Annotated in this window: 58 protein-coding genes (1 of these 58 running past the window's edge); 23 read left to right on the plus strand and 35 right to left on the minus strand. The window is 66.2% G+C overall.

Annotated elements, in window-relative coordinates:
* Window positions 1-103 precede the first annotated feature (103 nt).
* Window positions 104-1270, plus strand: a complete 1167-nt coding sequence (locus tag ACFR9U_RS07940; protein ID WP_247375765.1) for a 3-dehydroquinate synthase II — start codon at window positions 104-106, stop codon at window positions 1268-1270.
* A 99-nt stretch (window positions 1271-1369) separates the two neighbouring features.
* On the plus strand, window positions 1370-2869 hold the full coding sequence (locus ACFR9U_RS07945; RefSeq protein ID WP_247375763.1) for an aldehyde dehydrogenase family protein: 1500 nt from the start codon (window positions 1370-1372) through the stop codon (window positions 2867-2869).
* Between the two features lie 607 nt (window positions 2870-3476).
* Here the strand turns inward: ACFR9U_RS07945 and ACFR9U_RS07950 are convergent.
* The 5 genes from ACFR9U_RS07950 to ACFR9U_RS07970 form a co-directional block, all read right to left on the minus strand.
* Window positions 3477-3908, minus strand: coding sequence for a DUF6677 family protein (locus ACFR9U_RS07950; protein ID WP_247375762.1), 432 nt, complete (start codon window positions 3906-3908; stop codon window positions 3477-3479).
* 93 nt (window positions 3909-4001) lie between these two features.
* Window positions 4002-4697 carry a type I 3-dehydroquinate dehydratase gene (locus ACFR9U_RS07955; protein ID WP_247375760.1) on the minus strand — a complete coding sequence of 232 codons (696 nt, stop codon included), beginning with the start codon at window positions 4695-4697 and terminating at the stop codon, window positions 4002-4004.
* A gap of 66 nt (window positions 4698-4763) precedes the next feature.
* On the minus strand, window positions 4764-5828 hold the full coding sequence (locus ACFR9U_RS07960) for a DNA-methyltransferase (protein ID WP_247375758.1): 1065 nt from the start codon (window positions 5826-5828) through the stop codon (window positions 4764-4766).
* A gap of 73 nt (window positions 5829-5901) precedes the next feature.
* A complete protein-coding gene (locus ACFR9U_RS07965) occupies window positions 5902-6804 on the minus strand; it encodes a methyl-accepting chemotaxis protein (RefSeq protein ID WP_247375756.1) in 903 nt (300 codons plus the stop codon).
* A gap of 172 nt (window positions 6805-6976) precedes the next feature.
* On the minus strand, window positions 6977-7951 hold the full coding sequence (locus ACFR9U_RS07970; protein ID WP_247375754.1) for a transcription initiation factor IIB: 975 nt from the start codon (window positions 7949-7951) through the stop codon (window positions 6977-6979).
* Window positions 7952-8172: 221 nt separating this feature from the next.
* Between ACFR9U_RS07970 and ACFR9U_RS07975 the strand changes: the two genes are divergently transcribed.
* Window positions 8173-8739: a DUF84 family protein gene (locus ACFR9U_RS07975; RefSeq protein WP_247375752.1), complete on the plus strand. Its 567-nt coding sequence runs from the start codon at window positions 8173-8175 to the stop codon at window positions 8737-8739.
* Here the strand turns inward: ACFR9U_RS07975 and ACFR9U_RS07980 are convergent.
* Window positions 8736-10562 carry a flippase-like domain-containing protein gene (locus ACFR9U_RS07980; protein WP_247375750.1) on the minus strand — a complete coding sequence of 609 codons (1827 nt, stop codon included), beginning with the start codon at window positions 10560-10562 and terminating at the stop codon, window positions 8736-8738. The two genes, ACFR9U_RS07975 and ACFR9U_RS07980, sit on opposite strands and share 4 nt — an antisense overlap.
* Window positions 10563-10669: 107 nt before the next feature.
* Complete coding sequence (locus tag ACFR9U_RS07985) at window positions 10670-11107, minus strand: universal stress protein (protein WP_247375748.1); 438 nt, start codon at window positions 11105-11107, stop codon at window positions 10670-10672.
* A gap of 109 nt (window positions 11108-11216) precedes the next feature.
* Between ACFR9U_RS07985 and ACFR9U_RS07990 the strand changes: the two genes are divergently transcribed.
* On the plus strand, window positions 11217-11399 hold the full coding sequence (locus ACFR9U_RS07990; protein ID WP_247375746.1) for a DUF7836 family putative zinc-binding protein: 183 nt from the start codon (window positions 11217-11219) through the stop codon (window positions 11397-11399).
* Here ACFR9U_RS07990 and ACFR9U_RS07995 read toward each other — a convergent pair.
* Window positions 11396-13114: a radical SAM protein gene (locus ACFR9U_RS07995; RefSeq protein WP_247375744.1), complete on the minus strand. Its 1719-nt coding sequence runs from the start codon at window positions 13112-13114 to the stop codon at window positions 11396-11398. The genes ACFR9U_RS07990 and ACFR9U_RS07995 overlap by 4 nt on opposite strands.
* 120 nt (window positions 13115-13234) lie before the next feature.
* Here ACFR9U_RS07995 and ACFR9U_RS08000 point away from each other — a divergent pair, with 120 nt between their 5' ends.
* Window positions 13235-13879: a MaoC/PaaZ C-terminal domain-containing protein gene (locus tag ACFR9U_RS08000; protein ID WP_247375742.1), complete on the plus strand. Its 645-nt coding sequence runs from the start codon at window positions 13235-13237 to the stop codon at window positions 13877-13879.
* Here the strand turns inward: ACFR9U_RS08000 and ACFR9U_RS08005 are convergent, their stop codons facing one another.
* Window positions 13880-14692: a DUF429 domain-containing protein gene (locus tag ACFR9U_RS08005; protein ID WP_247375740.1), complete on the minus strand. Its 813-nt coding sequence runs from the start codon at window positions 14690-14692 to the stop codon at window positions 13880-13882. It lies immediately after the preceding gene.
* 69 nt (window positions 14693-14761) lie between these two features.
* On the opposite strand from ACFR9U_RS08005, the gene ACFR9U_RS08010 reads away from it, so the two are divergent.
* Both ACFR9U_RS08010 and ACFR9U_RS08015 read left to right on the plus strand, forming a co-directional pair.
* Window positions 14762-14920 carry a DUF7559 family protein gene (locus tag ACFR9U_RS08010; RefSeq protein ID WP_247375738.1) on the plus strand — a complete coding sequence of 53 codons (159 nt, stop codon included), beginning with the start codon at window positions 14762-14764 and terminating at the stop codon, window positions 14918-14920.
* On the plus strand, window positions 14917-15363 hold the full coding sequence (locus ACFR9U_RS08015) for an Hsp20/alpha crystallin family protein (protein WP_247375736.1): 447 nt from the start codon (window positions 14917-14919) through the stop codon (window positions 15361-15363). The genes ACFR9U_RS08010 and ACFR9U_RS08015 overlap by 4 nt, the downstream gene beginning before the upstream one ends.
* Here the strand turns inward: ACFR9U_RS08015 and ACFR9U_RS08020 are convergent, their stop codons facing one another.
* From ACFR9U_RS08020 to ACFR9U_RS08045, 6 genes are all read right to left on the minus strand, one after another.
* Window positions 15364-16524, minus strand: coding sequence for an NAD(P)/FAD-dependent oxidoreductase (locus ACFR9U_RS08020; protein WP_379814113.1), 1161 nt, complete (start codon window positions 16522-16524; stop codon window positions 15364-15366). It abuts the gene before it with no gap.
* A gap of 10 nt (window positions 16525-16534) precedes the next feature.
* Window positions 16535-17314, minus strand: a complete 780-nt coding sequence (locus tag ACFR9U_RS08025; protein ID WP_247375732.1) for a DUF7388 family protein — start codon at window positions 17312-17314, stop codon at window positions 16535-16537.
* Between the two features lie 181 nt (window positions 17315-17495).
* Complete coding sequence (locus ACFR9U_RS08030; RefSeq protein WP_247375730.1) at window positions 17496-18095, minus strand: NUDIX hydrolase; 600 nt, start codon at window positions 18093-18095, stop codon at window positions 17496-17498.
* 49 nt (window positions 18096-18144) lie between these two features.
* Window positions 18145-18615, minus strand: a complete 471-nt coding sequence (locus ACFR9U_RS08035) for a DUF7109 family protein (RefSeq protein WP_247375728.1) — start codon at window positions 18613-18615, stop codon at window positions 18145-18147.
* Between the two features lie 56 nt (window positions 18616-18671).
* The gene (locus ACFR9U_RS08040; protein WP_247375727.1) at window positions 18672-19769 is read right to left on the minus strand and encodes a glycosyltransferase family protein; all 1098 of its coding nucleotides are present in this window, start codon (window positions 19767-19769) and stop codon (window positions 18672-18674) included.
* 45 nt (window positions 19770-19814) lie between these two features.
* Complete coding sequence (locus tag ACFR9U_RS08045) at window positions 19815-20990, minus strand: MFS transporter (protein WP_247375725.1); 1176 nt, start codon at window positions 20988-20990, stop codon at window positions 19815-19817.
* 117 nt (window positions 20991-21107) lie between these two features.
* Here ACFR9U_RS08045 and ACFR9U_RS08050 point away from each other — a divergent pair, with 117 nt between their 5' ends.
* Window positions 21108-21278 carry an HVO_0758 family zinc finger protein gene (locus ACFR9U_RS08050; protein ID WP_247375723.1) on the plus strand — a complete coding sequence of 57 codons (171 nt, stop codon included), beginning with the start codon at window positions 21108-21110 and terminating at the stop codon, window positions 21276-21278.
* A gap of 2 nt (window positions 21279-21280) precedes the next feature.
* Here the strand turns inward: ACFR9U_RS08050 and ACFR9U_RS08055 are convergent, their stop codons facing one another.
* Entirely contained in the window at window positions 21281-22369 is a 1089-nt protein-coding gene (locus tag ACFR9U_RS08055) for an aldo/keto reductase (RefSeq protein WP_247375721.1), read from the minus strand.
* Between the two features lie 146 nt (window positions 22370-22515).
* Here ACFR9U_RS08055 and ACFR9U_RS08060 point away from each other — a divergent pair, with 146 nt between their 5' ends.
* Complete coding sequence (locus tag ACFR9U_RS08060; RefSeq protein ID WP_247375719.1) at window positions 22516-23313, plus strand: DUF8127 domain-containing protein; 798 nt, start codon at window positions 22516-22518, stop codon at window positions 23311-23313.
* A gap of 252 nt (window positions 23314-23565) precedes the next feature.
* Window positions 23566-24009 carry a GlcG/HbpS family heme-binding protein gene (locus tag ACFR9U_RS08065; protein ID WP_247375717.1) on the plus strand — a complete coding sequence of 148 codons (444 nt, stop codon included), beginning with the start codon at window positions 23566-23568 and terminating at the stop codon, window positions 24007-24009.
* 109 nt (window positions 24010-24118) lie between these two features.
* Here ACFR9U_RS08065 and ACFR9U_RS08070 read toward each other — a convergent pair whose 3' ends face one another.
* The 11 genes from ACFR9U_RS08070 to ACFR9U_RS08120 all read right to left on the minus strand — a co-directional run bounded on the left by ACFR9U_RS08070 (window position 24119) and on the right by ACFR9U_RS08120 (window position 36351).
* Window positions 24119-25294 (minus strand): DHH family phosphoesterase, encoded by a 1176-nt coding sequence (locus ACFR9U_RS08070; RefSeq protein ID WP_247375715.1) that lies wholly within the window; start codon window positions 25292-25294, stop codon window positions 24119-24121.
* A 101-nt stretch (window positions 25295-25395) separates the two neighbouring features.
* Window positions 25396-26292: an SDR family oxidoreductase gene (locus tag ACFR9U_RS08075; protein WP_247375713.1), complete on the minus strand. Its 897-nt coding sequence runs from the start codon at window positions 26290-26292 to the stop codon at window positions 25396-25398.
* Between the two features lie 2 nt (window positions 26293-26294).
* Window positions 26295-26723, minus strand: a complete 429-nt coding sequence (locus ACFR9U_RS08080; RefSeq protein WP_247375712.1) for a DUF5791 family protein — start codon at window positions 26721-26723, stop codon at window positions 26295-26297.
* A 34-nt stretch (window positions 26724-26757) separates the two neighbouring features.
* Window positions 26758-29868, minus strand: a complete 3111-nt coding sequence (locus ACFR9U_RS08085; protein ID WP_247375710.1) for a DUF7286 family protein — start codon at window positions 29866-29868, stop codon at window positions 26758-26760.
* Entirely contained in the window at window positions 29865-30764 is a 900-nt protein-coding gene (locus ACFR9U_RS08090) for a DUF7284 family protein (RefSeq protein ID WP_247375708.1), read from the minus strand. The genes ACFR9U_RS08085 and ACFR9U_RS08090 overlap by 4 nt, the downstream gene beginning before the upstream one ends.
* Entirely contained in the window at window positions 30761-31153 is a 393-nt protein-coding gene (locus tag ACFR9U_RS08095; protein WP_247375706.1) for a DUF7285 family protein, read from the minus strand. Before ACFR9U_RS08095 ends, ACFR9U_RS08090 begins: the two co-directional genes overlap by 4 nt.
* Entirely contained in the window at window positions 31131-31601 is a 471-nt protein-coding gene (locus ACFR9U_RS08100; RefSeq protein WP_247375705.1) for a DUF7283 family protein, read from the minus strand. Before ACFR9U_RS08100 ends, ACFR9U_RS08095 begins: the two co-directional genes overlap by 23 nt.
* Before the next feature lie 32 nt (window positions 31602-31633).
* The gene (locus ACFR9U_RS08105) at window positions 31634-33346 is read right to left on the minus strand and encodes a type II secretion system protein (protein ID WP_247375703.1); all 1713 of its coding nucleotides are present in this window, start codon (window positions 33344-33346) and stop codon (window positions 31634-31636) included.
* Window positions 33346-35244 (minus strand): ATPase, T2SS/T4P/T4SS family, encoded by a 1899-nt coding sequence (locus ACFR9U_RS08110; protein ID WP_247375701.1) that lies wholly within the window; start codon window positions 35242-35244, stop codon window positions 33346-33348. The genes ACFR9U_RS08105 and ACFR9U_RS08110 overlap by 1 nt, the downstream gene beginning before the upstream one ends.
* Before the next feature lie 33 nt (window positions 35245-35277).
* Entirely contained in the window at window positions 35278-35766 is a 489-nt protein-coding gene (locus ACFR9U_RS08115) for a DUF7311 family protein (RefSeq protein WP_247375700.1), read from the minus strand.
* Window positions 35767-36351, minus strand: coding sequence for a DUF7310 family coiled-coil domain-containing protein (locus ACFR9U_RS08120; RefSeq protein ID WP_247375698.1), 585 nt, complete (start codon window positions 36349-36351; stop codon window positions 35767-35769).
* Window positions 36352-36430: 79 nt separating this feature from the next.
* Here ACFR9U_RS08120 and ACFR9U_RS08125 point away from each other — a divergent pair, with 79 nt between their 5' ends.
* The 4 genes from ACFR9U_RS08125 to ACFR9U_RS08140 all read left to right on the plus strand — a co-directional run bounded on the left by ACFR9U_RS08125 (window position 36431) and on the right by ACFR9U_RS08140 (window position 38936).
* Window positions 36431-37510: a tubulin/FtsZ family protein gene (locus ACFR9U_RS08125; RefSeq protein WP_247375697.1), complete on the plus strand. Its 1080-nt coding sequence runs from the start codon at window positions 36431-36433 to the stop codon at window positions 37508-37510.
* A gap of 192 nt (window positions 37511-37702) precedes the next feature.
* Window positions 37703-38056 carry a cupin domain-containing protein gene (locus ACFR9U_RS08130; protein WP_247375695.1) on the plus strand — a complete coding sequence of 118 codons (354 nt, stop codon included), beginning with the start codon at window positions 37703-37705 and terminating at the stop codon, window positions 38054-38056.
* A gap of 51 nt (window positions 38057-38107) precedes the next feature.
* Window positions 38108-38401: a DUF5789 family protein gene (locus ACFR9U_RS08135; protein ID WP_247375694.1), complete on the plus strand. Its 294-nt coding sequence runs from the start codon at window positions 38108-38110 to the stop codon at window positions 38399-38401.
* Between the two features lie 67 nt (window positions 38402-38468).
* A complete protein-coding gene (locus tag ACFR9U_RS08140; protein WP_247375692.1) occupies window positions 38469-38936 on the plus strand; it encodes a DUF302 domain-containing protein in 468 nt (155 codons plus the stop codon).
* Here ACFR9U_RS08140 and ACFR9U_RS08145 read toward each other — a convergent pair.
* The 3 genes from ACFR9U_RS08145 to ACFR9U_RS08155 all read right to left on the minus strand — a co-directional run bounded on the left by ACFR9U_RS08145 (window position 38912) and on the right by ACFR9U_RS08155 (window position 41549).
* Entirely contained in the window at window positions 38912-39148 is a 237-nt protein-coding gene (locus ACFR9U_RS08145) for a hypothetical protein (RefSeq protein ID WP_247375690.1), read from the minus strand. The genes ACFR9U_RS08140 and ACFR9U_RS08145 overlap by 25 nt on opposite strands.
* A gap of 86 nt (window positions 39149-39234) precedes the next feature.
* Window positions 39235-40494 (minus strand): DNA repair protein NreA, encoded by a 1260-nt coding sequence (gene nreA, locus ACFR9U_RS08150; RefSeq protein ID WP_247375689.1) that lies wholly within the window; start codon window positions 40492-40494, stop codon window positions 39235-39237.
* A gap of 86 nt (window positions 40495-40580) precedes the next feature.
* Window positions 40581-41549, minus strand: coding sequence for a transcription initiation factor IIB (locus tag ACFR9U_RS08155; protein WP_247375687.1), 969 nt, complete (start codon window positions 41547-41549; stop codon window positions 40581-40583).
* 194 nt (window positions 41550-41743) lie between these two features.
* On the opposite strand from ACFR9U_RS08155, the gene rnhA reads away from it, so the two are divergent.
* Complete coding sequence (gene rnhA / locus ACFR9U_RS08160) at window positions 41744-42337, plus strand: ribonuclease HI (RefSeq protein ID WP_247375685.1); 594 nt, start codon at window positions 41744-41746, stop codon at window positions 42335-42337.
* Entirely contained in the window at window positions 42330-42965 is a 636-nt protein-coding gene (locus ACFR9U_RS08165; protein WP_247375683.1) for a DUF7108 family protein, read from the plus strand. Before rnhA ends, ACFR9U_RS08165 begins: the two co-directional genes overlap by 8 nt.
* On the opposite strand, the gene ACFR9U_RS08170 is transcribed toward ACFR9U_RS08165, so the two are convergent.
* Window positions 42946-43305, minus strand: coding sequence for a PadR family transcriptional regulator (locus tag ACFR9U_RS08170; RefSeq protein WP_247375681.1), 360 nt, complete (start codon window positions 43303-43305; stop codon window positions 42946-42948). The genes ACFR9U_RS08165 and ACFR9U_RS08170 overlap by 20 nt on opposite strands.
* 321 nt (window positions 43306-43626) lie before the next feature.
* Between ACFR9U_RS08170 and ACFR9U_RS08175 the strand changes: the two genes are divergently transcribed.
* Window positions 43627-44157, plus strand: a complete 531-nt coding sequence (locus ACFR9U_RS08175; protein ID WP_247376134.1) for an inorganic diphosphatase — start codon at window positions 43627-43629, stop codon at window positions 44155-44157.
* A 60-nt stretch (window positions 44158-44217) separates the two neighbouring features.
* Here ACFR9U_RS08175 and ACFR9U_RS08180 read toward each other — a convergent pair whose 3' ends face one another.
* Window positions 44218-45426, minus strand: a complete 1209-nt coding sequence (locus ACFR9U_RS08180; protein WP_247375673.1) for a carboxylate--amine ligase — start codon at window positions 45424-45426, stop codon at window positions 44218-44220.
* A 624-nt stretch (window positions 45427-46050) separates the two neighbouring features.
* On the opposite strand from ACFR9U_RS08180, the gene ACFR9U_RS08185 reads away from it, so the two are divergent.
* Window positions 46051-47400: an alkaline phosphatase family protein gene (locus ACFR9U_RS08185; RefSeq protein ID WP_247375662.1), complete on the plus strand. Its 1350-nt coding sequence runs from the start codon at window positions 46051-46053 to the stop codon at window positions 47398-47400.
* 25 nt (window positions 47401-47425) lie between these two features.
* Here the strand turns inward: ACFR9U_RS08185 and ACFR9U_RS08190 are convergent, their stop codons facing one another.
* Both ACFR9U_RS08190 and ACFR9U_RS08195 read right to left on the minus strand, forming a co-directional pair.
* On the minus strand, window positions 47426-47845 hold the full coding sequence (locus ACFR9U_RS08190; RefSeq protein ID WP_247375656.1) for a universal stress protein: 420 nt from the start codon (window positions 47843-47845) through the stop codon (window positions 47426-47428).
* A gap of 43 nt (window positions 47846-47888) precedes the next feature.
* On the minus strand, window positions 47889-49142 hold the full coding sequence (locus ACFR9U_RS08195) for an inorganic phosphate transporter (RefSeq protein ID WP_247375654.1): 1254 nt from the start codon (window positions 49140-49142) through the stop codon (window positions 47889-47891).
* A 429-nt stretch (window positions 49143-49571) separates the two neighbouring features.
* Here ACFR9U_RS08195 and ACFR9U_RS08200 point away from each other — a divergent pair, with 429 nt between their 5' ends.
* The 3 genes from ACFR9U_RS08200 (at window position 49572) to ACFR9U_RS08210 (ending at window position 51738) form a co-directional block, all read left to right on the plus strand.
* Complete coding sequence (locus ACFR9U_RS08200) at window positions 49572-49811, plus strand: hypothetical protein (RefSeq protein ID WP_247375653.1); 240 nt, start codon at window positions 49572-49574, stop codon at window positions 49809-49811.
* On the plus strand, window positions 49808-50743 hold the full coding sequence (locus ACFR9U_RS08205) for a hypothetical protein (RefSeq protein WP_247375651.1): 936 nt from the start codon (window positions 49808-49810) through the stop codon (window positions 50741-50743). Before ACFR9U_RS08200 ends, ACFR9U_RS08205 begins: the two co-directional genes overlap by 4 nt.
* A 116-nt stretch (window positions 50744-50859) precedes the next feature.
* A complete protein-coding gene (locus ACFR9U_RS08210; RefSeq protein ID WP_247375649.1) occupies window positions 50860-51738 on the plus strand; it encodes a cell division protein CdpA domain-containing protein in 879 nt (292 codons plus the stop codon).
* Window positions 51739-51766: 28 nt separating this feature from the next.
* On the opposite strand, the gene ACFR9U_RS08215 is transcribed toward ACFR9U_RS08210, so the two are convergent.
* Window positions 51767-53068 (minus strand): MFS transporter, encoded by a 1302-nt coding sequence (locus ACFR9U_RS08215; RefSeq protein ID WP_247375647.1) that lies wholly within the window; start codon window positions 53066-53068, stop codon window positions 51767-51769.
* 120 nt (window positions 53069-53188) lie between these two features.
* On the opposite strand from ACFR9U_RS08215, the gene ACFR9U_RS08220 reads away from it, so the two are divergent.
* A complete protein-coding gene (locus tag ACFR9U_RS08220; protein WP_247375645.1) occupies window positions 53189-53512 on the plus strand; it encodes a transcription factor S in 324 nt (107 codons plus the stop codon).
* 6 nt (window positions 53513-53518) lie between these two features.
* Window positions 53519-53521: the start of a DUF6517 family protein gene (locus ACFR9U_RS08225; RefSeq protein WP_247375643.1), read on the plus strand. 621 nt of this gene lie beyond the right edge of the window; the window shows 3 of its 624 coding nt (coding positions 1-3); it begins with the start codon at window positions 53519-53521; its stop codon lies off the right edge, out of view.

Below are 53521 nucleotides of genomic sequence, written 5' to 3' on the forward strand. Positions count from 1 at the left end.
GTGGGTTCCCACAGCGCGCCTTCGGCGCGCGAGGAAACCCCCGTCGAAAAAAGGTACTGACGAATCCGCCATGTTCAAGCACGGCGGCCGCGACGCCTGACACATGACACGCTCCGTGTGGTTGAAGGCCGACGACGAGGTCGGCGACTGGGAGGCTCGCAAACGCCGCATCACCGCCGGCCTGGAAGCCGGCGTCGACTGGGTGCTGGTCGACGACGACGACGTCGAGCGGGTCCGAGAGCTCGGTCAGGTCGACGTCGCCGCCTTCTCGAACGGCGACGTCCACGTCATGGAAGCCGAAGAAGACGAGATCGACGCCGACGCCATCATCGTCGGGAAGGACGGCGAGGGCGACGGGACCGTCGATCTCCCCACCGACTTCTCTGGCTCTGCGGATCTCTCGACGCTCCGGACCGACGGCGACGGCCTCCAGGGTGGGTACGTTCACATCCGCGACAAGGACTACGAGTCCTTCGCCGAAGAAGTCGCCGAGGAAGCCGACTTCACCATCGTCATCGGCGAGGACTGGAAGATCATTCCGCTGGAGAACCTGATCGCCCGCATCGGTACCGAGACCGACCTCATCGCTGGCGTCCAGGACGCCACCGAGGCGCGCACGGCCTTCGAGACGCTGGAACTCGGCGCCGACGGCGTCCTGCTCGACACGGACGACCCCGACGAGATCCGCAAAACCGTCGACGTGCGCGACGAGGTCCAGCGCGAGTCGCTTGATCTCCAGTGGGCCGAGGTCACGGACGTCGAACAGACCGGCTCGGCCGACCGCGTCTGCATCGACACGGGCAACCTGATGGAACACGAGGAGGGCATGCTCATCGGCTCGATGGCCCGCGGTCTCTTCTTCGTCCACGCCGAGACCGCCGAGTCGCCGTACGTCGCCTCGCGTCCCTTCCGCGTGAACGCCGGTGCCGTCCACGCGTACGTCCGGACGCCCGGCGGCGAGACGAAGTACCTCTCGGAACTCAAGAGCGGCGACGAGGTCCAGGTCGTCGATCTGGAGGGCAACACCCGCGAAGCCATCGTCGGCCGCGTCAAGATCGAAAAGCGCCCGATGTTCCGCGTGCAGGCCGAAACCGAGAACGGCGACCGCATCGAGACGCTCCTCCAGAACGCAGAAACCATCAAAGTCCCGACCAGCGAGGGTCGCAAAGCCGTCACCGACCTCGAAGCGGGCGATGAAGTGAAGATCTACTACGAGGACACGGCCCGGCACTTCGGCGAAGCCGTCGAAGAGTCGATCATCGAAAAGTAACCCCTCGCGGTTACGAGCGGACGGCCTTCACGACGCGAACAATTCTTTTCGGTTACCGCCACCCCTGAGTTTTTCCGCCTTCTCTTCCATTGGTAAGGTATGTCGGAACAGACTGAACGGTCGAAGCGCTCGGCACCGGACATCGCGGTGGATGCGGACTGGAACGCCCTTCTCCTGGGTGGGAACTGGGAATCGGCGGGGAATCGGGACACGATCTCGGTCAGCGATCCCTCCAAACGAGAACAGTGGGCAGAGGTACCCGCCGGGACCGTCGACGACGTGGACGCCGCCTTCGAGGCAGCGACACGCAGCCAGCCGGGCTGGGCCGAGAAGGACCCGAAACAGAAGGCGCTGGTCATCGACAAGGTGCTCGACGCCATCGACGAGCACGAGGACGCAATCATGGAGCTGCTCAAGACGGAATCGGGCAGCGGCCACATGAAAGCCCAGATGGAGATCAACACGGCCGAGGGCATCGTCTCCGAAGCGCGGAGCTTCCCGAACCGGATGTCCGGGGAGATCAAGGACTCGTTCATCGAGGGCAAGGAGAACCTCGTCAAGCAGGAACCGGCGGGCGTCGTGTCCGTCATCCCGCCGTGGAACTTCCCGTTCCACCTCTCGATCCGCGCCGTCGCGCCGGCCATCGCGACGGGTAACGCCGTCGTGCTCAAACCGGCCTCGGACACGCCGGTCACCAGCGGACTGCTCGTCGCCCGCCTGTTCGAGGAAGCCGGCCTCCCGCCGGGCCTCATCAACGTCGTCCCCGGCCACGGCTCGGAGATCGGCGACCGCGTCGCCGGCCACCCCGACACCGACGTGGTGGCCTTCACGGGCTCGACGGAGGTCGGTCGCCACGTCGCGAAACAAGCGGTCGACTCGCTCGCGTTCCCGGCGCTCGAACTCGGCGGGAACGGCCCGCAGGTCGTCCTCGAAGACGCGGACGTGGACAACGCCGCCTCCGCCGGCGCCTTCGGCACGTTCGCCCACCAGGGTCAGGTGTGTATCTCGATCAACCGCCACCTCGTCCACGAGTCGGTCTACGACGAGTACGTCGAGCAGTTGGTCCAGAAAGCCGAGATGGTCCCCACGGGCAGCGCCCACGACATGAGCACCCTCGTCGGCCCGATCATCAACGAGTCCCAGCGCGACCAGATTCTCGACTACATCGAGGAGACCGTCGAGCAGGGCGCGACGCTGGAAACCGGCGGCGATCACGACGGGCTCGTCGTCGAGCCGACGGTGCTCTCGGACGCGACGAACGACATGACTGCCTCCTGTAACGAGCACTTCGGCCCCGTCGCGCCCGTGATTCCGTTCTCGAACGACGAGGAAGCCATCGAGATGGCCAACGCGACCGAGTTCGGTCTCGCGGCGTCGGTGTTCTCTTCGGACCGGAACCGCGCGGAGGACGTCGCCGACGCCATCGAGGCGGGGATGGTCCACATCAACGACCAGCCGATCAACGACGAGGGCCACGTGCCGTTCGGCGGCATGAAATCGTCGGGAATGGGGCGCTACAACGGGGAGTACATCATGCGAGAGATGACAGAAACGAAGTGGATCTCCGTCCAGCGCGAACCGCGAAGCTTCCCGTTGTAATCCCACTTTTTTACGTCGGGGGTGTCCTCGGCCTTCGGCCTGCGGGCACCCCACGAAGCAAAAACCTGGACTAAAAAGGCGCGAGCGGCAAGCCGCTCGCGTGAACCGCCTCGCGCTTCGCGCTCGGCAGATACTAGATACTACAGCACCGGTACTGAGCAGTTGATTTCAATCCGTGCCGAAGGTCTGCGGACGGAATACAGAGCGATAGAATACAGCCAATCCCGCGACGACGGCTCCGAGCAGATAGACGAGTCCGAGAGCAGCAAAGAACGAGAATGTCCACTCATTGCACCCGTCATACCAAACGAGAACCCAATCCGAAACCCGAATTCCACGAAACGCTGGAGAACCGTACGTCTGGCAGAGTGCCAATTCTCGCGACCCTACCCATGGAGTGGTGATGAAACCGAGGACAAGAAATAATACACCCAGACCAGCGGATGCCTTACCGACACGTCTGATGTTCACAGACGAACACTCATTCCTTGCCGCAATGTCAGTTGCCCTTCTTTTCAGCGACGTCCAATAGTCTATCATCTACCGCTGACAGAAGTCCGGTGCTCACTACAGCCGGATACTAATTGATCACGTTCCAGTAACGCACTCACACCCGACTGGGTTCGTCCGATCCCTCGCTGTCGGCCGCGTCGAGTTCCGTCGTACACCAGTGGCAGAAATCGAGGTCGTCGTCGACGTCGCGACCGCAGTTGGGACAGCGCGCTCCGGCCTCGGTTCGTTCGCGCTGCTGGTTGCGCTGCGTGGCCATCCAGTAGGCGTCGACCATGCTCATGATCGTGATGGACGCGAGCGCCAGCACCGATTCCACCGGCAGCGCCCGAGACATCTGCATGAGCGAGTCCACGGTCACCGTCTCGGGGACGATCCCTTCGGGGACCATGAACGACGCCGTCGTCAGCACGAGCCCGAACCACAGCAGTGCTCGCAGCCACTCCCGCAGGTAGACGTGTCCGAGTCCCGGGTGGATGAACGCGAGCAGCGCAGCCAGCCATGGTCGCTTGCGTGCAGTCCCTTGCACTATGCGCGAAATCAGGAACGAGCCGTTGTTAAGCTTCCGTCTTCGTGACAGTCGCTGTCGAGACGCCGACGGTCTCGGTCCGACTGTGACGGATTACTCGCCGGGGCCGCCCTCGCCGGAGGCGAGGTCGGTGACCAGCCGGCGCAGCGTCGCCAGGTCGTACTGGCCGGGCGCGGTCGCGCTCTCGGGTTTCACCGGCGCGTAGCCGATCTTCGACCCGTACAGCGGTGCCACGGCGCGCGAGTGTCGGCCCGCCTCTCCCATGGCCATCGTCGCGACGCGGTCGCCACCAGCGTCGGAAGCGCGCGTCGCGGCGAGCAGTTCGAGCACGTCGTCGATCGTCTCGGCGGTTACCGCGAGCTTGCCGACGTCGCCGTGTTTGGCGGCCCGGTCGAGCAACTGCCGGAGCTTCGGCGGTTCCGGCGTTTTCTCGAAGTCGTGCGTCGAGACGATGACGTCGGCACCGTTGTCGTGGGCGTAGTTGACGACGTAGGCGGCGTCACCCTCCAGGATCGCCTCGAGTTCGACGTCGATCGCCTCGACGGCGTCGTGTTCGGCGGCGGTACACAGCGCCTCCGTCCGCGCCTCCTCGTCGGGGGCGTTACCGCCCTCCCACTCGACGCGGTTGGTCGCGATGATCGGTAACTCGCCGTCGTACTCCTCCAAGGCCGTCAGCGGCTCCTCGGCCATGTCCATGCGAAATTCGACGGCGTCGGCGTGGTCGCGTGCGGCTGGTTCGTCGCGCAGGTCGGCCGTCGCGGCGGCCAACACGAACGACTCGAAGTCCATATTGCCGCTTCCTTCGTGTATTATAAAAGAATATCTCTCTCGGTGGGACGGTTCGATCGCGCCCGATCAGTCCAGGACGGGTTCGTGCGTGACCTCGTACGTGGCGTCGACCGGCGAGTCGCCGTCGGTGACCGTCCGCTCCTGAACGTCCGCGACGGTGTAGAGGCGGATCTGCCGTTCCTGTTTGGTGACGACGGGCACGTCGTAGTGTGCGGCCTCGTAACTCGGTGGATTCCCTGCCTCCCGTCGCTCGGCGACGAACTCGCGGTGGCGGTCGAGACGGTCCTCGGTCTGTTCGTCGGCGAGCGTCGGCACGGTCTCGACGAGGTCGTCGAACGCGTCGCGGAAGCCGGGGTCGGTCTCGTAGCCGACGGAATCGCGGCCGGCGACCATCGCCGCGAGCGTCGTGGTGCCGGTGCCCCAGAACGGGTCGAGCACGGTCTCGCCGTACGCCGAGAACATGCGGATCAGCCGGAGCGGAATCTCCAGCGGGAAGGCCCCGGAGCGCTCCCGAGCATCGACGCCGTCGAGGTGCTGGTCCTCGCCGGGGACGTCCCAGAGGTCGGAGAACCACTCGTTGCGCTCCTCCCAGAAGTACGCGCTCTCGTAGCGCTGGTCGTCTCCGGGCGGAAAGCCGCGGGTGGACCCGTTGCGGAAGACCAGCACGTGCTCGTGTTCGAGCGTCGGATAGGCGTTCGGGGGGAGCATGCCCGAGCCCAGGAACTTGTTGGGGCTGTTGGTCGGCTTCCGCCAGAGGATGTCGGGGAGCGACCGCAGGCCCCGGTCGGTGAGCCGGTTCGTGATTTCGGCGTGGTTGGGGAACAGGCGGAACTCCCCGTCGACCGTCCGCGTAGCGTCACCGACGTTGAGACAGAGGACGCCACCGGGGGCGAGGACGCGGACGACTTCGGCCCAGACCTCGTCCAGCACGTCGTGCATCAACTCGAAGGCGCGATCGCCGTCGCCGGCGTCCAGCGCGTCACCGATGGCAGGGTCCAGGTCGGCGAAGGTGTCATCCCACATCTCGATGAGGGGGTAGGGCGGCGAGGTGACGACGAGTTCCACCGCGTCGTCGTCGATCGCACCCATCGACCGCGCGTCCCCGACGACGACCCTGTGTTCGGTCTCCATGCCCGTCCCCACGGACGGCCCCCTTTCGACTCTTGTGGTCGGACGCGGGACGAACAGAGAGAAACAGCCCGGCTCAAACGGTGTCGGCGCGGAGTTCCTCGACGATGCGCTTGAGTTCCTCGACGCGCTCGACCTGCTCGTCGTTGGTGTCGGAGATGTTGTCGATCTCGGTGGCGACGCGGTCCGCGCTCTCGGCGACCTCGTCGATCATGCTGGCGACTTCCTCCGTCGAGGCGGCCTGTTCGTCGGTCGCGTCGGCGACTTCCTGTGCGCCCTGGGCGGCCTCCTGGACGGCGTCGTCGATGAGCTTGAGCGTGTTGACTGCGCCTTCGACCTGCTCGATCCCGGTATCGACCTGATCGTTGGCCTCGTCGATGCTCTCGACCGTGTTCTCGGTGTCGGCTTTGATCTCGGCGACCATCTCCTCGATCTCGGCGGCGTTCTCCCTGGACTCTTCGGCCAGCGCTTTGACTTCGTCGGCGACGACGGCGAACCCTTCGCCGGCTTCCCCGGCGCGAGCGGCCTCGATCGAGGCGTTCAGCGCGAGCAGGTTCGTCTGGTCGGCGATCTCGTTAATGACCTCGACGATCTCGTCGATCTCGTCGATCCGGCCTCGTAGCTGGTCGACGTCCCCGGCGACATCCGTGGTGGCCTGGTCGACGTTCTCCATGGCCTGGATGGCGTCGTCTGCCGACTCGCGACCCTCGTCGGCGAGCTCTCGGGCCTGGTCGCTGACGGCCTTGACCTCGCTGGCGCTAGACGCGACTTCCTCGACGGTCGCAGAGAGGTTCGACACTTCGCTAGATACGTCTCGCATCCGCTCGGACTGTTCGTTGGCGAGCGAACTGATCTCGTCAGAACTGCCGGAGACCTCCTCGGTCGCCGCCAGCAACTCGTCGATGGCAGCGCCGAGTTCCTCGGCGGTGTACTCGCCGGCCGACTCGGCGAGCCCCGTGTTACCCGTTCCTGAAGTCATTGGTATCGCCACAGGCGACTGCCCGTAAATTAAGACTACCCCCGCAATTCTCAAAAGCGATTCTCGACCGGGTGTGGCCCCCGTATTCGGGCGATGCGACTCGTTACCAATCGGGGGCGTTCCGCGACGTTGGCGTCGCGTTCGAGCGCCGTTCGCAGAAACAGTCGACCGGTCAGGCCATCGGGAGGTCCTGCTCCGCTTCGAGCAGTTCGTGATAGCGGTTGCGGATGGTGACCTCACTGATGTCTGCGACTTCGCTGACAGCGGCCTGCGTGGTCTTCTCGTTGGTCAGCAGTGCGGCGGCGTAGACGGCGGCGGCCGCGAGGCCGACGGGTGACTTGCCGCTGTGGACGCCCTGCTTTTTCGCGTTCTGGAGGAGCTGGCGAGCGCGGTGTTCCGCCTCGTCGGAGAGTTCGAGCGAGGAGGCGAATCGCGGGACGTAGCTCTCGGGGTCGGCCGGCTTCACTTCGAGGCCGAGTTCGCGGACGACGTAGCGGTACGTGCGGGCGATCTCGCTTTTCTCGACGCGGGAAACGTCGGTGATCTCGTCGAGGCTCCGGGGGACGCCTGCCTGCCGTGCAGCCGCGTACACCGAGGACGTGGCGACGCCCTCGATCGACCGTCCGGGGAGCAGGTCCTCGTCGAGTGCTCGTCGATAGATGACGGAGGCGGTTTCTCGAACGTTCTCGGGGAGACCGAGCGCTGAGGCCATGCGGTCGATCTCGCCGAGGGCCTGCTTGAGGTTGCGTTCTTTGGAGTCGCGGGTGCGGAAGCGCTCGTTCCACTTCCGAAGGCGCTGCATCTTCTGGCGCTGTCGGGAGCCCAGCGAGTTGCCGTAGGCGTCCTTGTCGCGCCAGTCGATGTTGGTCGAGAGCCCCTTGTCGTGCATCATGTTGGTGGTCGGGGCACCGACCCGGGACTTCTCGTCTTTCTCACTGGCGTCGAACGCACGCCACTCCGGCCCGCGGTCGATCTCGTTTTCGTCGACGACGAGCCCGCAGTCTTCACAGACCGTCTCGCCGTGCTCGTTGTCCATGACGAGGCTTCCCCCACACTCCGGACAGTCGAGCTGCTCGCTTTCGTCCTCTTCTTCTCGTTCACTGCTCTCTACCGCCGTACGCGTGCGTGTTCTCTGGTTCTCGCTCATTGTGGCAAGGCGAATGCTATCCGGGCAGGAAACGTCCTGAAAAACCCCGGACGGTTGTCGGTAAAAAACTGATTAGAGCGAAAGTTATTTAAATATTTCGGCTCGCTGCTGCGGGGGACGCGCACACCCGCTATACCGCCCGTTTCTGCGAACGGTGGTTAATGATTAATATAGTGTGAATCGATGGCAAGCCACAAGTCTAGTTCAGACAATGGTCCGGTATGCACGTTGCGGTAGGGAGCGAGAATCCGGTGAAGGTCGCGGCGACCGAACGGGCGCTGGCCGACTACGACGCCGTCGTCGATCCGGTCGCCGTCGACTCGGACGTGCCCGAACAGCCGCGCGGCCACGCTCAGACGATCGCAGGAGCCCAGAACCGCGCCGAGAGCGCGCTGGCGTTCGGCCCCGAAGTCGACCTCGGAATCGGCATCGAGGGTGGCGTGGCGGAACTCCGCCGCGAAGGCACCGGCGACCGCGAGTGGGCGTCCGACATCGCCCCAATCGCTGACTCGTCGGACCTGTATCTCGTCATGTGGGCTGCCGTCTCCGACGGGACGCGGACGACGCGCGGAAGCGGTCCCAGCATTCGACTCCCCGAGACCGTCGCCGCCCGCGTCCGTGACGGGGAGGAACTCGGGCCCGTGTTCGACGACTTGCTCGGCACCGACGACCTCGGTGAGAAGCAGGGCGCGGCCGGCGTACTCTCGGACGGCATCATCGACCGGGAATCGTCCCTGGTCCACGCGGTCGCGGCCGCGCTCGGCCCGTTCGTCACCGACCTCTACTAATTCGAATCGACGGCTGCGTCGGCTTCGCCGTCGACCTCCCGACTCTCTTCTACAGCGGTGGTGAGCGAGACGTTGAGCCAGCCCATCGAGGCGACGCCGCCGGCGATCGTGACGACGTTCTTGACGGCGTGATCGACGATCGCCGCACCGATGGCGACGCTCCACGTGACCGGCGTCAGTGCGACGACCAGCAGGGAAAACGCCCCCTCGTAGAGGCCGATACCGCCCGGGGACAGCGGCAGGACCTTCGCGAGGTTGCCCACGCTCACGGCGAAGAAGCCGACTGCCAGGAGCGTGCCTAGCGAGAGGTTCACCTCGAACGCGGCGAACACCAGGACGGCGGTGATGACGTCCAGCGTCCAGATGAGGAGACTACTCGCCCCGACTCGGGCGAACGCTGCGGGCCGGCTCGCCACGCGCTGGATGTCGCCGGTGAAGGTTTCGAGGACGCTTGCCACGTAATCGGCGTACGAATCGTTCGAGAGTCGCTGGACGGCGCTCCTGACGAAGTTGCGGTCGCTCCGAGCGCTCGCCACGATGACTGCCGTGACGGCGAGCGCCGCTGCCCCGACCGCCATGGCCACGTACACGGCGACACGGCCGCTCTCACGAGCGCCGGTCAACTCGGCCGCAAGCGTCGAGAGACTCGCTGGATCGAAGATCGCGTACCCGACGAGCACGGCCCCTGCCAGGGCAGTGATCGTCAACAGGTCGAACACGCGTTCGACGGCCAGTGACGCGAATCCGGAGGGATACGGGATGCCACGGCGAGCCTTTACGACGTACGCACGGACCGCGTCACCGGCCCGTGCCGGGAACACGAGGTTCCCCGTCTGGCTAATGAACACCGCCCCCGTGAGGAAACCGACGCGCTCTGTATACCCTAACTCCGCCAGGATGTCCCGGTAGCGGGCCCCGCGGAGCGGCCACGAAACGACGTACACCAGTGCGGCGGCGACGACGAGCGCGGGATTCGAGCTCCAGGCTGCGCCCATCTCGTCGATGACCGCCGTCGGGTCGAGATACACCGTCATCAGCGCCAGCGCGACCACCACCAGCAGCGTCCCGGCGGTCAGGGTCACCCGGCGGGTGATGAGCGGGCTGACGATCAGTTGCCACCAGGTCCGGAGGATCTGGCTCCCCATCCCGAACACGTCCCGGACCAGGTCGACCTTCGAGTCGCCCTTGGGCGTCCACTCGACGGGGAACTCCTTGACGCGGTAGCCGTCCTTCTGCGCGCGGACGAGGACTTCCGTGTCCCAGAACCAGTGTTCGTCTTCGACGTCCCCGATGAGGGCGAAGAGCGCCTCGCGGTCGAACGCCTTGAACCCACACTGGTGGTCGAGCAGTTCCGAGCGCAGGAACAGTCGAACGAGGCCGTTGTAGCCACGGCTCGGAATCCCGCGTTTCGCGGGGCGGTCGGCCTGCTGGCCGGGCACCCAGCGGGAGCCGGTGGCGAAGTCGTACCCGTCGGAGCGGATGCTCTCGACGAGTTCTTCGAGGTGTTTCATGTCCGTCGCGAGGTCGGTGTCGAAGTACACCAGCGTCTCGCCGTCGGCGGCGCGGAAGGCGTACTCAAGTGCGCCGCCGCGGCCCAGACGCTCGTCGCTGTGGACGTGCCTGATGCGGTCGTCGTCGTCGGCGAGTCGGCTGGCGATCGCCGGCGTTCGGTCTTCGCAGCCGTCCTCGGCGACGATGACCTCGTAGCTGTGTGCGGGGAGGAACTCGGCGAGCGTCTCGAGGGTGACCGTCACGGTCTCCTCGATGGTGTCGGCCTCGTTGTAGGCCGGGAGGACGACGCTCACCTCGACGCCCTGGGTCATTGCCCGACTGTTTCGGTAGGGTGCAAAAGTACCTTCTGTTCGCTACAGCGTCGACTGTTCCCTTCCCGACGTGTTTCTGATCGGGCGAACAGTGGCTGCGGTGACGACTACTCGCGGTCGCCGATGTTCTTGACCAGCACCGACTGGTCGGACTCGCGCAGCACGTTTTCGGTGACGCTGCCGAGCAACACCTTGTCGATCCCCGTCTGGCCGTGGGTCCCCATGACGACGAGGTCGACGTCGTTGGTCTCGGCGTAGTCGAGGATCTCCTTGTGCGGCGTCCCGGTCTCGACGGCGGTGACGGCGTCGAGGCCGGCGTCGGCTGCCCGGTCGGCGATCGCGTCGACTGCTCGCTTGCCTTCGCCTTCGAGCGCCTCCTCGACGGTGGCCCACTTTCCGTCCGGCAGCGTCGGGTAGTTCGTCGTGTCCACCACGTAGAGCGCGTGAACGGTCGCGTCGGTCAGCGCTGCCAGTTCGATGGCTTCGCTGATGGCTTCCTCGGCTCCGGGGCTGGCGTCTGTCGGGATGAGAATGTCGTCGTACATGGGTCGTTCACCTGCCGTGTTTGCAAGCCACGCACTTGACCTGTCGGGTCGCTCCCACCGGACGAGAACCGCCGAAGGTTTTTCACATGCGGGCAGCGCATTCTGGAGTATGAACGAGGCGTTCGTTCAGTTGCGCTGTCCCGAGTGTACCAAAGACTGGGAGGCAAAACCCATGGACTTGCCGGCGCGGAGCGAGTCGTTCACGTGCCCGGACTGTGGCGAACAGCGCCCCACCGCCGAGTTCATGCGAACCGACCGCGACCTCGAAGTCCTCAAAGAGTTCCAGAGCTAGTCCGCCCGTTCGGACTGGCTGACGGTTGCGAACTCACTCACGTCGATTTCTCCGACCTCGCTGACTGCCTCGTAGGGCCGATTGACGACGATGTTCCCCGCCGTCTGCTTCCCGATCCCCGGAATCGCCTGGAGTTCGTCCATCGACGCCGCGTTGATGTCGAGCGGATAGGGAACCCCCGACACGGAGCGATAGCCGTGGTCGGTGACCGCCACGTCCAGCGTCTGGCCGAGTTCGTGCTCGCCGGGAATGCCCACCAGCAGCGGATACGTCCCGAGTTGCCGACCGAAGGTCGTCCCGTCCTGGTGGTATTCGAGGTGGACGTTCGGGAGGACCGTCCCCGGGGGCGCGACTCGCTGGAGCATCGGGTTGTCGATGGTCTCGCGAATCTCGCGCTTGTAGGCCTTGAACTGGTTTTTGTGCTCCTTGGCGATGTCCGCGCCGGTGTCCGACATGTCCGTCCCGGCGAAGGCCATGACCTGGCGGATGTTCACCCGCCGGAGCATCAGCCCCTCGTCGTACACCCGCTGGAGGAACTGCTTGTTGTGCTCGTAGGTTTCCGGCCGCTCGCCCATCAGCCCGTGGACGAGGTTGATCCCCGGCAGGATCTTCGGCAGCCGCCGGGCTGCGTCCTCGCCGTGATTCGGCGCGGTGTCCTTGTCACCGCCGGGTCGCCAGCCGCCCTCCTCGTTGACGATCTTGACCGCCTGGAAACACTCCTCGGCGGAGACGTTGAGGTTGTTCTCCTCCTGGACGAGGGGATCGGCCGACTCGAGGCCGAACGCGGCCGTGTCGCCGGGCGTGTTGTGCTCGGCGATGACCCGGATGCCCTCCCGGGAGAGCTCCGGCCACTCGACGATGGTGATGGGATTCATGTTGTCGAGGTGGAGCGTCTCCAGGTCGGGCGCCACCTCGCGGATGCCGCCGTAGAGGTCCCGCAACGCGTCGGGGTTCGGTTTCTCGCCGTCGCCGCCGTAGGCGAGGATGTCGGCCTGGCGACCGAGGCGGAAGTGCCGCGCACCGCGCTCGTAGAGGGCTTCGACCTCGCCGACGACGGTGTCGGTGGGGCGGAAGGAGGGGTCGCCGTACAGCGGCTCCGTGCAGAACGAACACCGGTACGGACAGCCCCGCGAGGTCTCCATCTCGCAGATGAGGTAGTCGGGGTGGTTGGGGTGCTGTTCGATGATGAACGCGCCCTCACGAGCCCACCGGGCGATCTCCTCGTTGTCGCGCATCCGGTTGCCGAACCCTTCCATGCCGCCGTGGACCAGGTCGTAGGCGGCGGCTTCCACGTCGCCTTTCGCGACGAAGTCGTAGTCCAGGTCGTCGCGTTCCATGTCCTGCGCGCCGGCGTTCTCCTCGCCGACGCCGAAGCGGACGGGGCCGCCCATCAACGACGTGCCTTCGGCGGTCCAGGCCATCCGGCGGACCTCGTCGGGCTCGGCCGGGGTGCCCCCGACGTAGTTCCCGGGGACGGTCATGCCGCCGACGTAGACGAACAGGTCGGCCTCTTCGACGTCCTGCCAGCGGCTGCTGTCGTCGCGGAGCGCGTCGATGGTGTGGTAGGTGATCTGTTCTGGCGGGACGCCCGCATCGACCAGCGCACCGGCGGTGTAGCGAGGGTAGGTGGAGACGTAGGGAGGAACGCCGAAGTGAGCCGGCTCGTCGACGTAGCCGTCCACGATGGTCACGTCGAGGGTTGCCGGGTCTGTCATGGACGCCGCTTGTCTCTCGACGAGTAAAACGATGTGGATGTGCGGGCTCGGCGGCCGAGATACCATCTCGCACACAGTCCGGAACCACCACTACGGGACTCAGCGCCGTCCCTAGAGACGATGGCAATCGACATCGCGTGCGGGATGGAGGTCGACCCCGAGGATCCCGGCGCCGTCACTGAGATCGACGGCGTGGAGTACTACTTCTGCTCGGAAGGTTGTAAGGAGCAGTTCCAGGCCGACCCGCAGAAGTTCCTGGCCGCGGCGTTCCCGTTTCTCAACGAAATCGAGGACATGCAGACCCCGCGGCTGCCCTACGGCGGGGTCCGGGGCGAGTTCGAACTCTCGGTCGCCGACGAGGAACAGTTGGGCGTCGGCGACGAAGTCTCCCTGACGCGATCGCTCACCGACGACGAGGTCCGTCAGTTCGCCCGCATCACGAGCGACACCAACGCGCTCCACCTCAACGACGAGTTCGCCGAGCGCACGCGGTTCGGCCGGCGCATCGCCCACGGGACGCTCGTTTCCGGTCTCATCAGCGCGGCGCTGGCGGCGTTCCCTGGAATGACGATCTACCTCAGCCAGGAACTGGAGTTCGTCGCGCCCGCGGACGTCGGCGACACGTTCACCGCCCGGTGTCGGATCGTCGATCGACTCGCTAACGACCGGTTCCGCGTCGCGACCCACGTCGAGAACCAGGACGACGACATCGTCATTCAGGGGACGGCGACCATCCTCATCGACGACCTGCCGCACCTCCACTGACTACACGTAGATGTGACCCTCGACGGGATCGTACGCCCGGTCCGGCTCGAAGTCGGCTTCACGGGCGCGATGGGTCGCGAGCGCCGCCACGACCGCATCGAGCGCGTCGCCGCCCGCGTCGTCGATCAGTTGGCCGCGGACGTCGGCGGCGAACTCGATCGCAGTCGCCGCTTCGAGGCCGTCGACGATCTCTTCGCGACGTTCCCGCGCTGGCCCGTCGTCGTCCTTGTACTCGCGGGCGGGGAGCGAACAGGTCGCGAGGGTGGCTGCCGGATACACCTCACAGAGCTGGGTCGCGTCGGGCGTCGCGTCCGCCGGGGACTGCATCGGCCGAACGCAGACGTCGTCGGTCCGGGCCAATGGTGCGAGAACGTCCCGGATGCCGTGGAACGTCTGGCTGGCCACGAGCCAGTGGTACGGCGACTGCGCCCCCACGGGGCCGTCGGTTTCCCGGAGCAGGTACGTCCGGTCGCTCCCCGTCTGCTCGGCACGGGAGACGCACGCCTCCTCGAAGCCGTCGACGTCTGTCGCGGCGGTCGCGACCCACTCCAGGGAGTCCTCCCAGGTGTCGCGGCCGTGGACCGGTGCCGGGACGCCGAACGAGACGTCCAGTCCGACGACCGAGGCGTCGCGGAGGAACGCACACAGGCGGCCGAGACATGGCGCGCGCTCGGCGACGCCGAAGCGGTCGGCGGCCGACGCGCAACTCTCCACGCGAAGGCTGTCGCCGTCGACGGTCGCCTCGGCGAGCCAGATGCCGTGGCCGGCCTGGCGAGCGCCGCTGAAGTCGATGCCGTGGAGGGTCGCTGTCACGGTCGAGGAGAGGGCAGCGAGAGAGAAAAAGCCGGGGCATTCTTGGTGTCCGCGGGCGTACCTGAACGTATGCCGAAGACTGAGGAGATCAAGTGTACCTCCCCGGACTGTGAACTCGACATGTTCGAGAATCACTATACGTACGACGTCCCCGACGATCTCAGCGTCTCGGACCTCAACTGCCCGATGTGCGGTGGCACCGACTGCCTCGAAGCGATCGAACTATGATCCGCGAACTCGGCCGCTCGATCGGTAACGCCGTGATGGAGACCGTCGGCCGTGCGGCAAGCACGGTCCAGGAACGCCGTCCCCTGCCCGTCGATCTCCTGGAGAGCGAGGACGCCTACCTCGCCGTCTTCGACGCGCCGGGCACGACCAGTAGCGACGTTCAGGTCCGGTTCGAGGACAACACCGTCGAGGTTCGCGTCGACCGCTTCCGCGACTTCCACGAGGGCTACGACATGCTCCTGCCCGGCCGCGGCCTCGCACTCGACGGACAGATCACGCTGCCCGCCGACGCCGACGTCGACCCGAAAGAGGCGGACGCGACCCTCCGACAGAACGGCACGCTCGAAGTTCGCGTGCCCAAGGAAGACACCGCCAGCGAGATGCCCGTCACGGAGGAAACCGACACCACCGAGGGCGAAGACGCGACCGACGACGGGGCCTGATCACTCGACGGTCATCCCCTCGACGACCGCGAACTCCTCGTCACCGTCGAACCGGGTCGGATCGAACGCGTCGAGCGCGTCGCCGATCCACCCGTCACTATCCCCCTCCACGTCTTTCTCTAGCAGCATCCGTGCGACCGCGTCGCCCAGCGCGGGCGCTCGCATGAACCCGTGGCCGTGCCAGCCGACTGCGACGAACAGGTCGGGAGCGACTTCCCCCACGAGCGGGTCGCGGTCGGGCGTCGCCGTACAGAGGCCTGCCCAGGACCGGTCGACTGCCGGCACGTCGACTTCCCGAGCGAGCGCGTCTCCGAACCGGTCACACGCCGAGGTCACGAACGCCTCGTCGGCCGTTCGGTCCCAGTCGTCCGGATCGAAGTCCCGTTCTTCAGTCCCGTCGCCCACCAGGAATCCCCCGTCGCGCGGTCGGCAGTAGAACCCTGCCGTCGCGTCGTAGAGGATGGGTGCGTCGCTGCTGGCCGGAGACGGCTCGGTCACGAGCGCCTGCACGCGGTAGGCCTTGACCGGAACGGGAACGTCGACCGCGGCGAGGAGCTTGCGGGTGTGGGCCCCGGCCGCGACGAGGACTGCGTCGAACTCCCGAACGCGGTCGGGCGTCGTGACGGCTGGTCCCTCCGCCAGGGCCACCTCGGTGTCCGTCTCGATGGTCGCGCCGGCAGCCCGCGCCTGCGCTGCCACGACCTCGGTGTAGGTCGCCGGGTCAGTTGTGGCGGCGTCGTGGGCGATGGCGGCCACCGCGACGTCGTCGGTCCGGAGCGCGGGGAACCGATCCGCGAGAGCTGCTGGCTCGACGAACGCCACGTCACGGCCCCGTTTTCGCATCCGCGGGACCTGTTTTTCGATCGCCTCGGCGCGACCCTCGTCGCCGTCGCGCGCCAGCCAGACGTAGGGGCGTTCCGTGAACGAAAAGCGCGTTTCGGCTGCGAGCGAGCGGAAGCGGTCCATCGCCGCCGCGGCCACGGCCGCGTCGATGCGGTCGGCGACGGCGCCGTAGCAGATGCCGGCGGCCCGGCCGGAACTCCCGGCGGCGACCGATCCCCGCTCGAAGAGCGTCACCGCTGCCCCGGCGTCCGCGAGTTCCCGCGCTGCGGTCACGCCCACCGCGCCGCCACCGACGACTGCAACCCGTTTGGATGCCATCGGTCTCGTATCAGTCCGCGACCGCGTCGATCCCGCGAGCAGGGTAGCCGACGACGGTGTCGACGCCAGCGTCTCGGAGCCGGTCCGTCTGCGTTCGGACGCTGTCCTCGTCGCCGACGAGCGCGTAGTCCCGGACGGCCTTCGAGAGGACCGACCGCGCTCGGCCAGTTGCGGTCGCGTCCGTCGCGGCGTCGGCCGGCAGTGCCTCTCGGACGGGTTTCCGGCGTGCGGCGTAGGCACCGACGGCGTCGAGGATGGCGTCCTCGTCGTCGCTCACGACCAGCGGCGCGTAGACGGCGATTTCGCCGTCGAAGCCTGCCGCCCGGAGCGCGCGGAGATCGCGCTCGGTCGACCGCGAGAGCAACTCGAACTGGGTGCCGCCGACCGCGAGCGCGATCCGCTCGACGCTCTCGGTCCCGACCCATGCGTCCGGAGCGCGGTCCCTGGCAGCCCCGAGTCGCGGGGCGACGGCCCGCTGTTTCTCCTCGTCGGTCAGATACGCCGGGTGGCCCGCGACGAGAACCCGTCCGACGGAGTCGGGGAGCCGTTCCCAGCGCTCGTCGTCGCCGAGCGGGTCGAACCCGTCGGCTCGGACTGGCGTCGTTACTCGGACCGTCTTGTCGTCGGCGAGGTCCGTCAGCGTCTCGGCGTCCGGGAGGTGTTCGCGGCCCTCGTAGTCGATCGTCACCGTTTCGACCGCGAGGTCTCCCGCACGCGAGACGTCACACTCCGTCGGTTTCACCGCGATCGCGTCGATACCCGCCGTCGCCAGTACGCCCTCGGTTAACATTCGTGTCTCCTCCAGTAGCGCGTGGCCGCGACCGCCGTCGGCCACGCTCGCGAGTTATCTGAATCCCGATCCCTCGCGGCAAAACGCTGTCGTTTACCGCCCCTCTCCGTTCGCCGATGAACCAGCTATACTGGGAGATCAGCGTCTTCCGGACGCTGCTCTCGGTTCACCGATGAAACGGTTACACTGGGAGATCAGCATCCGGATCGACCTCTCGATCGACTTCCTCGGGCATCTGCCAGTCGGTCGCCAGTTGCAGCAACTGGACGAGGATGCGCGCCGTCGCGCCCCAGACGGTGTAGCCGTCGACGGTGAAAAAGTGGAGGCGGATGTCGCCGTAGTGGGGATGGTCGCGGCGTTCGGACTCGTAGTTGTCGAGGTCGATCAGGTCTTCGACGGCGAGGATGGCGATCTCTGCGACCTCCCGCTCGTCGGGCGTGTACTCCGCGTCGGGAACGCGAGCGACGTACGGCCGCACCGAGTATCTGGTGACGGTCCGGATGTCGTCGAGTCGGCCGACGATGTCGGCAGCCGCCGGGTCGAGACTGATCTCCTCGTTGGCTTCCCGGAGCGCGGTCGCCTGGAGACCGTCGTCGCTGGGCTCGCGGCCGCCGCCGGGGAAACTCATCTGGCCGGGGTGTTCGCCGAGGTGGTCTGCACGCTTGGTGAAGAGGAGATAGTGGTCTCCGTCGCGGGTGATGACCGGCGCGAGCACGGCTGCCTCGCGCTCCTCGTCGGAAATACCGACAGCGTCGTGCGCGACCACCCGCTCCAGGTCCATACACTACATGTCGAACCGGGCGCTCTTAATTTGCCCGGGGTCCCCTGATTTATGAGAGGGCCTCGTCGAGCCGGTCGCGTGCGGCCGCGAGATCGACCGGCGCCCACACTTCGAGTTCGTAACTCACGTCGAGCAGTTGCTCGATGCGCTCGGTGTCGCCGGCCGCGACGGCCGCGTCCGTGTCACGCTGGAACTGCGCTTTGCCGGCCTCGCCCAGCCGCTCCCGGTCGATCGACCGCTGCTCGATGGCCATGATGTGTGGCAGGTCCGTCGCGCCCTCGAGCAACTCCGGGAACGCGACGGGACCCGGGAACAGCCACTCTTCGTCGGTGTCGTCGGCGTCGACGGACACGAGGTGGTACGTCCCGATTGCGTCGTCGACGTCCGGATCGAACGCCGAGGGGTCACAGTCCTCGCCCTGTTTGTACGCCAGTTCGACGAGCGCCTGCCCGAGTTCCTCGCGAGTGAGCGCGCCGAAGAGGTCGACGACGCCCGCCAGCTCGTCGCCGGTCACGTCCATGTCCCGTCGGGCGACTGGCTCCCTCTTTACGCTTCTGCCCGCTCCCCGTGCGGCCGTCAGCGGCTCCCCGTTCGATCAAGCCCTTCGTCGGAGGCGTCCCTGACCGCCGCCGGGTCGAGGTCGGTGTCCCGCCAGGCGGGGAGCCGAGTGTCCTCGGCCGGCGGCTGGACGGCATCGGCGTAGGTCTCGACCTGCTCGCGCTCGCCGGCGGCGTCGAATTCGAGGCCGTTGAACGCCGCGTCGGTCTCGTACTGCCGGACGAGGCGGTCGGCTTCCGCTCGGTATCGCTCGCGGAGCCGGTCGTACGCCGGCTGCAGGCCCGCGTCTTCGACGACCTGGAACAGCGCCGTGGCGACCTCGCTGCACATGTCGCCCAGGCCCTGCGGCCCGCCGACGGCGCGGTGGTCGTGTTCGTGCTGGCCGAGGTCGACCTGTGCGGAGCCGTCGAAGCCGGCGCCCTCGAAGGCGTCCCCCAGGGTCCCGATCTCCAGGCCCCAGCCGCGTTGGGCCCGCAAGCTCCGGACGAGCTCGCTCGTCGCGGCGAACTCGCCGGCCAGGGCGTACCGGAAGCTCGCCAGGTAATCGACGACGTCGTCCTCGTGGCCTTCGTCGAGCGCACGCACCAGCGGCGTGTAGAAGAGCCGAAAGAGGCGGCCGTAGAGGCGGTCGTTCTCGACGCGGGCGTAGTAGCCCTTCGAGAAGTCGTAGCCCTCTGCGAGCGGGAAGAGCAGCCGCGGGACGTGGGCGCGAGAGTACGTCGTCGCGTCGGCGTCGTGGACGACGACGTACTCCTCCTGGGCTGCCAGCCCGAGCGCGAGCCAGACGTCGCGGCCCTTCCCGGCGGGGCCGTTCAGGCCGACCTCGCCGAGTCGCTCTCGGACTTCGGGAGCGTTGCACCACAGCACGTCGGGGGCGAGCTCGAAGGAGTCGAGCCACCGGGTGACGGTGGCGACGTGGTCCTCGCTGGCTCGCAGGGCGACGATGACGCGGGCCGGGTCCACCCGTTCGAGCGTGGTGAGAACGCGCTCGGCGGCGAGGCTGGCGTGTTCGCGCTCGGTGAGCGGCACGACGACGGCGGCGCTCTCCGTGGGCGCGTCGGGAACCCGGTCGGAGAACGCGTGGAGCGTCGCCACGCGCTCCTGGACGTATTCCATCGCCAGCACCTACGGATGCTCCCCGAAAAAGTCCGCCGTTCTCGGTTATGCTCTGGCTCCCGTCGGGAACCGCCCGAGTCGGTGGACGACGACGAGAACGGCCACGAGACAGAAGAGCGCGGCGACGAGCGCGCGGAAGACGAAATCGAAGGCGAGGCCGGCGTCGGTGAGTGCGCCGACCGCGGAGCTCCCGGTCGCCTGGACGATCATCATGCTCCCGCTGTAGGCGGCGTAGGCGCTGGCGCGGTGCCGATCGGGCAGCGACCCGAGCAAGAGCGTGTCGACCGCCGGGAAGAGGCTGTGAACGACGTACCCCAACAGCGCACTCACGAGTGCCAGCGTGACCAGTCCCGACGAGACGGTCACCAGGAGGACCGCGCCACCGAAGCCGACGAGAACGGCGAAGAGATAGGACACCAACGGCAGGCGGTCGGCGAGGTGGCCGGAGACGAAGAAAGCGGGGACGCCGGCGGCGAACACGACCGTCAGCAGGTTTCGGGCCATCGTTCCGGAGACGGCTTTCGTCGTGGTGAGGTAGGTGACGTAGAAGTTGAACAGCCCGTTCCAGACGAAGCCGGCGAACCCGAGGATGGCGACGCCGGCGAGGACGATCGGGTACTGCTGCCGGACCGCGCCCAGCAGGTCGCGGTCGTGGACGCCCGCGTTCGGCAGGTCGGTCTGCCTGCTGGCGAGGACGAAGCCGGCGGTGGCCAGCGCGGCGACGACGGCGATGCCCTGGAAGGTGGTTCGCCAGTCACCGACGAGCAACGCGGCGGTGACCAACAGTGGGGCACCGGCGGCGGCCAGTTGCGAGGCCATTCCGTGAATCCCCAGCGCCCGGCCGACTCGCTCGGGGTAGAGTTCGGTGACGAGCGGGTTGGCCGCGATGAAGTACGCGCCGCTGGCCATCCCCATCAGGAAGGCCCCGAGCATGAGCGCCGGAATCGACGGTGCAGCGGCGGTAAACAACGCCGCGGCCGTCAGGACGCCCCCGGTCGCGAGGACGACGTACTGCCGCGGGACGTGCGTCAGCAGATAGCCCGTCGGAATGCGCGGGAGCGCGCTGCCGAGCCAGGCGAGCGTCGCGAGCAGCCCCAACGTCGTCCCGCTGGCGCCGAACGCGGTCCGGAGCGGCTCCAACAGCGGGGCGAAGACGACGCGACCGAGGTTGACGAGGAAGACGAGCGAACAGAGCGACCCAAACACCTCTCGTCGTGCCACGGCGGCCCTTCCGCCGCCGCCGAGTCAAACCTTCCGGGAGCCGCCGCGACGCGCTCGTCGAACACGTGTCAGACGACCGGCATGGTATTTATACCGTCGCCGTGTTTAGCGTCTGATATGGAATCCGTTCGCAAGGGGCTGCGGTCCGGGGCGATCGAGAAAGACACCTACGAGCGGCTCACCTGCGCGGAGTGCGGTGAGGAACTCGGGACGCGAAACGACCCGGACGCACTGGGAACCGTCCGGTTCTGTCCCGAGTGCGACCGAGAGTGGCAGCGGATCGGGTAGCGCTACTCGAAGACGGCGTCGAAGGCCCCGGCACCGAGCGGCTCGAACGTTCCCGCATCGACGTTTTCCTGAACGTGGGCAGGCGATCCCATCCCGACCAGCGACGTGGTCACCCCGGGCGCGCTCCGCGCGAAGTTGATCGCGCGCTGGGCGCGGGTCTCCCCGTCGAGTTCCGCTTCGACCTCGTCCGGCATCTCGGCGGCGAGTTTCCCTTGCATGATCGACGCGCTCGTGAACACGTCCAGCCCCGCGTCGTTGGCGAACCAGAGCGCGCTCTGCGGACCGTCGGCCCCCTCGTGGGATTCGACGGTGAACGCGTCGGCCATGTAGACGTTGAACGGGAGCTGAATGGCTCTGAGATGCGTCGCGTCGGTCCCGGCCGCGTCCGAGGCTGCCCGCGCCCGCGAGACGACCTCCGGGAGCGAGAGATAGCTCTCGTGGTCAGGCCCGACGCGGAAGGCCTCCCAGGTCGCTACCCCGTAGTGGCGGACGTCGCCGGCCTGGGCGCGCTCCTCCAGCCTCGTGAACGTCGCCTCGAGCTGATCGTAGACGTCTTCGCGGCTCTTGGTCTCCAGCTGGGTTTCGGGATTGTGGATGTAGTAGAGGTCGATGGCGTCGAGACCGAGGTTGTCGAGCGAGCGATCGAGCTGGTCGTCGACGTAATCCGGGGCGATGCAGTGCTGACCCAGCGCGAGGTCGTCGGGGTCGACGATGCCGGAATCGAGGTACTCCTCGCGGATGTACTGGCCGGGATCGGCCGGCCGGTCGCCGTCGAAGCCCACGAAGCCGCCCTTCGTCGCGACGAGGACGGCCTCGCGGTCGACGTCGGCGTCGTCGATGGCGTCGCCGACGACCCGCTCGCTGCGCTGACAGCGGTAGTTGATGGCGGTGTCGACGACGTTCACGCCAGACTCCAGTGCCTGGACGATGGCGTCGTGGTACCCCTCGTCGGCGGCGTCGGTGGGTTCGCCGAGGTAGGTGCCGACGCCGATCGAGGAGACGACGCAGTCGGAGAACGCCCGATAGTACGTGCGAGCGAATCGCTCGTGATGGTCGTCACGGTAGTCCCAGGTCGCCTCTCGTGTGGCCATGTCGCTGGGTTGGAGAGCCGGCGGTAAAACCGGGGCGGTCGCGGTGGTCCGTGGCATCGCCGACTGGTGGCTGTCGATACAACTGGCGTCCGAATAGTTCAACTGTGGAGAAAGTTTGACCACGGCCCCGGTCGAAGCCGAATTACATGCCCTCCGGTCGATCGGTGCTGTATCGCGATGTGTTTCTCGCGCTCCTCTGCGTCGGACTGTTGACGGCGCCGCTGTGGTTCGCTGCACTCCATATCGGTGATTCGACCTACCGGTACGAGCGCGTCCGTGTCACAGCGGATGCCTCCGGGATCGCGTATGCTACCGACGACGTCACGGAATCCAGGCTGCCGATCAGCCACGAGGTCGGGTGTTCGAGCGGCTCGGAGATTCGTATCTGTTCGCTCGAACAATTGGTGCTCGATCGGGGACGGATTCCCAGTTCGTTCTCCCACAGTACCCCCAACAACACGCTCGAACCGGGAGCACTCGGCGCGCGATACCGCTACGTATTGCTGAACGACACCGTCTACGAGGCAGCCTACGTGACGAACACGTCTGCGCCACGAGACGACGGCATGTACCCGGTGGCTCTCACCCTTGAACCCGTTTCGCCGGAGCGAGCGCTGCGGGACGTTTCTGTTCCGGTCGAGTCCGCGTCCCCAGTCGTCGCGAGGGCTGCACGAGAAGGGAGCGCGACCTCACATCGCAACGTACCAGTCCCGGAGACGCCGATCCGACTCGAAGACGGGCGGATACGACCCGAGGACGGGCGGTATTACCGGGTGTATCTCGAAGGATCTGACGACCCCTCGTCGTTCACACGGTTCATGCTGCCGTTTTTCGCTTTCTTGACAGGGACGGTGTTTCTCCACCATCTGAGCCGACGTGTCGAACTGATCTACGTCGGCACGTCTCCTCATACCGAGCGCGACGAGAACGACGGCGAAGAGTAGCGTCCCCTCGTTTCGGCGAAACACAGACGACCGTCGATCTCACGTGCACGCTCGTGCCGTCTCGGACTCGATATGTCGGGCGATGCCACCGACGGGGAAGTTAAGGAACTGGTCGCCGTACCTTATTCCGTCTCGCTGCTCTCTGTTTGTGATTCGCCTGCTGGAGACCGGTCACGTCGTCCGTCTGATGTGGCTGCAGTCTGTGCTCCCCTGCTCTCGGCCAGCGTTCGTCTGCCGAGCACTCGACACACAATGACTCCGAATCCCGAACTCCGCACGACTGAACAGGTACCCCTGGAGATGGCGAAAGAGATCCTGGACGCGATGGAAGAGCAGTCCGAAACCATCGGTTTACAGAGCGTGATGGCCGTGACGGACGCCGAAGGGAATTTCATCGCCCAGCGCCGGATGGACAACGCCTGGTTACCGAGCGTGAACATCTCCCTGAACAAGGCTTACACCGCTGCCGGATTCGAGATGGCCACCGAGGACCTCGCTGAGGTCACGATCCCCGGCGAATCACTGTGGGGCCTCCAGGTGACCGACGAAAGCCGTCTCGTCGTGTTCGGCGGCGGCATTCCGCTGGAGCACGACGGCGCCGTGGTGGGTGCCGTCGGTTCGAGCGGCGGCGAGGTCAGCCAGGACGTCGAAGTCGCTGAGGCCGGCGTCGAGCGATTCGACGAACTCGTCGAGTAACTCGCTCAGCGACCCTTTTTCTCACGCCAGGCTGGTCATCGCGATCAGGCCTGATCTGTGGGATGAACTCACGGTCCGTGGTGGCCTCCCGGAGTCCGAGAACCCTCGACTATATGTCGCCGGACATCGCGTCGAACAGCCGATCGGTCAGCTCGGGCATGGTCATCCCGGTCGAGGGACCGATGCCCTCCATGTGGTCGATGGAGATCTGGCCGCCGCCCATGCGAGCGTGGCCGCCGGCCTCGGCCATCGGGATGTCGTCGACGGCCGAGCGTAGCGTCTTGCCCATGTGGACGCGGTCGTCCCGAGAGCGTCCGGAGAGGTGGATGGTGCCGTCTTTCTCGCCGGCGACGACGACGGCGGTCACGCCCTCGAGCCGGAGGAGTTCGTCGGCGGCCTGCGGGATCGCGTCGGCGTTGTTCACGTCGCCGACGTTGGAGAAAGCGAAGGCGGTGCGGACGTCGCGGTTGGTGATGGCGCGCGCTTTCACCTCCAGTACTTCGGCGTCGACCTCGGGGTTGGCGATGCGGTCGAGCGCGTCCTGGTCGACGCCGCTGTAGAGGTACGCTGCGGCCCGGAATTCGGCGGGCGAACAGCCCTTCGTGAGGCTCTTCGTGTCGGACTGGATGCCGTGGATGAGACCCGTGGCCACGTCGGTCGGGAGTTCGTCGGGACCGGCCTCCTCGTCGGGATCGATGGGCGTCCAGCCCATCGACTGGCAGTACTCGGCGAAGATCGTGGCACAGGCCCCGTTGTCGGTTCGCACGTCGGTGAACTCCGTGCCGGTGCCGCCGCCGGGGTGGTGGTCGATGACGGCGAACGGGTCGATGCTGTCGGCGCCGGAGAAGCCGCGGGGCGTGTTGTGGTCGACCAGGACGACGTCGTCGGCGGCCAGTTCGCTCGCGTCGACGACGCGGTCGAAGTTCAGGTCGAGGACCGTCTCGAACGCACGATTTTCCTGGTGGCGAATCTGGCCCGCGTAGTGCATCGTCGCGTCGGTGTCGACTGCCGACGCGATCGCGTCGACGGCCATCGCACACGACATCGCGTCCGGGTCCGGGTTGGGGTGCATCAGAATGGCGATCTCGTCGCGTTTGGCCAGGGCGCGTCTGAACCGGTGACCCTTCGAACGTCGGAGTCGCTGGACGCCCCAGCTCGCGCTGACGGCGGCCACAGCCAGGGCGACGACGGCCAGGATCGCGAGTTCGGGATTCTCCAGGGCGAATGCCGCGGTGGTGTCGACGGCGTTTTGCACGCCACCACCACCTGCGGCTGCAAGTGGCATACTCGGCTGCTGTCGTCCCGGAGAAATAAGAATGTACCCCATCTCTCCGATATCTGTCAATCTTGGGAGACTGGCCGTTTCAGATCCGCTACGACGTAGTGTTACTCGCCCGACCCCGAACGATAGGCCTCGATCGCCGCCCGATACCCCTGTTTGTAGGTCGGATAGCGCAACTCGTATCCGAGGTCCCGGAGCCGCTCGTTCGAGCAGCGTTTGCTCGTCTGGATGCGCCGACGGGCTGGTTCCGAGAGGTCGTCGTCGGCCAGTCGCTCGGCTTTCGTCCGCTTCGGCGGCTCCGGGGCACCACACTCGTCGGCGAGCCAGTCGGCGAACGCCCACTTCGAGACCGGCTCGTCGTCGACGACGAGGACGGTCTCGTCGCGCGCGAGGTCTGCTTCCAACAGGAAGCGCACGGCCCCTGCGGCGTCGTCGCGGTGGACCATGTTCAGGTATCCCTCCGTGACCGGGCCCTCGACGTAGCGGGTCAGCCGATAGCGATCGGGGCCGTACAGGCCGGCAAAGCGGGCGACAGTTCCGTCGATGCCGTGGTCGGCAGCGACTTCGCGGGCGACGCGTTCGGCTTCAGCCAGCACCTTCGTTTTCTCCGTCGTCGGATCGATAGCCGTCCCCTCGTCGACCCAGTTACCGTCGTGATCCCCGTAGACCCCGGTACTGGAGGTGTAGACAAGTCGTTCCGGCGGGTCGGCCCGACTGCCGAACTGCTCGATGGCAGTGCGCAGTCCCTCGACGTAGACCTCGCGGGCCGCGTCCGCGCCGCGACCGCCTGAGCTGGCCGCGAAGACGACGGCGTCGGCGTCCGGGACCGACTGGAGGTCGTCCGGATCGGTGACGTCCGCCTGTACTGCCTCGAACCCGGCGGCTTCGATGGCCGCGATGCCGTCTGCTGAGCGGCGGACGCCCACGACCTCGTGGTCGTCGTTCAGCTGTCGCCCGAGTTCGAGGCCGACGTATCCACAGCCGAGGATGACGACTCGCATGGCTATCGCTTCTCGCTCTCGATGAACTGGTGGAGCACGGCGTACTCGCCCAGTGTGATCGGATAGCGGCCTTCGACCTTCTGCTGGATCTCCTTGGCTTCCAGCTGGCCGTCGATGCCCGACTGGATGGCTTCGACGTCGAGGACGGCGGTACTCATCCCCATCAACAGGATGTCGCGCGCGTCGGCGAGGATGAAATCTGCGTCCGGCCGGTCGGGGTCCGTCGCGAGGATCCCAGCTGCGTCCTCCAGCGTGAGTTCGGGCGACTCTCCGTCGACGAGAGCTTCGAGCGTCGACTCGTCGACGCCCGTCGCCTCGGCCACGGCGTCGATTCCCTGCGTCTCGACCGTCTCGGCGAGTTCCTGTTCGTACGCCGTCTGCAACTCCTCTGGGTCGCGCTCGCCCGGCGTCTCGAACTCGTCTCTGAGCATGCTCGCCGATATGGTATCCCGGTACTAATCTCTGTTACTCTGACTCTCGGGTCGGCCATCCGTCCGGGACTGGTCGACCAGTGTCGTCTGGTTGCTCTGTGGTGACACTCTCCCAGTCGGCCCACCCCGCTGATCGCTCGTCCATGTTGCCGCCTTTGTCGCCGACGCCCTGTGACCCGGGTGGGACGAGAATGGCGACCGCCGTCCGAGCGGTAAAGGAGAGTCGCTCGGCGCGACCGAACGGCTCGCTGGTCCCGTCCTCGTCGTAATCGAGTCGCACACTCGACCCGTCCCTGACGTAGGTGACCGAGTGTCCGGGGCTGTCGGCACCGCCGGTGCGCGCTCGGACTGCGAACCGGTCGTAGCCGCCCTTGATTTCGACGTACCAGACGTTCGTCGTCGCCCACCACGCCGGCCCGACGGGCGCGATCGCCATGCCGGCCGGGACTCTGTTTACCGAACGGCCGATTCGATTCTCGATGCGGTCGGCTACCTGATTCGCCTTCGCGTCCAGTTGCGCTCTGAGACGTTCGCTCAGATTCGCCGCGATCTCCTGTTGCAACAGCGAAGAAGCTTTGTTCACTTTCTCGCGTGGCACTCGGGTGTCTCTCGCCGCGCCCGCCTGCCGCAACTGCGTCTGCAGGGCTGCACTGACGAACGCGCGCTTGGTCGCGTTGCCGTCGACCGCAGCGTCCGTGATCCTGGCAACTGCCGACCCGTTGGTCACGGCGAGTGCCCGCGCCCCTGTCGCGTCCCACGTCGACAGTCCCTCTTCGATGACGGCCAGCCGGTCTGCCCGGTCAGTGCCGACGTTTGCGCGCTCGAGCGCTTTGCTGAGGTACGTTCGCTCGATGTGCCGCAACTTCCGCCTGACTGTCGGCCGCAGCCTCGATTGCTGCGTCGACAGGTTGTGATCGAGTTTCTCGTCGTCGATCACCGTCCGGGTCGCTTCGAGACCTGCGAGCGTTCGCGCGGCAACTCTGAACCGAACGTCCGTGCCGAGGCCGAGGTTGCTGAGGAAGGCGTCCGTCGCGTCGCCGTGCGGAATCGTGAAGACGTTCCAGTTCCGGGCGGCTGCCGGATGGATCTTTCTCCCCTCGGGCAGGGATTCGACGTACGTCGATCCGACCGACTTCGTCGTCAGGTACGGCGGTGACCCGTCGACGGCAGTGACTCGAAGCCCGTCGGCCGCTCGTGTCCCGTGCTGCACGCCGCGTCGGTGGGCGAGCGCTTTCGTCAGTACGTCGTTTACTCCGCTCACCGTCTGCAGAAGTGATTCGAGGTTGCGTCCGCGCTGGGCTCGCTGCTCCCGTCGGTTTTCGAGCAGCTGTCTCACTTCCCAGAGGTACGCACGTCGGGCGGCGACGCGCGCTTTCCCTCCGACGGTCTGGTACTCGCTCGGCACGTCGAGCAGTGTGCCTCGCTCTCTGCGAAGTTTCCGCCGGAGCTTCCCCGCCGGATTCGCCTGGTAGACGCCGGCGCGACCCCGCTCGACGGTTACCGAGACGTTCCTGAGCTCGTTTCTGAGGGCAACGAGGTCGGCCAGCGCCCGCTGTCGCAGTCCGTCGGGGAGGTCAGCGTCGACGGACCGCGTCACGTCGAGGTCCCCGGTCGCAGCCCGTTTCGCCAGCGTCTCCCAGCCGCCGTTGTTCTCGACGGCCTGTGTTTCGGCCTGGCCGTGGAGCTGTCCGAGATTCAGCCCCTCGAACCGACCGCCTTTCTCGTAGGAGACGGTGGGCCGGTCCGGAGCGTACCAACTGTGTCCGTGGCGACCCACCAGCGAGAGTTCGACGCGGTAGCGGTCGGTCTCCGTGTTCGTCCTGGTCTCGATCGTCCGGCCGTCCCGCCAGGTGCAGGTGCGCGTCACCGTCAGCGTGAACGCTCGGCCGGCCGCCTCGATGGGGTGCCAACTCGATCCCGGCGTCGGGGGATCGACCGGCTCGAACGAATCCGTCTCGTTGATCCTCGCCGTGGTCGAATTACTCACCAGGTAGTAGCCGCCGCTCGGTCTGGCCGAGCGACAGGACGCGAGCCGTCGCTCGCCGCGGTCGATCTCCGCGACGACCTTCGCTTCGGCGTTGTACACGGACTGGAGCACCTGGGTGAGATTCGAGCTGTCGGCGGCGTTGGCGAACGCCCGGTCTGCGGTTCCGTCGACGCTGACGCGCAACGGCTCGTCCGGTCGCGGTGCGCTGCTCGACCGGGAGTACCGCGCGATTCGCTGGGGGACGTTCGCGCCCGGCGGCGTCGGCGGAAACACTGCGTCGACCCACCGCGTTTCCACCGGCGACTCCGCGAGCAGGTCCCTGAAGCTCACTGACGCCATGGCGTCGCGTACGGCTCGGCGGCCCGCGGCGTCGCTCCGATTGAACAGCGCCCGCTGCTCACGGAGGATCGCACCGTTGGTCAGCAGTTCGACGTGGCGGTTCGCCAGGACGTTCGTGATCGCCTGCCCACCGCTGGCGTACTGTGCGTACCCCCGCGCCCAGGTCAGCGCCCAGAGCCGACCGGTCAGTCGCTGGGCGAGTCCCGGTTCGTCGACCTCTCGATCGAGTCGCGCCTCGAACTGTCTAACCTGCTCGCGGAGTGCCAGCACCGGCGTCCGGACCGTGACCGTCGGACTGACGCGCTTTCGCCCGACGGTCCGGTTCCCGCGTCGAGCGGTGATGGTGACGTTCTCGATGCGGACCCGCAGTTTCGTCGCGTTGCCACCGACCGTCTCGACGTGGACGCGTCGTTTGGCCGCCCGGAGCGCACTCGCGTTCGGCGTCGACGGCAGCGAGGCGGTCGCGGTAACGCCGTGTTGTTCGATCCGGTGATTGGTGAGTCGCTCGCGCGCTCGGAGGTACACGCGGATTCGAAGCCAGTCCCGGAACGTGTCGTCCTCGTCGAGAACGCGACCTGCAGCCGCGTTCGAGCGGGTGAGGACTGGCTGTCTGGCGGCTTCCGCACTAGCCGTCACGACGGCCGTCCGTAGTTCCGTGCTCGTGGCCGCCGTCGCCCGGTCCATCACCACGTCGACGGCTGGTTCCGGAGTCGGTTGCTCGGGCTGGAATCCGACAGTCAGCGTCGCGCTGGCGAGCAGGAGGACCACCCCGACGAGTGCGAACGGCACCCGGCCACGCTCGTCGTCGCACAGTCTCACGGTGACCACGTCCTGACGGTGAGGCGAACGGTGTCGACGCTGACGTTCGCGGCTGCGGCGTCGGCTGACTCGAAGCGAGACCGCATGTCGGCCGTCAGTTTGCGGCCGAGACTGTCGGCCAGCCGCTCGTTCGCGCCGGTGGCGTCGTTCGCCCGCGCGCGGGTCGTCACGTTGGTCCCGACGAGTCGACCAACCCGCTCGTACCGATACGTGACGAGTTGTGCGACGGGGTAGTCGCCGAGCAGTGCCGCTCGCGTCGCGTCCGGCGGGAACAGCCCCGTGACGACGTTCTTCGCGACCACGTCTCCCACGGCACTCATGTTACCACTGGTGTTCGCTGCCGCCCGCGCCTCGGACCGGGTGGCGGGCAGCCCGCTCGCCACGGTCAGAGTGGCTGCGTGCACAGCGGCCGACGCTGGCGGTGTAGGCCCGACGCTCACCTCGCCACTGAGTGGCGCGTCGTCGTACGGCTTCCAGACTGCCCGAACGTGGGTCAGGTGAACGCGCCGTCGCGTCGCGTTCCGGGTCGCGTTCGCGACTGCGCGTTCGTAGTCGTCCCTGGTATGAGTTACCTGCACCCCGTCGACGGTGAGATTGCCGAGGGCAGCCGACGCCAGATGGCCAGCGAGGGTCCCGTGAGCGGTCCGCTCGAACTGCGGGCCGCTGGTTCGGGGAAACGCGAGGACTGCCGACGTGGCGCACCGAGCGCCCGGTGCCAGCGAGTAGCGAACGTCGGCCGTACTGGTCGCCAGCACGTCGGCCATCTCGTCGGCTGCGTCCGCGTCTGCACTCGGGAGCGATCCCGTCGGGACCGTCAGCGTCGCGACGGCTGCGCCGACGAGCAGGAGGAACAGTGCCGCGTCCAGAACCGTACTCGTCGCTCTGGATCCGGTCATCGCCACACCCGTACGGTGAGTCGGCCGGGCCGGACCCGCCCCGGTGCAACGCGGACGCTCACCTGTTCGCGCGCAGTCTGTGCCCGTGCCGGCGGCGTCGGGCCGGCGTGCCAGCGGGACGTTGCCGTACTCACCGTCGCGTTCAGCGTGTACCCGTCAGGAGCCGCCGTGGAACGACGTGACAGCCTCCCCGGCTCGACGACGCCGCCGTGCTGGATCGCTGCCGTCAGTCGGTCGGCGGTCGGGCCGGCGACGTGCTGCCGGTCCTGCCCGGGAAGTTCGTCGTCGAGCACGCCCGCATAGATGGTGAGGCCGGCACCAACCGCGAACACCGCGACGATGGCCGCCAGCGGCTCGACCTGGGCCCTACGCTCCGACGAGTGTGACATCGACGTCCCCCCAGGTGACGCGGCGAACGAGCAGGCTCCTCTCGACCCGTTCCCACCGCTGGGACTGGTTGCGAGCGCGTCTCGCCGCTTTCCGGAACCCCGATTGGTTCGTAAACGTACGCTCGGGCGGCGTTCCGGTGAGGACGGACGCCAGCGGCGATCCCTCACGAACCGGAGTGACGGGTCCGTACGCGACGTCTGCGTGTGCGGTCCCGGCGTCGTTGCGGAGGGCAACCCTGTGCGGGCCGAGTTTGAACTGTCGTGCGTCCAGTGCGTGCTCGCCGGTCGCTTCGTGTGGGCTCGTCGCGACGGCGTCGATCGTGTTCGCGGCCGCCGTCGCATCCGGTGGTGGCGTCGACGGAAGGGCGACTGCGACCCCGAGCGCCAGGACGCTCGTCGTCGCGACGCCGAGCCAGAGATACCATGTGTCTGCCGGTGCGTCGAACATGGGCGGGCCTGGCTGCGTTTCCGGATTTAAACTTAGAGGAGCAAACCGGTCGCGGAGAACGACGCGAGATACGTTGCCGTCGCAGCGAGGACCGCCCAGCCGACGCGATACCCGACGAGTGCGCGGTCGAGTCCCCGCGAGAGTCCGGTGGCGAGCGTCGTGAGCAAAGCGGCGAGCACGAGCACGTAGATCCCGACCGACAGCCCGAGACCTGCCGTTCCGGGGCCGCTGGCCGCCATCGTCCCCGCGCCGTCCATCGTCATACCGTCGGCCAGCGCCACGGTCGCGCCGGCGACCAGCGGGGCGAAGATCGCTGCCGTATTCGCGAGCGTGCTCGTCACCTGTCCGATGCGATGGCGCGCGTCGCGCTCGACTGTAGCCAACTCTTCGAGATGGTCGGCCATCGCGACGATCGCACCGCCAGCGGGTTTCCCTTCACGGGCAGCGAGTGCGAGGAGTGTCGCTGTGCTCCGTCCGCGGGTGCTCGGGAGCGTGGCCAGTGCGCCGAACTCGCCGAGGAACGCCTCGCGGACGCTGACCTTCAACTGCCGTTGTCGGTGTGCAGCGTCGGCGAACACCTCCCCGGTCGCGTCGCTCACCTCCTCGGCGGCTGCTGCGATGGCGGTCTCGACGGCCTGTCCCTCCTCGACGCGACGACCGACGTGATACAGCGCGTCGGCCAGACCGTCCTCGACGGCCGTCACCCGGTCGCGGATCGCTTTGACGGGTCGATAGTGGCCGATCAGCGTCACGCTCACGCCACAGCCGACGGCTGCGAGCGGCCCGGTCCAGTCGCCGAGCACAGTCGGTACGAGCGAACCGCTCGCGGCTGCAGCCGCTATGCCAGCGACGACGGGCGGCCACCGGCGGTCCGGGAGGGCCGGATGTGACCGACTGATGCGCGGCGGCGGAAACGTCACGGGTCGTCGGACGAGCAACCAGGCGCTCGCTGCGAGCAGGACGCCCGGCAACAGGAGGTCGTAGACGAGCACGATCGCAGCGACGGGCACCGAGACGCCAGTCATTCCGACAGCGGGGAGGAGCGCGACGAGCGCGAGCGGGAGGAGGACGCCGAACGCGTACAGCGCGGCCGCCGGCCCCTGGAGACTGGCGGCGAACGCGCCCATCTCGTCGCGAGCACCGTCGAGCACCGCGTCGATCCCCCGATCGAGCGTTCGCTCGCGCTCTCCGGCCGGTGCCGTCCCAGCGGCCTCGACCAGCAGGAGCGCCCGCCGGAGTGCGGGAAACCACTCGTTCCACTCCGTCGTGAAATCAGCGAGTCCAGAACTTGGCGTGCCAGCCGCACGGCGGACGTGCTCGCGGAGACTCGCTGCGAGCGGCCCCTGACCGGTCTCGGCAGCGAAGCCCGCCGCTGCCTCCGTGGCCGGCGTGATCCGCATCCGAAGGACGGCCCGACTGACCAGCGCGGGTGCCTCGCCGAGTGCCCGCGTGCGCCGCGCCGTCGCCAGTATTTTCGGGACCGTGTGTACGACGTGGATCAGTCCGACCAGCGTCGCTAGGCCAGCCACTCCCGCGAGCGGGCGGAGCCACGCCGGAGACAGGACGACGCCGACGACGACGAGCGGAATGCAGAGCACGGCTGTTCCGTATCCGGCACGAACCACGGTCGCTGGTGTCACTGTCGTCCCGAGAAATCCCAGCGCACGGTCCAGTTCCTCGCTCGTTTCGACCGGCCACGGGTAGAGCCGTGCCAGGCCTGCGACAGCCCGCTCGACGGGATGCATCAAGGTCCCTCCCGACGCCGCGCGTGGGCGGTACAGACCGCTTCCGGCTCGGTCCGGTCTGCCGTGGCGAGCGTCGACAGCCACGACGCCCGCTCGTCGAGGTGCTCGCGGACCGCCGCGTACTGCTCGCCGGAGTGAGCGAAGCGCTCGACCAGGCGGCTGTTCCCGCGGGCGATCCGTCCGGTCGGAACGAGTTCGCCGTCGTCGAGTTCGAACAGCGAGTGAAAGCGAATCTCCCCGGCCCCGAACGTGACTTCCTCGATGGCTTTCACCCGACGGGCACGACCCTCGGGCGACGGGTACGGCTCACAGGTCACCAGCAGGTCCGTCGCGGCGAACGACGAGGCCGGCACGTCCAGGTCCGAGACCACGCGCTCCCGGACGTCTTGGCCACCGTCGCCGTGGATGGTCCCGAGGACGGCGCTCCCGCTCGCCCCGACGCGCATCGCCTCGTAGAGGACGGCGGCCTCCTCGCCCCGAACCTCGCCGAGGGCGAGCGCACCCTCTCCCAATCGCAGTGCCGTTCTGAGTGCGTCGGTCGGCGAGATGCCGGTGCCATCGTCGGCGCTCGCAGTCTGCAGACGTTGCACGTCTCGGTCGACCGCCTGGAGGTGTTCGACGGGCAGTTCCGGCGTGTCCTCGATGACTACCGTTCGCGTCTGGGCCGGGAGTTCCCAGAGAAGCGCCCCCAGTAACGTCGTCTTTCCGGCTCCGCGGGTTCCAGCCAGCAGCGTCGCCGCGTCGCGCTCGACCGCCAGCGACAGGAACGCTGCGGCTGCGGCCGGGAGCGTGCCGTTGGCGACGAGCGCCGGGAGCGTCCAGGCGTCCCGGTCGTGGGCTCGGAACGCGAAGGCGATCCCCTCGCTGACCGGATCGGTCACGCCGGCGACCCGGACGCGGCGGTCGTCGACCGTCGCCGTCGCGTCCAAGACGGGACTCGCCCGCGAGAACGCGCGGCCGTTCTCGCGCCGGAACCGGGAGGCCAGCGCTTCGACGCCGTCGGTCGTCAGCCGGACGTTCGTCCGCATCATCTCGCTGTCGACCCGTGCCCGCAGCCGATTCGTCGCCGTCGGTGCCGTCGCGAACACGTCCGAGACGCGCTCGTCCGCGAACAGATCCGCCAGAATCCCGTAGCCGCGGGTGTGCTTCCGCAGCACACGCTCTAGCGTCCGGACCTGCTCGCCGTCGCCCGCGACCCGACGGACGGCTCGCGCCGGCGCCCGCGTCCCACCGGTAACTGCCCCGCTGGCGAGTCGGTCGTAGGCCGCCGACAGCGTCCGGGTGTCCGTCGCATCCAGGTCGTGCTCGACCGGTTCGAGGTGGTAGAGTCGCCGCTCTCTGTCTGGCTGCTCGTAGATGCGGACGACGGCGCCGGTATCGAGTTCACGTCGGGACTCGAACCGGGCGTCAGTCGGTGGTCTGACGTCGATCCGCGCCCGGCTGATGACAGGGCCGACGGACGGCGACAGCGCAGTTTCGTACTCCGCTGCACGGGCGGCCAGTTCGGCGAATCCGGTCTCGGCGGCCACGTCTGCGATGGGACCGGCACGCCCCGTGGCTTCCCTCGCGGCTCCGAGTGGGTCACGGCCGGCGCGGGCCGCGAGCGCCTCGTCGCGGAACGCAACTGCGTCCGCGAACCGACCCGCAGCGACCAGCAGTGCGGCTGCGTCGCGTTCGTACGCCCGCTCCATACCTGCCGACCGTGTGGTAACCGTCTCCACGTCCCGCTCTCGCAGCCGTTCGATGACCGTCGCTCGACAGTCTGGAGCCGTTGCCAGGTGACCGTCGCCGGGACAGTCCGTGGCGTCGACCACCAGGCGGTCTCCCTCGAAGGTGGGTTCACACCGGCAGTCGGCGGCGGTTTCACTCCCCCTGACGCGCTCGAAGAGTGCTCGCATGGGCGTGGCTCGTCCCGTACTCCGATTTAAAATTCAGTCCACCCGCCGGACGACGACGGTTCGCTGCCCGTCTCGGACGACCAGCGAGAGCGCCAGCCGGTGGCGTCCGGGCTCCCGGATGACCAGCGGTGAGTCACCGTCGCCCGGTGTCGCGGCTTCCACCGGCACGTCCGCGAGTCGCCGGGTCCGCGACCGGGCGCCGCTGACCTGCCAGCCGAACGTCGTCTCGTTGCGCTCGTCGACCTCCGCGCGCTCCGGATGGGCACCGATGGCGACGTACTCGACCGCCGCGCCGGTCCAGGACCGCGTCGGGATTCGAACTGCGACGATGCGCTGTGCGCCCGTCGCGTCGGGACTGACGGCAGCCTCGCGTGCGTAGACGTCCTGGATCGCAGCTGCGAGTCTGTCGAGTTCCGCAGTGACGCGTCGGTCACTGCGGTCGCGTCTCGCCGTTTCCAGCGCAGGGAGGGTGACTGTCAACAGCGCGACCGAGAGCGTGACGGCCACGACGACCCGGAGCATTCACAGCGACCCGGTCAGTCCCGACAGGAAGCCGCCGTCGTCGCCGTCCGCGTCCGTGTCCGCGTCCGTGTCCGCGTCAGTACCGTCCCGTCGCCCGGTCGGTTGCTGCCGCGATACTCGGGATTCCCGTGGTTCCGTCTCTGCAGCGTCGCAGGTGCGTTCGGTCGTCCACCGTGGCGCGTCGTTCGACCCACGTCGGCCGCCGACAGACTGTTCGGCGCCGTGCTGGCGATTCCGTTGGTCCGGCTTCAAACGATCGGCCTGGGTCTGGTCTGTCGCGGTTCTCGCACCCGTCTCCTCGTCGAGTCGCCGTTCGAGTCGTTCGACTTTCGCGAGCGCGGCGTCGGCGCGCTGTTCGACGTCCTGTTCGACCGCACGGACGTTCCCGACGTACCCGCGGACGGCCTGCATGCTGGCTTCCAGCTCGGTGAGTTGGGACTCGACGTCGTCGAGACGTGCCTCGCAGTTCTCGAGGCGGGTTGCGAGGTCGGCGGCGTCGGCCAGCCCAGCGAGGTCGTGGTCCGAACCCGTCAGTGTTCGTTCAACTGCCTGGAGTCGTTCGTCCAGTGTCTCCGTATCCGGCATACGGGGCGCTGGCCGCGGTTTCGGATAAGAAGGTTCGGTCCACCCAACGTTAAATAGTCGGTACTACCACTATCCCGGTATGAAAGTCGTCCTGATTGGTGTCGGTCAAGCAGGTGGGAAGATTACGCAGGCACTGGCGGAGTTCGACTACGAACGCGGCTTCGAGGCGGTCAAAGGCGCGTTCGCGGTCAACACCGCCCGTACTGACCTGCAGAGTCTCGACATCGACACGATGCTCATCGGACAGGACCGGGTGAAGGGTCACGGCGTCGGCGGCGACAACGAACTCGGCGCGGAGATCATGCAAGACGAGGCCACCGAGGTGATGGACGAACTCGACGGCCGCGTCACCAGCAAGGCCGACGCCATCTTCGTCGTCGCCGGTCTCGGCGGCGGTACGGGCAGCGGAGGTGCGCCCATGCTCACCCGGAAACTCCAGCGCATCTACGAGATCCCCGTCTACGGCATCGGCGTCCTCCCGGGCCGTGACGAGGGAGGTATCTACCAGGCGAACGCCGGCCGCTCGCTCAAGACGTTCTCCCGCGAGTCCGACTCCGTCCTCCTCATCGACAACGACGCCTGGAAGTCCTCCGGCGAGAGCTTAGAGGAGGGATTCGACCAGATCAACGAGCGGATCGCCGAGCGCATCGGCCTCCTGCTCGCGGCCGGCGAGGTCATCGACGGCGTCGGCGAGTCCGTCGTCGACTCCAGCGAGATCATCAACACGCTCAAAGGCGGCGGCGTCGCCTCACTGGGCTACGCCTCCGCGAAGGCTGACGAGGACCCAGAGGAGAACATCAACGTCATCACCTCCGCGACCCGCAAAGCCCTCCTGACCGGCACCAGCCTTCCCCAGGCCGTCGAGGCCGACAAAGCCCTCCTCATCGTCGCCGGCCACCCCGACCGCATCGCGCGCAAAGGCGTCGAGCGCGCCCGCAAGTGGCTCGAAGAGGAGACCGGCAGTCTGGAAGTCCGCGGCGGCGACTTCCCGCTCAACAGCGGCCGCATCGCCACGCTCGTTCTGCTGGGTGGCGTCGAGCGCTCCCAGCGCATCACCGAGTTCATGGATCGCGCCCGGGAAGCAGAGGAGCAGCGCCAGCAGTCCGGCGAGGACGCCGCCACTGCCTTCGAGAACGACGACCTGGACGATCTCTTCTAAACCACTTTTTTACGTCGGGGGGTATCCTCGCTCGCTCCGCTCGCTGCGGGTACCCCCCGACGCAAAAACCTGGGCTAAAAACTGCTCGGCCCTCGTTACACTCGCGCCGAGTGAACCGCGCTCGGCTTCGCCTCGCGCGGATGCTCGTGGTAGAGCGAACATTCAAACGCCTCGTCCGGGAACCCATTCGTGATGAAACAGCCGGACCCCTCGGACTGGAAAGAACGGGACAGTTACCGCAAACAGATCCTCGCGACGGAGGAGGACATCGGATTCGACGGCGGAAACCTCCTGCAAGTGGTCGAGATTCCGCCGGGCGAACACGTCGAACCGCACTTTCACCGTGAGACCGAAGAAGTGTTCTACGTCCTCCAGGCGGGCGGCTCGCTCACGATCGACGAGACAGATGTCACGCCGGCGGAGGGCGACGTCATCATCTGCGAGCCGGGCGACGTCCACGAGGTCCGCAACGACTCGGACCAGGCGTTCCGGATTCTGGTGTTCAAAGTCAACCTGACCGACGACGACACGGTCTGGGAGCAGTAGTGGCTCTCCCGCTTCGAAACAACTAATCAGCGGCCCCGAGAACGCTCGCGTATGGCTGACGACGAGGAATCCGATGAGGAGGAAGGACCTGCCGTCGAACTCGGTGACGGCGAACCCGTCGAGGGCGCACCCCTCGCGCGAGTGTCCGCCCGCCTGATGTGGGGCATCGAGAAAAGCGACGTGCGCCGCCGCGAGGGCGAGACCGTCATCCGGACGCCCGAGGGCCCGCGGAAACTCAAAGACGTCCTCGAGGAGGTCGACCTGACGTACTTCGAGAAGCGCCAGGAGTTCGAGGACGCCGTCGAGGACGTCATCGGCACCGGTCCGATCCCGACGAACGAGTAGGGGTATTGTAGCCAGCAGACACTTCTGTAGCAGGCTTTTTCTCCCCGGGTGGAGTAACGACTCCTGAATGACGCTTCCAATCGACCCCGCGGAACTCGATCCCGACGATTACGGTGAGAATCAGGCAATTCTGGAGATGGACCACGAGGAGGCCATCGAACACACGCGCGAAGTGTTCAAAGACGCCGGCTTCGGCGTGGCCGTCGAGTTCTCGGTTTCGGACATGCTCGCCGAGAAGATCGACGCCGACCGCGACCCTTACTACGTGCTCGGTGCGTGCAATCCCGAGGTCGCCAATCGAGCGCTCGACCAGTGCATCGGAATCGGCGGGCTGATGCCGTGTAACGTCGTCGTCTGGGAAGAAGAACCCGGCCGCCAGCGCGTGTACCACGTCTCGATCATGAAGATCGCCCGTCTGCTCGGGATGGCCGAGGACGACGAGGAGTGGCAGGACATCATCGACACGACTGGCGAGTACGTCGAAGAAGCGTTCGCGAACCTCGACTCGGCTTACTCTCGTTCGTCGTCTTCGTAACGCTGCGCGTTCTTTTCCGCGATCTGGGCTTCCAACTCGGCGACGCGGCGCTGTAGTTCCTCGATTTCTTCCTCGTCAGCGCCGAGCAGCGAGAGCCCGCTCGCAACCCCCAGGAGCACCAGCAGCGGGACGCCGAGGAGGATCACGGCGACGAGTAAGATGACGAGGAGCTCTGGACCACCCAGCACGCCGAGTTGGAGGGGGACTATCATAGCAGTGAATGAGGGAGGTCGGGGATAAATGCCCGCCGACCCGACATCGGGATGCGAGTTCTCCACCTAGTCCGCTTTTGCCGCGTTTAGAAGTCGCCGAGTTGCGCCTGAATCCCGGACACCATATTGGATTTCCGGCGGAGCGTGGCCAGCGACACCGGGAGGTGCGGGGCGAGTTCGCGGACGGCGTCGTGGAACGTTTCGGCCTCGCCCATCTCGTCCTGCTCGAAGGCGGCGCGGATGCCCTCGCGGATCTGCCAGACGCCGACCGGTGCCCAGTACTCGGGGGAGGCATAGCGGACGACCAGACACTTGGCCTGCCGCCCTCGGTCCTGGAGGTGTTCGAGGACGCCCAGGCGCGAGGCGTAGTACGCGCCGGAGGTCTCGTCGACGTACTCGGTGCGACCTTCGTACCCCTCGCTGTCGGCGGCCATGTACATCTCGCCGTCGGGGTCGGGGTTCCAGATGCTCCCCGGCGCTTTCAGTTCGACCAGCTCGAACTCCCAGTTGCCCGGGGCCATGATGACCCAGTAGGTGTTGCCCATGTACTCGTTGACCCGGACTTCGGTCTGGTCGATGCTGGGGGCGTTTCGGATGGTCCCGCGGAGGTACTGGCCGACGGTGTCGTCGACGGCGGTGATCGACCAGCGTGTCGGGACGAGCCGGCGGTTCTCACCCTGTCCCAGTGCACCTGCCGAGAGGATGGTGTTAATCTCGTAGACGTCGAAGCCACGGCGGTAGAGGTACGTCATCGCGCCCTGGGCCTGCCAGTCGTCGTCTTCGAGCGTCTTCTCGACGGCCCGGGGGACAGAGGGGTTCTCCGCGAGCATCGCGTTGTTCGCACGAGCGCGCGGGCCGCGCGGCGCCCCGATGTCGTCGAGGTCGACGTCCAGATCGGGCGTGTCGGTGAGCCCGATCTCCACGTCGACCGGTTCGTCGGCGATGGCCACTTCCCGCTGGACGCCGACGAAGCCGTCCCAGACGTCGTTGACGTCGACGCTCGCCGACCGCGTGGAGTTGAGCAGGCCGGTGCGACGCTGGAACACGTCGTCGATGGAGTACCCCTGCTGGTACCACTCGCCGCTGGTGACGTAGTCCGTCGGATCGGTGTCGGGGCCGCCGACGGGCGAGAGCAGGCCGGTCGACACCTCTGGATAGTTCGACCGGCCGACGAAGATCGAGGGCGCGGTCGACCCGAAGATGGCGTCGCCCTGGACGCGCTCGTCGAGCTGTTGCTCGACGTCGTCCAGGTACTCCGTGATGGCGTAGGACTTCTCCTCGGCCAACCGCCGGAGGTCGGCGGCCTCGTCGCGCTGGAAGTCCTCGATGAAGTCGTCGAGCCGCATCTATCCCGTTCTGGGAGGTCCCGACCTATGAACCTGCCGCTGGCGGCGTCCTGTCGGATGGAGAACCGAGGGGCGAAAACCAGTAGTTAACTGTGGATGCCCATCGCTTCGATCTGTTCCTGATAGCGGTTCCGGATGGTGACTTCCGTCACCTGGGCGACGTCGGCGACTTCCCGCTGGGTCTTTTTCTCGTTACAGAGCAACGACGCGGCGTAAATAGCGGCTGCAGCGTAACCGGTCGGCGATTTTCCGGAAAGGAGGCCTTTCTCGGCGGTGGTATCGATAATCTCGTTGGCTTTGGTCTGTACTTCCTCGCTCAAATCGAGTTCTGAACAGAAGCGGGGGACGTACTTCTTGGGATCGACCGGTTCCATCTCCAGACCCAGTTCCTGGGAGATGTACCGGTAGGTTCGGCCGATTTCCTTGCGCTCGACGCGCGAGACATCTGAAATCTCTTCTAAACTGCGGGGAATGCCTTCCTTTCGGCAGGCGGCGTACAGAGCGCTGGTGGCGACGCCCTCGATGGAGCGACCGCGGATGAGGTCGTCGCTGAGCGCGCGGCGGTAGATGACCGACGCGACCTCACGAACGGCGCGGGGAACGCCGAGGGCCGAGGCCATGCGGTCGATCTCCGAGAGCGCGAACTGGAGGTTGCGCTCGCCGGCGTCTTTGGTGCGGATGCGCTCTTGCCACTTCCGGAGCCGATGCATCTGACTGCGCTTTTTCGAGGAGATCGACCGCCCGTAGGCGTCTTTGTCCTTCCAGTCGATGGTGGTCGTCAGTCCCTTGTCGTGCATCGTCTGGGTCGTCGGCGCCCCGACGCGGGACTTCTCCTGGCGCTCGCTGTGATTGAACGCGCGCCACTCCGGCCCTGGATCGATGTTCTCCTCCTCGACGACGAGCCCACAGTCGTCACAGATCAACTCGCCGCGGTCGGCGTCCTTGACCAGATTGTCCGAGTTACACTCCGGACAGACGCGAACCCCCTCCTGATCCTGGTCTCGTTCGGTCTCAGCCTCGTGCTCACGTTCCCGCTGACGGGTGGACCGTGTCATCGCATTTTTATAGTAGTCCCACGCCTGACCTTAAACTCTTGGACAAATACTTTATGGTTCGGGCAAAACCGTGTGGTGTGTTACCACGGTGGTCCGGGTGGGACTGAGTCCGGTTCGCCGTTCCCTCACGTCGGACAGCGGGCGTCTGCGGCGTGACCGAAAGAATAAGCGGGTTCGTCGGCCAACCCCAGCCAATGCCTGTCATCGAGTGCGACGTTGCAGCAGCCCGCGAGCGGTTAGCGGACGCCGGCGTAGACATCCAGGACGGGAACACGGACCACGAACGCTGGCGGGCGACCCACGGGGGTGCGACCGCCGTGGCCTACGACGACAAAGTCGTCGTCCAGGGCGAGTCCCCCGAAGCCATCGAAGCCATCCTCAGTGACGCCGGTGGCCGGGCCCACGTCTACTTCGACGGTGCGTCTCGCGGGAACCCGGGGCCAGCGGCTATCGGCTGGGTCATCGTCACCAGTGACGGCATCGTCACCGAGGGGAACAAGACGATCGGGCGGACGACCAACAACCAGGCCGAGTACGAAGCGCTCGTCCAGGCGCTCCGGGTCGCCCGTGACTACGGGTTCGACACACTCGAACTGCGCGGCGACTCCGAACTGATCGTCAAGCAGGTCCGCGGCGAGTACGACACGAACGACCCCGACCTTCGCGAGTATCGCGTGACCGTCCACGAACTCCTCAGGGATTTCGACGACTGGTCGCTTACGCACGTACCGCGAGAGATAAACGAACGCGCCGACGAACTTGCAAACGACGCACTTGACGATGCCTGAAGCCAACAGCGACCCCGCAGACGAACGTGCGGACGACCACCGAGCGGACGAGGAAACGGGTGACGAGGAGACCGGCGACCTGCCTCCGGATGTCGTCGAGGAGGCCGAGCGGCTGACCCGACTGGCGCGGGACGCCGTCGACGACAGCGAGGCCGACGCCTACCGCGACCGTCGGGCGTCGTTGCTCGACGACCACGACTACCGCGCTCGCGTCCGCGAAGACGATTCCCGCGACGTGCTCGTGTTACACCCCGACGAGTGGCTCGAAGACGGACTCGTTCGGATGGATCGCGTCGAGGACGTCGATCGGGGGATCGAACGGCCGCTCTCGGGCCCGGGCGAGGCGGACGACTGGCAGACCGTCGACGAACACAACCGCGCGGTCGTCGACCGGGTCGAAGCGACCCACGGTGACGTTCACGGCCAGAACGCGGCGGCCTTCGCCGAGTTCATGAGCAACCACTACGCTCGCGCGATCGAGTCGGCGACAGACGAAGAGAAAGAAGAGTTCCTGACGGAGTACTTTCCGCGGAACGCGTGGCCGTCCGAGGACCAGCGAGCGGTCGTCGAACAGTCAGTGCAACTCGCGATAGAAACTGGCGAGTCGATTACCGGCTCTGCTCGATGAGCGCTTCGAGCTCGTCGGCTCGCTCGTCTTCCGTGACGAACTTGTTGAACACCCACGCGAGCTGATCGAGGACGGCCTCTTTGCCCTTCTCGGTGAGGGCGTACTGGTTGGTCCGCTTGTCGAGTTCGCTCTTCTCGACGAGCCCCATCTCGACGAGGTCGTCGAGGTTGGGGTAGAGCCGGCCGTGGTTGACCTCCGAGTCGTAGTAGGATTCGAGCTCTCGCTTGATCGCGAGCCCGTACCGGGGCTCCTCGCTCAGGATGACGAGGATGTTCTGCTGGAACGCGGTAAGTTCACGTGCAACGTCCAGATTGGCTTCTACAGTTTGTGTCTCTGACATAGTTAGCTAAATGTCATCAGGATATTTAACCCTTGTTAACTCAGATCGAGTTTCCGACGATAGTGCCCGATAAATCAGGGAATACAATCTTTCCCGTGTTCTCGGAACTAATACAATTCGCTGCGTCGTTTCGCAACACCTGGGCTTAAGTATATGATATTTTATGTATGTTTCGGACGGCGGATCGGTGGGCGTCGAAGCGGACGTTCGGTGGGCAGACGACGGTGTTTTCACCCAGCGAACTGAGCGGTTTTCTGATCTTCTCCGTACTCAGGACGGATTACGAAAGTACTTTTTGGCATGCAATCGCAGACGCGGGTGATGGCGAACCTCTGGGAAGACCTCGAGACTGGCCCGAACCCGCCTGAAGAGATCTACGCAGTCGTCGAGTGTCTCAAAGGCGAGCGAAACAAGTACGAATACGACAAGGACATCCCCGGCGTGGTGCTGGACCGGGTGCTTCACTCGAACGTTCACTATCCGTCCGACTACGGGTTCATCCCGCAGTCGTACTACGACGACGAGGACCCCTTCGACGTGCTGGTGCTCGTCGAGGATCAGACGTTCCCGGGCTGTGTCATCGAGGCTCGTCCGGTCGCGCTGATGAAGATGGACGACGACGGCGAGCAGGACGACAAGGTCATCGCCGTTCCCGTCGAAGACCCGCGCTACGACCACATCCAGGACCTCGAAGACATTCCGCAGCAGCAACTCGACGAGATCGACGAGTTCTTCGCCACCTACAAGAACTTAGAAGAGGGCAAGGAAGTCGAGACGCTGGGCTGGGAGGACAAGGCCGCCGCGAAGGACGCCATCGAGCACGCGATGGACCTCTACGAAGAGAACTTCTGATCCCCCACGCCTGATTTTTTCGCGGGCGGTCGCTCCGACTGTCTTACGGCTCTGGTTCCATCACGGCTGCGAGAGCTTTCGGATCGCGCTGAGCGCCTCGGCTGGCATCTGCGACAGCGCCCAGGCGGTCGGCAGCGGGTCCGACAGTGAGACGAACGTGTGATCCACCCGCGGAAAGTCCACAAGGAACTGGCTCGCGGCTCGGAGGTTCCCCGCAGCGAGTTGTTGACGGAACCACTTGATGTCCTGGGCGGATCGTCGTTGGATTACGTCAGTTCGGTAGTTGCCGTCGTGACGTACCGTCTCACCGCGGAGTTGCCGGTAGTGGAGCCACGGGAAATCCACGCCGCAGTTGATCGCGAAGGGGAGCGACCCCCAGTAGCGGCCGTTTACTTCGATGAGGACGTACTCGCCGTCCGGCCGTTCCATGAACTCCACCTGGGCCGGCCCGGTCCAGTCGAACGTCTCGATCACCCGCTCTGCGTACCTCAACATCTCCGGATCGTCGACGACGCTGAGGAGTGCTGAACTCCCGCCCGACGGCGGAACCGTTCGCAACCGGCGCTCCTGGAAGTGGGCGCGAACCGTTCCGTCGTCCGCGAGGACGACCGTCGTCGTCGTCTGCCCGGGGACGTACTCCTGGACGAGCGGCGCCCACTCGTCGCCGTCCGGGGTCTCTTCGAGGACCGTCCGGTACGTGTCGATGAGTTCAGTCGGTGTGTCCGCGTAGTTCTGGTCCTCGACGAGCACTGTCTGGCACTGACCCTGGTCGCTCCAGCAGGTCTTGCTCCGTGGTTTCACGACGGCGGGATACGAAATTTCGGACGCCACCGCCTCGACCTCGTCCAGACTCGACGGTGCGTGGGTCTCTGGACAGGGGACGTCAGTGTCGGCGAGGCGCTCGAACAGGCGGGCCTTGTCGAACACCTCCCGGAACGTGTCCCAGTCTTCGACTGCGACCTGGGTCCCGGTCCGTTCGATCTCGTCGCCGTGTTTCGAGAGGAGATACGTCATCCAGTCGGTCGGACCGAACACGAAGTCGTGGTCCTCGTCGCGGAGATACGAGAGCAGGTGGTCGAGGAAGGCCTCGCGATCCGTTCGCGGGTCGGGATGAACGTACTGTCCGTCGCTGAAGCGCGAGAGCATTCCGAGGGTGGGGTGTGAGGGCCCACCTGCGACGACCGAGAGACCACGCTGTCCGAGCGATCGGACGACGGCGAGCCCGGATTGTTGCTGCGTTGTCAATACGAGGACACTACCGGTGGCCATACCCAGTCCCGCACGGCAACCCGGATTAGTATTAGTCGCCTGTGAGTGAGATGACAACCGCTCGTTCGAACGCTCGCCTGAGAGGACTGGTTTACGACACCTCTTCACGGGCCGAACCCTGTCCGCCCGCGGGGTGTGGGTCGTTGGATCGGATCTGCCAGTATCGGTCCCGAAACGGTAACTTAGTAGCTACCTTCCGTTCGAGTAACTGGTTGCATGGCCACCAAACTAACGATATTCCGCTCGAAGCCGGTACTTTCGCTCGAAGGCAGGAACTCTTCAGCGGGTACGCGTGCGCCGAGAACGACCCTCCTCAACAGCTCCTCTCCGTCGTATGTTCCCCAGTTATTACCGCCCGTCAGTCCCATGTATTATGATTATGGGTAATTATTTGGGTGCCAGGACCGTACGTAGAGACACGATGGCGACCGAACGATCCACCACCGGCCTGTACCACGTGACAGTGGTCCCCGAGAACTTCGAACCGGAGCGAGCACGCAGCGGGGACGACGAGGACGGTGGCTGCGGGTCCGATTAGGGGCGTTTGTTGCTGGTTTCTGGGACGAAGACGCGTTATCCACCGCGAAAAGAAGGTTCTTGTGCCCGGTCCCGGTAACGGGGGATATGGGTCTATTCGATCGGATACGTGGCGACGATGGTCCACGCGTCGCGTTCGTGGGTATCGACGGGGTACCGTACAGCATGCTCGCAGAGCACTTCGACGAGTTCGAGAACCTCGCGGCACTCGCCGAGGAGGGGAGTGCCGGGGCGATCGACAGCATCGTTCCGCCGGAATCGTCCGCCTGTTGGCCGGCCTTGACGACCGGCGTCAACCCCGGCGAAACCGGAGTCTACGGCTTCCAGGATCGAGAAGTCGGTTCCTACGAAACGTACGTGCCGATGGGCCGAGACGTTCAGGCGACGCGTATCTGGAACCGCGTCCACGACGCCGACCGTCGCGCGACCGTCATGAACGTACCCGTGACCTTCCCGCCGCAGCGCGACGTCCAGCGCATGGTGTCCGGGTTCCTCTCCCCGGGCATCGACAAGGCGGCCTATCCCGACGAGTTCGCGGAGTACCTCGACGGCATCGACTACAAGATCGACGTCAACGCGAAGCTCGGCCACGACGACGACAAGTCGGCGTTCATCGAGGACGCGCACGAGACGCTCGACCGCCGTCACGAGGCGTTCAAACAGTACATCGAACAGGACGACTGGGACCTGTTTTTCGGCGTCTTCATGACGACCGACCGAGTTAACCACTTCCTGTTCAAGGACTACGAGCAGGACGGCGAGTACAAAGAGGAGTTCCTCGACTTCTACCGCAAGGTCGACCGGTACCTGGGCGAGATCCGCGAGCTGCTCCCCGACGACGTAACCCTGGTTGTCGCGTCCGATCATGGCTTCACCTCCCTGGACTACGAGGTCCACTTCAACGAGTGGCTCGAACAGAACGGGTGGCTCTCCTACGAGGACGACGACCACGAGGAACTGGGCGACATCGCCGACGACACGAAGGCGTACTCGCTCATCCCCGGTCGCTTCTACGTCAACCTCGAAGGCCGCGAGCCCCGCGGCTCGGTCCCCGAGGACGAGTACGAGGCGGTCCGCGACGAACTCAAAGCCGAACTCGAAGCCCTCGAAGGGCCGAACGGCAACAAGGTCGCAGACCGCGTGGTCACCCACGAAGACGCCTTCCGCGGCGACCACGACGACATCGCGCCCGACCTCGTCGTGATCCCGAACCACGGTTTCGACCTGAAGGCCGGCTTCAAGGGCAGCGACGACGTGTTCGGCGTCGGCCCGCGCAACGGCATGCACAGTTTCGATAACGCCTGCCTGTTCGTCGACGACGCCGACGCCCGCATCGAGGACGCTGACCTGTTCGACATCGCGCCCACGATGCTCGACCTGCTGGAAGTCGACTACGACCGGACGGAGTTCGACGGCTCCAGCCTGCTGACGTCCTGACTCGGTTTCTGGCTCGCTCCAGCCGTCACCGCACGACCGTCACCGGGACGGGCGACCGCCGGAACACCTTCTCTGCGACGTTACCGATGACTAGGGTGTCGCTCAAATTGCCGCCGTGGCTGCCGATGACGACCGTATCGAAGTCTTCGGCCCGATTGATGATCGCTCGGATCGGATTCCCCAGCTGTACGTCCGTATCGATCTCGGTGTCGTAGTCGGCAGCGAGCTCTCGCGCACGCTCGAACACGGTCGCGGCGTGTTCCTCGGCGGCTTCTTCGACGTCGTCTGCCAGGGCGATCGACGTCGCTTGGCCGAACATCGGTGACGGCTCGCCGACGACTGTGAAGGCCGTAACCGACGCGTCCGGGAACGCTTCGAGGGCGTACCTGAGCGCCTGTTCTGCCATCTCGGAGTCGTCCATCGCCACCAGAACGCGGGAAATCATAGCGACCTCTACGGTTGACGGTCGGATAAAACCCGGAGTGACTCTACAGGACCAGCGAGAACAGGAGGTACGATCCGATGACGGCGAGGATGGGTGTGAAGACCCACAGGAAGACGATTCGCGCCGTGGCTGCGGGATCGAACAGGCTCTCGGCCGTGAGTTCCTCGAACTCCTCCTCGCCGATCTGCGGAACGGAGACGTCGCTCTCGGTGCGAGCCTCCTGTTGTTCGGTCTCACCGCTCGCCAACTCGCCGACGGTCGGACCCGGGGGAACCTCTTCTTCGGCTGCCGGCGTCGCGAGCGCGCCGGTCGTGGGGGTCGCCTCGGGTCGCGGTTCGACGCTCGGCGTGGCGAGTTCAGCGAGCGTCGCCGCTCGACTCGCCCGCCCCCAGCCGAGGCCGATGATACAGCAGGTCGTGCTCACTGCGAGACTCGCCGGGATTCCTAACTGCGAGAGAACGGTGATGATCGTCGCCCCGATGGACGAGACGATGAGCGCTGCCAGGATGGGCAGGTCCGTGATGTCGTCCCCGACCGTCGCGAGCGTTCGCCGTGCGATCGTGAATCCGCCGAGGCCGATCGAGACGACCGCGAGCAGGATCCCCTGCTCGATCGTGATCGACCCGTTCCCGACGAGCGGTGCCACCGCGTTCGCGGCGTTCGAAGCCCCGGCACTGAATCCCATGTAACAGGCGATCGCGAGCACCAGCACCGACCCGAAGAGGTCCCGCCTCGACGCGTTCTCGTTGAGCCGCGGGCGCGGGACGGCCCCCGACCGATCGACCTGGACGAGTTGCGTTTGCAGGCGCCCGAACGTGAGACGCGCGTCGAGATGGGGATACAGGTATCGCCCGATGATGGCTCCCGAGAAGAACCCGATCAGTGGTGCGACGATCCACGCCGAGACGATCGTGAACATCAGGGCCGCGTTGAGCGTCCCGGTCGCGAGTCCGAGGCCGACGATGGCACCGACGGCCGTCATGGACGTCGAGGCGGGAACGCCGTAGAGGTTCGACAGCAAGAGCCCGAACCCGGCGAAAAACAACACGCCGACGGCGGCCGTCGGCGTGTACTGGGCTGCCGGGACGATCCCGTCGCTCATCGTGTCGATGACGTTCCGACCGACGGTCCAGGCCCCCCAGAACGCGAACGCGGTGAAAAGCGCCGCTGCAGTCGCTTTCCGCACGATTCGACTACCGACTGCTGGCCCGAACGCGACACCGGTCGAGGACCCGCCGATGTTGTACCCGACGAACGCCGCAACCAGAATGCCGACGACGACTAATGCCGATACCATGTTCGAATGAAACCTGTAACGGGTTGGGACGTAGATTCATCCCCGTGGTCCTTCGGTCTGTCGCCGGTCACTACGTCGCGAGTGAATTCACTTCTCGGGAGTGCAGCCACCGCTGGCTGACCGGTGACGTTCCAGGCGCCCGGGATTCGCCGTCGGCGGCAACCGGGTCGCTACACCGCCACGCTGGTTTCTGCGCCAGCGACCGCCTGGCCGCATCACGACCTGCAGAACGCGAATAGTAAAACATTTTAGTATAACTACCCGTGGGTCAAACGTCCTCTCTTCGTTAACGGGAATGTCGCCTTTTGGGGGAACATGGCGCTTCTATCCTGGATATAAAAACATCTCAGAGTGTAGTTGGTGATATATACTCGGCAACTTATGTCAGACAACAGAGTTAATGCGTTCGGAGGCCTCTAGAGGTCTGTTATGCTCGAGGAGATACGACGCGTGAATCGAGAGACGCGCGTCCAATACGCCCTCATGTTCATCTTCGGGGCGCTGTGTATCGGCGTCGCGTTCGCCCCGCTCGAAGAAACCATCCGCATCACGACCGTCGGAACGCTGTTCGGGTTCACTGCGGGCCTTTGGGTTTCGCACCTCGTCCAGGTACTCCGGCGTGCCGCTGAGCTGAAGAACGCCGACGTCACGGGGGTGACTGGCCAATGAGCCAGCAAGAACCACCCGGAGACCAGGCTGATTCCACCCCAGAAACGAAGGCCGACTCGACGTTCTTCGACGGCATCGAGTTCCTCACGGGGAAGGACCCCAATTTCGGCTCGTTCCTCCTCGTCGTCGGGATCGTGACCTGCGTGTTCATCGCGCTGTTCCAGTTCACGCTCCCGACCCCGATCTCGCACCTGCTCACGGCCGGCGTGATCTTCGTCACCGTCCTCAGCGCCATCTTCGGGTCGCTTCTCGACAGCCTGGGCTACTTCGAGCGGATCAGCGCGACCGCCCCGGAGGAGTCAGTCGACCGTCGGCCGGCCGCCAGGCCGTGGGTTCCCGCCGAGGAACGATCTGCTCCCCTGCCGCCGTTGATAAACTTCGACGCCGAACTCCGGGCCTACGCCGACATGTACGAGGGCGACCTCCCGAGCGAGTTCGACCCGTTCGTCAGCGACTATCTCCGTCTGAAGACCAACACGGACAACCGCGCAACCATCGCCAGCGATCTGCGTGCCGACCTCAATCCGATCGGCACCCTCTTCGAAGACGGCTCGGAAGGTGACAGGATCTACGAGGACATCTCCGACCGACTCTTCCGATATATCAGCGCAAAGAGCGATCCGCTCACGCTGGACCGCGTCACGTTCTACGACGGGGACGGCAACGAGGCCGATGTCACGGCACTCAAAAACCAACTCGCACACGTCGAACTCGAGGTCTCCAACGAGGGTGAAGCAGCCGAAGTCGAGGCCACCGTCACGTTGCGCGACGCCGACGACGCTGCGATCATCAGCCGAACCTGTGACGTGGGCCTCGTCAGACCTGGCGCCACGAAAGCCGTCGACGCCGACGTCTTCGTCCCCTCGGACGCCGAACGCGCCAGCGCGACCGTCCGCATCTCGGGCCCTGGACGGACCGTTGCGGGGGCCTGAGCGTGCTGGGCTGCCGGATGCAGTCCGGTCAGTACTGCCCGCCTGGCGAGGGAGCAAACGTTCGTCTGCCAGGCGTCTGACGGGTTGTTTTGTGGACTGGTAACGTAGGTTCGTACATGACCAGTCTGACGGACGTGTACGAACACGGCGTCGGCGCGGTTGCCAGCCGTCGACGACGGTACTTCGGGCTGGCACTGTTCGGCGTCGGTGCGGTCATGGTCGTCGCGGGCATCGTCCTCGCGACGACGGGTGTGGGTGAACAGTTCGGCCTCGCCGTCTACGAGGCTCGTGAACTCGCTGGCGTGCTCGCCGGGCTCGGCGTCCCGGCTGCGTTCCTGGGGAGTTTCGCACTGCTGCCGTCCAGCCGGCGGACCCAGGCTGCGGCGGTGATCGGCGGAAGCCTCGCGGTCTTCGGCGTCGTCCTCTTCCGGGAAGCCTACCCGTACCAGTGGGTCGGTGCAGCCGGCAGCACGGACTTTACGCTCCCGGTGGTCGTGGTGTACTTCCTCGGCGCCATCACGACGGTCTGGTGTCTGTTCCTGGCCGCCGCCAACGTCAAACGCCGTAACGACCCCGGCGGCACGGTCAAGATGGAAGTCACCGAGGAAGGCACCACGCGCATCCTCGAAGTCTCCGGGTCCGTGCCCGGCTTTGGCGGCGTCGGCCTGTTCGGGACCAATCCCGAGGGCGAGGTCGAGACCCAGACCAACGTCGACGAGGAGAACGTGCTGTACGACCGCGGCGACCAGAACGGAACGGCGGCCAGTGACGGCGGTGCGGCGGCCCAGTCGGTCGACGGGGACGCGACGGTCGAAACCCTCCCCGACGAGGTGGTCGAGGCCGTCAACACGCGCGGGCAGCCGGATCAGTACTGCGGCAACTGTGAGCACTTCAAGTACGTCCGCGTCAACGGCAACATTCGGCCGGGCTGTACCCTCCACAAGGAGGTCATGGACGACATGGAACCGTGCGACGACTGGGCGGCCAACAACTGAGCGGTACGGTCTCTTCTCGCGCTCCGATTCAATCCTGCGGAACTGATCGCTCGGTCGCTGTCTCCGGCTCGGACAGCGTCTCTTCGATCTGCGTGGCGATCAGAACGAGTCCGATCACGGCCAGGATCGCGCCGAACGCGAACGGAACGACAAATCCGAAGCGAACGAGATAGCCCGACGCGAGCGGCCCGAGCGCGGTCCCGAGCCCGAACGCCATCGTCAACAGCGAGAGTTGCGTGCCGGACTGGCCCGTGCCGACGATGTCGCCCGCCAGCGCGAGGCCTGGTGCGAACACCATCGCGACGGCGATCCCCTGGACCGTCCGCGCCACCAGCATCGTGGCCGGGGTCGTCACGAGTCCCTGGGCGAGCACCGACGGACCGAGGATCAGAAAGCCGACGAGAAGGAACGGTCGCCGCCCGTACTGGTCGCTCGCGCGGCCGATGGGGATCTGGAAGACGACGTTCGCGAGGACGACCGCGGCGAACTCCGCGCCGAACAACGCCGGCTGCTGGTTCAGTCTGGCGTTGATGGTCTCCTGCAGCGTGGCGAACAGCGCGATGCCGATGGCCATACACAGCGTCGCGACCGCGAGCGTGAAGACAGGGTCGAGCAGGTGGTCGCCGTCCCGATCGCGAACCGCGATCGAGAGGTCCTCACCGGCGCTGTCCCGGGTTTCGTCGGGGTCACTGATGAGCAGCGCCACGAGCCCGAGGCTGAGCAACGCGCCGACGACGGCCACGAAGAAGGCAGCGTCGAACCCAGAGAGCTCGGTTCCGCCCGCGATCGGGAGCGCGTACGGGCCGGCCGCGACCACGGTGCCGGCGACGATGGGCCCCATTCCGAAGCCGAGCAGGCGGAACGCGTTGAACACCCCGAAGTTTCCACCACGGCTGCCCTTCGTCGCGAGTTCGTTCACCAGCGCGATCGTACAGGGGATGGTGAACGCCGCACCAAGCCCCTGAAGTCCTCTGAAGAAGACGACGGCGAGGTAGCTGTCCGCGACGACGTACGCCGCGCTCGCGACGGCGAGCAGTGCCAGGCCGAACACGATGTACACCTTGCGCCGATCGGTGCGGTCGGAGAGGCGGCCGGTGAACGGCTGGGAGAGGCTGTTCAGGAACCCGAACAGCGAGAGGACGACGCCGATGAGCAGTTCCTCGGTGACGGCGAGTCCGAGGAGTGGCACCCGGGTGCCGACCAGTGCGTCCAGCGAGATCGCGCCGCTCGCGATGTACAGCGGGAGGACGACGATGAGAAAGGAGTTCGCGACTGCGTCGGCCATCCGCGCGAGCGCCAACACGAGGACCCGTCGGTCTGTCCCGAGCATCTATCCAGTCCACCTGCGCGGCGACCATGTCAGTTTCCATCTCGAATCTGGGAGGCGCTGTCACATCCTGGCCGCATCCGACGGGATTTTATTGGGCCTTCCGTAAGGGTACCTAACACAATGCAGTTCTGTGACGAATGCGGCTCGATGATGAAAACCGAAGACGGGATGTGGGTCTGTGGCAGCTGTGGCTACGAGACGCCGCGGGACGAACAGAAGGAGGCTGCGATGACGTCCACACAGTCCCAGGAAGAAAGCGAGGTCATCGACACCTCCGACGTCGACGCCGAGGACATGGGCCCGACGACCGAGGCCCGCTGTCCGGAGTGTGGCAACGACCGCGCCTTCTGGGAGATGAAGCAGATCCGCGCTGCTGACGAGAGCGAGACGCGATTTTTCACCTGCACCGAGTGCGAGCACAAGTGGCGCGAAGACGACCACTGACCACGGATG

The organism is Halorientalis brevis (assembly GCF_042678165.1).
GTDB classification, from domain to species: Archaea; Halobacteriota; Halobacteria; order Halobacteriales; family Haloarculaceae; genus Halorientalis; species Halorientalis brevis.

What these genes read in the sequence shown, in the direction of transcription:
- ACFR9U_RS07940 (WP_247375765.1), top strand. Translation starts at nt 104, where the DNA reads ATGACACGCTCCGTGTGGTTGAAGGCCGACGACGAGGTCGGCGACTGG.
- ACFR9U_RS07945 (WP_247375763.1), top strand. Translation starts at nt 1,370, where the DNA reads ATGTCGGAACAGACTGAACGGTCGAAGCGCTCGGCACCGGACATCGCG.
- ACFR9U_RS07955 (WP_247375760.1), bottom strand. Translation starts at nt 4,697, where the DNA reads ATGGACTTCGAGTCGTTCGTGTTGGCCGCCGCGACGGCCGACCTGCGC.
- ACFR9U_RS07960 (WP_247375758.1), bottom strand. Translation starts at nt 5,828, where the DNA reads ATGGAGACCGAACACAGGGTCGTCGTCGGGGACGCGCGGTCGATGGGT.
- ACFR9U_RS07965 (WP_247375756.1), bottom strand. Translation starts at nt 6,804, where the DNA reads ATGACTTCAGGAACGGGTAACACGGGGCTCGCCGAGTCGGCCGGCGAG.
- ACFR9U_RS07970 (WP_247375754.1), bottom strand. Translation starts at nt 7,951, where the DNA reads ATGAGCGAGAACCAGAGAACACGCACGCGTACGGCGGTAGAGAGCAGT.
- ACFR9U_RS07975 (WP_247375752.1), top strand. Translation starts at nt 8,173, where the DNA reads ATGCACGTTGCGGTAGGGAGCGAGAATCCGGTGAAGGTCGCGGCGACC.
- ACFR9U_RS07980 (WP_247375750.1), bottom strand. Translation starts at nt 10,562, where the DNA reads ATGACCCAGGGCGTCGAGGTGAGCGTCGTCCTCCCGGCCTACAACGAG.
- ACFR9U_RS07985 (WP_247375748.1), bottom strand. Translation starts at nt 11,107, where the DNA reads ATGTACGACGACATTCTCATCCCGACAGACGCCAGCCCCGGAGCCGAG.
- ACFR9U_RS07990 (WP_247375746.1), top strand. Translation starts at nt 11,217, where the DNA reads ATGAACGAGGCGTTCGTTCAGTTGCGCTGTCCCGAGTGTACCAAAGAC.
- ACFR9U_RS07995 (WP_247375744.1), bottom strand. Translation starts at nt 13,114, where the DNA reads ATGACAGACCCGGCAACCCTCGACGTGACCATCGTGGACGGCTACGTC.
- ACFR9U_RS08000 (WP_247375742.1), top strand. Translation starts at nt 13,235, where the DNA reads ATGGCAATCGACATCGCGTGCGGGATGGAGGTCGACCCCGAGGATCCC.
- ACFR9U_RS08010 (WP_247375738.1), top strand. Translation starts at nt 14,762, where the DNA reads ATGCCGAAGACTGAGGAGATCAAGTGTACCTCCCCGGACTGTGAACTC.
- ACFR9U_RS08015 (WP_247375736.1), top strand. Translation starts at nt 14,917, where the DNA reads ATGATCCGCGAACTCGGCCGCTCGATCGGTAACGCCGTGATGGAGACC.
- ACFR9U_RS08020 (WP_379814113.1), bottom strand. Translation starts at nt 16,524, where the DNA reads ATGGCATCCAAACGGGTTGCAGTCGTCGGTGGCGGCGCGGTGGGCGTG.
- ACFR9U_RS08025 (WP_247375732.1), bottom strand. Translation starts at nt 17,314, where the DNA reads ATGTTAACCGAGGGCGTACTGGCGACGGCGGGTATCGACGCGATCGCG.
- ACFR9U_RS08030 (WP_247375730.1), bottom strand. Translation starts at nt 18,095, where the DNA reads ATGGACCTGGAGCGGGTGGTCGCGCACGACGCTGTCGGTATTTCCGAC.
- ACFR9U_RS08035 (WP_247375728.1), bottom strand. Translation starts at nt 18,615, where the DNA reads ATGGACGTGACCGGCGACGAGCTGGCGGGCGTCGTCGACCTCTTCGGC.
- ACFR9U_RS08040 (WP_247375727.1), bottom strand. Translation starts at nt 19,769, where the DNA reads ATGGAATACGTCCAGGAGCGCGTGGCGACGCTCCACGCGTTCTCCGAC.
- ACFR9U_RS08050 (WP_247375723.1), top strand. Translation starts at nt 21,108, where the DNA reads ATGGAATCCGTTCGCAAGGGGCTGCGGTCCGGGGCGATCGAGAAAGAC.
- ACFR9U_RS08055 (WP_247375721.1), bottom strand. Translation starts at nt 22,369, where the DNA reads ATGGCCACACGAGAGGCGACCTGGGACTACCGTGACGACCATCACGAG.
- ACFR9U_RS08060 (WP_247375719.1), top strand. Translation starts at nt 22,516, where the DNA reads ATGCCCTCCGGTCGATCGGTGCTGTATCGCGATGTGTTTCTCGCGCTC.
- ACFR9U_RS08065 (WP_247375717.1), top strand. Translation starts at nt 23,566, where the DNA reads ATGACTCCGAATCCCGAACTCCGCACGACTGAACAGGTACCCCTGGAG.
- ACFR9U_RS08070 (WP_247375715.1), bottom strand. Translation starts at nt 25,294, where the DNA reads ATGCCACTTGCAGCCGCAGGTGGTGGTGGCGTGCAAAACGCCGTCGAC.
- ACFR9U_RS08075 (WP_247375713.1), bottom strand. Translation starts at nt 26,292, where the DNA reads ATGCGAGTCGTCATCCTCGGCTGTGGATACGTCGGCCTCGAACTCGGG.
- ACFR9U_RS08080 (WP_247375712.1), bottom strand. Translation starts at nt 26,723, where the DNA reads ATGCTCAGAGACGAGTTCGAGACGCCGGGCGAGCGCGACCCAGAGGAG.
- ACFR9U_RS08090 (WP_247375708.1), bottom strand. Translation starts at nt 30,764, where the DNA reads ATGACCGGATCCAGAGCGACGAGTACGGTTCTGGACGCGGCACTGTTC.
- ACFR9U_RS08095 (WP_247375706.1), bottom strand. Translation starts at nt 31,153, where the DNA reads ATGTCACACTCGTCGGAGCGTAGGGCCCAGGTCGAGCCGCTGGCGGCC.
- ACFR9U_RS08100 (WP_247375705.1), bottom strand. Translation starts at nt 31,601, where the DNA reads ATGTTCGACGCACCGGCAGACACATGGTATCTCTGGCTCGGCGTCGCG.
- ACFR9U_RS08105 (WP_247375703.1), bottom strand. Translation starts at nt 33,346, where the DNA reads ATGCATCCCGTCGAGCGGGCTGTCGCAGGCCTGGCACGGCTCTACCCG.
- ACFR9U_RS08110 (WP_247375701.1), bottom strand. Translation starts at nt 35,244, where the DNA reads ATGCGAGCACTCTTCGAGCGCGTCAGGGGGAGTGAAACCGCCGCCGAC.
- ACFR9U_RS08115 (WP_247375700.1), bottom strand. Translation starts at nt 35,766, where the DNA reads ATGCTCCGGGTCGTCGTGGCCGTCACGCTCTCGGTCGCGCTGTTGACA.
- ACFR9U_RS08120 (WP_247375698.1), bottom strand. Translation starts at nt 36,351, where the DNA reads ATGCCGGATACGGAGACACTGGACGAACGACTCCAGGCAGTTGAACGA.
- ACFR9U_RS08125 (WP_247375697.1), top strand. Translation starts at nt 36,431, where the DNA reads ATGAAAGTCGTCCTGATTGGTGTCGGTCAAGCAGGTGGGAAGATTACG.
- ACFR9U_RS08130 (WP_247375695.1), top strand. Translation starts at nt 37,703, where the DNA reads ATGAAACAGCCGGACCCCTCGGACTGGAAAGAACGGGACAGTTACCGC.
- ACFR9U_RS08135 (WP_247375694.1), top strand. Translation starts at nt 38,108, where the DNA reads ATGGCTGACGACGAGGAATCCGATGAGGAGGAAGGACCTGCCGTCGAA.
- ACFR9U_RS08140 (WP_247375692.1), top strand. Translation starts at nt 38,469, where the DNA reads ATGACGCTTCCAATCGACCCCGCGGAACTCGATCCCGACGATTACGGT.
- ACFR9U_RS08145 (WP_247375690.1), bottom strand. Translation starts at nt 39,148, where the DNA reads ATGATAGTCCCCCTCCAACTCGGCGTGCTGGGTGGTCCAGAGCTCCTC.
- nreA (WP_247375689.1), bottom strand. Translation starts at nt 40,494, where the DNA reads ATGCGGCTCGACGACTTCATCGAGGACTTCCAGCGCGACGAGGCCGCC.
- ACFR9U_RS08155 (WP_247375687.1), bottom strand. Translation starts at nt 41,549, where the DNA reads ATGACACGGTCCACCCGTCAGCGGGAACGTGAGCACGAGGCTGAGACC.
- rnhA (WP_247375685.1), top strand. Translation starts at nt 41,744, where the DNA reads ATGCCTGTCATCGAGTGCGACGTTGCAGCAGCCCGCGAGCGGTTAGCG.
- ACFR9U_RS08165 (WP_247375683.1), top strand. Translation starts at nt 42,330, where the DNA reads ATGCCTGAAGCCAACAGCGACCCCGCAGACGAACGTGCGGACGACCAC.
- ACFR9U_RS08170 (WP_247375681.1), bottom strand. Translation starts at nt 43,305, where the DNA reads ATGTCAGAGACACAAACTGTAGAAGCCAATCTGGACGTTGCACGTGAA.
- ACFR9U_RS08175 (WP_247376134.1), top strand. Translation starts at nt 43,627, where the DNA reads ATGGCGAACCTCTGGGAAGACCTCGAGACTGGCCCGAACCCGCCTGAA.
- ACFR9U_RS08180 (WP_247375673.1), bottom strand. Translation starts at nt 45,426, where the DNA reads ATGGCCACCGGTAGTGTCCTCGTATTGACAACGCAGCAACAATCCGGG.
- ACFR9U_RS08185 (WP_247375662.1), top strand. Translation starts at nt 46,051, where the DNA reads ATGGGTCTATTCGATCGGATACGTGGCGACGATGGTCCACGCGTCGCG.
- ACFR9U_RS08190 (WP_247375656.1), bottom strand. Translation starts at nt 47,845, where the DNA reads ATGATTTCCCGCGTTCTGGTGGCGATGGACGACTCCGAGATGGCAGAA.
- ACFR9U_RS08195 (WP_247375654.1), bottom strand. Translation starts at nt 49,142, where the DNA reads ATGGTATCGGCATTAGTCGTCGTCGGCATTCTGGTTGCGGCGTTCGTC.
- ACFR9U_RS08200 (WP_247375653.1), top strand. Translation starts at nt 49,572, where the DNA reads ATGCTCGAGGAGATACGACGCGTGAATCGAGAGACGCGCGTCCAATAC.
- ACFR9U_RS08205 (WP_247375651.1), top strand. Translation starts at nt 49,808, where the DNA reads ATGAGCCAGCAAGAACCACCCGGAGACCAGGCTGATTCCACCCCAGAA.
- ACFR9U_RS08210 (WP_247375649.1), top strand. Translation starts at nt 50,860, where the DNA reads ATGACCAGTCTGACGGACGTGTACGAACACGGCGTCGGCGCGGTTGCC.
- ACFR9U_RS08215 (WP_247375647.1), bottom strand. Translation starts at nt 53,068, where the DNA reads ATGCTCGGGACAGACCGACGGGTCCTCGTGTTGGCGCTCGCGCGGATG.
- ACFR9U_RS08220 (WP_247375645.1), top strand. Translation starts at nt 53,189, where the DNA reads ATGCAGTTCTGTGACGAATGCGGCTCGATGATGAAAACCGAAGACGGG.